The sequence below is a fragment of the Arthrobacter sp. Y3221159 genome, assembly GCF_059089885.1.
Genome location: NZ_JBNHFC010000005.1, coordinates 172,326 through 228,499, shown reverse-complemented (window position 1 = coordinate 228,499; position 56,174 = coordinate 172,326). Strand labels below are relative to the sequence as shown.

Sequence of the window (56,174 nt, the reverse complement as noted above, 5' to 3'; positions counted from 1 at the left end):
CGGCGGTGTCGACGCCGGCACCCGCGAGGGCGTCCAGCATCCGCTGGCCCTGCGCGTCCTTGCCCACCGCGCCGACCATGTGCGCTGTCCCGCCGAGCCGCGCAACGGCCGCCGCCTGGTTGGCGCCCTTGCCGCCTGGCTGCTCGGACAGCACGCCGCCGCCGATGGTCTCACCGGCGGTGGGAAGCCGCTCGGCGGTGGCGATCAGGTCCAGGTTGATGCTGCCGACCACGGTGACGGCAGGAAGTCGATTGCTCATGGAAAGTCTCTTTCGGAGGGGTGCCGGAAGCGGCGGGAACAAAATTCAGTGTACGGCATGGGTTGTACTTGTTGGTCATACATGGTTGTATAACAACTCGAATCTTGCCGAAGGAAATGCAAGAACGCCTGCTCGAACAAAGGAGTTTGATGTGAACACCCCAGCCCCGGCGGCCGCCGCACCTCCCGCGGACGCCGCATCCGCCGTCGTCCTTCCCGACGGCGACGCCAAGTTCTCCGGCCGCCGCGCCGCCCTACTGATCTCCACCCTGCTGCTCGGCGTGCTGTCCTTCCAGCTCAACGCCAGCATGGTCACCCCCGCGCTGCCGCAGATCGCCGCCAGCTTCGGCCAGGCAGCCGACGCCGCCGCCCCCGTACAATCCATGTTCTTCCTGGCCGGCGCCATCGCCGGGCCGGTGATTGGCCGGTGGAGCGACTTCATCGGCCGCCGCGCCGCCCTGCTGCTGGTCCTCGGCATCATGGGCGCCGGCACCATCCTCTGCATCACCGCGCCCACGCTGGAACTGCTCATCACCGGCCGGTTCCTCCAGGGCGTCTCCAGCGCGGTCTTCGCCCTGGCCTACATCGTCCTCAGCGAGAACCTGCAGGCAAAGGTGTTCGGGACCTCGGTGGGCATCATCGCCGCCATTAACGGGGGAGTGGGCGGCGTGGACGGCTACGTCGGCGGCCTCATGGCCGAGACGCTCGGCTTCCGGTCCATCTTCGTCGTCGTCCTGGTCCTGACCGCCATCGCCGCCGCCTGCATCATCCGCATGGTCCCGGCCGGGCGTCCGAGCGGCGTCCGCGGCGCCATGGACTGGTGGGGCGCGGGCTCGCTCTCGCTGTTCCTGGTGTTCATCACGTACTTTGTCTCCGGCGGATCCGCCGCCGGCTGGACCGCGCCCGGCACGCTGGCGCTGCTGGCCGCCACCATCGCCTCCTTCGCCGCGTTCTGGTTCATCGAAAAGCGCCGCAGCCACCCGCTCATCGCCGTCCACCACCTGCGCTCCCGCCAGGTGTGGCCGGTCATCGCCACCACCGTCCTGACGCTCGCCGGCATCTTCGCGATCATCAACTTCACCGTGGTGCTGCTCAGCCAGGATGCCGACGGCGGCTTCGGGCTTTCGGCGTCCGTCTCGGCGCTGCTGTTCCTCACCCCCGCCGCGCTGATCGGCGTGTTCGCCGCGCCGCTCGCCGGCTGGCTGGCCGACCGCCGCGGCTGGATCAAAACCCTGCGCGCCGGAACCGGGCTGAGCCTGGCCTGCGCCATCGCCGCGGCCGCCTTCTCCGAGAGCCAGGTGGCGGTACTGGTGGCCGTCGCGGCCCTGGGCATCTTCTACAACGGCTTCTTCCTCACCGCCATCAACGGGCTCTCCGTGCTCCTCTCGCCCAAGGAAGCCCCGGCCGCGCTGCCCGGCATCAACGGCGCCTCCTTCGGCATCGGCGCGAGCCTCGGCGTCGTGCTCGTGGCACCCTTCGCCGCCCTGTCCACGTCCGCGGGGTACGCCACCGCCCTCTGGATCTCGGTGGGCATCACCGCCGCCGCGTTCATCGTCAGCCTCTTCGTCGCCGCCCCCAAGGGCGAGACCGTCTGACCCCTCATTCCCTCCACCGAACCTGAAAGAAGACCCATGACTGCCACCTTCCCGTTCTACCTGGACTGCGATACCGGGATCGACGACGCCCTCGCCCTGGCCTACCTGCTCGCCGCCCCGAACGCCGATCTGGTGGGAATCGGTGCCGTCAGCGGCAACGTCAGTGCCGCCGTCGGGGCCCGGAACACCCTCGACCTGCTCCAGCTCGCCGGCGCCGCGGACATTCCAGTAGCCCTGGGTGCGCACGATCCACAGGCCGGTTCCTTCGGGGGAGGGGCGCCCTGGGTGCACGGGGAGAACGGCATCGGAGAGGTGTCGCTGCCAGCCTCTCCGGCTCCGCTGGCTTCCGAATCCGCGGCGGAGATGCTGGTGCGGCTGGCGCGTACCTATCCCGGAACGCTGCGGGTGCTTGCCATCGGGCCGCTGACCAACATTGCCGAGGCCCTGCGGCTGGAGCCCGCGCTGCCTTCGCTGGTCCACTCCGTGACGGTGATGGGCGGGGCCGCGCTGGCCCCCGGCAACATTACGCCCGTGGCCGAGGCCAATATCCACAACGACCCCGAGGCCGCTTCCCTGGTGCTCGCCGCCGACTGGGATATCACCCTGGTGCCGCTGGACGTGACCATGGCGTCAGTCCTGGAGGAGCACCACCGGCAAGAATTGCTGGCGTCCTCCGCTCCAGTGCCGCGGGCGCTGGGGAAGATGCTGGGCTACTACTTCCGCTTCTACGAGGGCATCTACGGCCGGCCCTGCTCCGCGATGCACGATCCGCTGGCCGCGGCGCTCGCCGTCGGTGCGGTGCAGGCGGCTGTGGCACCGGTGGTGCGTGCCGCCGTCGACACCTCCTCAGGGCCTTCCCGCGGGCAGACGGTCTGCGACATGCGCGGGCTGTATGCCGGCTACCCGTCCGTGACGGGAGCGAGGTGCCGCGTGGTGCTGTCGCTGGAGGAGGACTTCGCGCCGCACCTCGTGGACACGTTGCTTGGGCACTTCGAGACTCCAGTGGTTGAGCATGCCGGATCCCTGGTGGTTGAGCCGGTCTAAACCTCGACTGATGTGGAGGCAAGGGCAAGCTCCCTTAGCCGGGACTTCCGCCCAGCACGTCCACATGCACATGGTCGAGGTGGCGAAGGACCTCGTTGCCCGGTTCAGGTGCGTCGTAGTCCCGCCATTGCGCCCGGGAACTCTGTGCGCTCCAAAACCTGTCGTCGAAGATAACGTACTGGATGTACAGGTCCTCGGCGTGGGCGACGAGCCAGTGAGCCAGTATCCACCCCTGGCGACGGTTCTCCTCAGTCACGGGGCGGAAGAAGATGTCGATGGCCCGCCCGTCGTAGTGCGTGGAGTCCGCCCCGTGGCCCTGATCAGCCGCCCGGGGCGAACCCGCCCAGGCTTTGGTTGCCGAACACCTCGGTCATTGCTGCGCGCAACTGCTCGGCGCGCGGTGTCAGGCCGGTGGCACCGATGTCTTCTACCGGCAGGTCCCTGGCGGCCGAGCCCCGGCAGGCCAGTGAAGGGCCGGCGCCGCCGGAAGGACCGCCGGCCAGCTGCTGCAGCACCGCCGCGCCGATGCCGGAGGTGTCCGGCGCTGCAACTCCGCGGGCCTGGAGTGCCACCGCTGTTGTGGCCAGCTTCGCTTGGTCCCGGCTCAGCCCCACTTCCCCCTCCGGGGTTTCGACCACGCACTCCGGCCGCCAGAGCAGGGAGCCGTCCTCGGTGCGCAATGCACTGAGTACGCCGGGGCCGAAGAATGCCAGCACTGTTGCGAGCCCTACGAGCAGGAAAACGCTCAAGAGCAGCTGACGCGCACCGTGCTGGCGCCGATCGGTTTTGTTGCCGGTCATCGGCAGCCTTAGGACTGGAACTGCTGCATCACGGAAAGGTGCCCGGCCCGGGCGGAGACCAGGCACTTGGCGAGGTAGAAGGGCCGGTTGTTGTGTCGGACGTACTGGGTGAGGACCAGTACCGGGTCCGATGGGCGCAGGTCCAGCAGCTTTGCCCGGCTCGGCCCTACTTGGCTCAGGCTGATCTGGCACTCGCCAGGCCCGGCCAACCTGCCAAGCTGTTTGTTGAGCGTGGCAAGCAGGGTGGCGGCGCCGTCGTCGTTAATCTCCAGGGGCGCGGCGGGGCTCTTACCGAAGTTGATCGGCTGGGCGGTCACGTTTTCCTGCAGGTGCGCGATGGCTTCGCCGTCGCGCATCAGGACGGACTCCCAGAGCCAGCATTCCGTGCCGGGCTCGACGCCGATGCCGGGGGCGACGAATTCGGACGCGGCCTGCCGCACTACCTGGGTTCGTTTGACCTCCACCCGCTGGCCGGGGGAGCCGAGGACGTCCTCAAAGGGCTGGATGCGTTCGATGCCAATGCGGGGGAGGGTGTCCGAGACGAACCGCCCGACGCCGCGCCGCGCCCTGATCAGCCCGTCCTCCTCAAGCAGCATGAGGGCTTCGCGGACAACCGTGCGGCTGACCTTCATGTCGGCGCCGAGTTCGGTTTCGGTGGGGATCATGGAGCCGGGCGTGAGGAGGCCGTTGCGGATCGCTTCGGCGATGCGCGAGTACACGGCAACACGGAGCGGCGAGCCCGATTGGGCGGCCACCGGCTGGGACAGGAACCGGGCGGCGTCCTGATGCACGTCTGCCTCGCTTTTCAGGTGGATTCGGGGGATTCCAGCCTAACAAGTGCTACGCGTTTGTTGGACAAGCCGCCGACGCTAAAAAGCAGTAAGGCCGTGCGCCGCGCGGTTCGCGCGGCACACGGCCTTACCCATACCAGCTGCGGTCTAGCTGCGCGCCGATTCCTTCTCGCGCTCCGCCGGCTTGTAGGACTCCCAGAAGGTCGCCCCGGTGATGCCGAGGGGCCGCGGGTCGAAGACGGGGTCGAGGCCCAGCTTCTGCTGCCGCTCGAAGTCCTTCAGCGCCTTGAAGGCTGGCTTCTGCAGGACCAGGATGCCCACGATGTTCAGCCAGGCCATAAGCCCGACGCCGATATCGCCCATCACCCACGCGTCGGCGGCCGTGTTCACGCAGCCGTAGGCAGCGGCGACGAGGATGGCCACCTGCAGCGAAATGGTGGTCGCGCGGCCCAAGCTGGTCCGCAGGCCGGGAATCATCTTGGCCGAGGAGTTACCCAGGAGGAAGCGCAGGTTGGTCTCGGCCATGTAGTAGTAGGCGATGACGGTGGTCAGGCAGAAGAAGACCAGCGTGATGGCGATGAACGCCGCACCGACGCCGGGGAAGACGGAGTCGAATCCGGCCTGGACATACTGCGGCCCGACGACGGCACTCGCCGACAGCAGTCCGCCCTCGGCGAGGATCTCGCCGTCTTCGCTGCCGCCGGAGAAGATGCGGTAGGCGCCGGTGGAGAGGATCAGGAAGCCGGTGGCCGAGCACACAAACAGCGTGTCGATGTAGACGGCGAAGGCCTGGACCAGGCCCTGCTTTGCCGGGTGCGAGACCTCGGCGGCAGCGGCGGCGTGCGGGCCCGTGCCCTGGCCGGCCTCGTTCGAGTAGACGCCACGCTTGACGCCCCACATCACGGCCAAGCCGATGATGGCGCCGAGGGCCGAGTCCATGCCGAAGGCGCTGCGGAACACCAGCGAGAGGATCTCCGGCAGCTGGGCGGCGTTGATGAAGACGACGATCAGGGCGAGGAGGATGTAGCCGGCGGCCATGAACGGCACCACGAATGCAGCAACGCTGGCGATGCGCTTCACGCCGCCCATGACGACGAGCGCCAGGAGGATGACGGAGCCGACGGCCACGGCCCAAGACGGGACGGTCCAGGCGCCGCTGATCGCGGTGGCCATGGAGTTGGTCTGGACACCCGGCATCAGAACACCGCAGGCAAGGACGGTCACGGCCGCGAAGACGTAGCCGTAGACCTTGAAGAAGCCGGCGCCCTTGGTGTGGGCGAACGCACGGGAGAAGTAGTAGGCCGGGCCGCCGCGGTACTCGCCGGTCAGCGGGTCGCGGGTCTTGTACATCTGGCCGAGCGTCGATTCGACGAACGACGTGGACGCGCCCAGGAAGGCGACAGTCCACATCCAGAACAGGGCGCCCGGCCCGCCGAAGGCGATGGCGGTGGCGACGCCGGCGACGTTGCCGGTGCCGACGCGGCCGGACAGGGACATGGCCAGGGCCTGGAACGAGGAAACGCCCGAGGCGGACTTCTCGCCGTGAACCAGCTGCTGGAACATGCCCTTGACGTGGCGGACCTGAAGGAAGCGTGTCCGGACGGAGAAGTAGACTCCGGTGGCGAGGCAGAGATAGACGAGCCAGTCACTCCAGATCACGTTATTGATGGCTGATAAGGCATCGCTCATAAGTGTGGGTTCCCTCCATGAAGAGCGTGGCTGATGCGGGTGGTGCCTTTGCGCCGCCGTGGATGTCGTGGCGCGCACCACACAAAACCTGTGAAGCATCTCACAAAGTGGCGGGGGAGTCCATTTGGCCCTGCGGCAAGGGGTTACCCGTCCTCTGAGCGGCTGCGTCGCTGTCGTTAGCGGGCTTAAATGCCTGCCGCATGACCCGTGCGAGGCGAATAATGGGGGCAAGCCGGAAAGGAGTGGCGGTGGAACGTGGAACGGAGCGCCTTCAGCACCCGCTCTTTGCCCGCGCCTTCGCACGGGGGATGGAGGAGATGGACCGGCGCGGGGCAACCGAGCACCGCCGGCGCATGCTGGCCGGCCTGCACGGTTCAGTCATTGAGATCGGTGCCGGGACCGGATCCTCCTTTGCGCTGTACCCGCCCGCTGTCACCCATGTCCTGGCGCTGGAACCCAACGACTACCTGCGGAACCTGGCCGTGGAACGGGCCGCCACTGCCAGCGTCCCCGTGACTGTGGTCTCCGCGGCTGCGGAGCACATCCCGGCCCGTAGCGGAAGCGCCGACGCCGTGGCAACGAGCCTTGTTCTGTGCAGCGTTGAGGACCAGGCCGCCGTCCTCGCGGAAATCCGGCGCGTCCTGCGGCCCGGCGGAACCCTGGCCTACTACGAACATGTCCGTTCAGACCGCCCGCTCCTTGCTGCAGTTGAAGACCTGATCACGCCGGTATGGCGGCATTTCATGGGCGGCTGCCACCTCAACCGGGACACGCTCGCGGCGATCAGTGCAGCAGGCTTCACGCTCCAGGACAACGAGCGCTTCAGGTTTGTGGTGCAGCAGCTGAACCCGCCCCTGACCCACATCCTGGGCACGGCCACGAGCCCTGGGCCTCCCGACTGACGCTTGCGCGTCGCGTGGTCAGCTGCACCCGATTGGAGAAGACGGGGGCTTTGGACCCTACTTCAGGTTCCGGCGCCGCCCCTAGCCTGAGAGAAGCAGAGCGGCGCACGGCCGCCCTGCCGGACTCCGGGAGGCACACGGTGAAATCGGCAAACACAAGCATCATCGGCGGCCTCGTTTTGATGGTGGTGGGTGTGCTGTGGCTGCTGGACCGGCTGGGCGTGGTGGAGAGCGCGGCCGTCCTGGCGCCGCTGGTTTTCGCCGGCGCCGGGGTGTTGTTCCTGTCCCTGTTCGCCCGGCGCCGGGAGAACTGGTGGGCGGCCATCCCCGGCTCGGTATTCCTGGGCCTGGCGGCCGTAGCCGCCGCCACACAGTTCACCGGGAACGGTGCGGCCGGAGCCTTCCTGTTCCTCTTCATGGGTGCAGGGTTCGCGGCGGTCTACCTTCGGGAGCGCGCCAATTGGTGGGCGCTGATCCCGTGCGGCGTGATGCTGACACTGGCACTGATCGTGACGCTCCCGCAGCAGCTGCAGGGCACGCCTGTCGCGGCTGTCCTGTTCCTGGGGCTGGCGACCACCCTCGGTTCCCTGTCCCTCGTCCCGGTCCGGACTGCTGACCACACAGAACGCATGAAGTGGCCCCTGATTCCCGCTGCCGTGCTTGCAGTGCTGGGAGTGATTTTCGCGCTGCAGTCCATGGCACAGCTCATTCCCCTGGACTTTGCCGTTCCGGCGGTCATGATCCTCGCCGGGATCGCCCTGATGGTATACGCATACTTCGCCCGTCACGACAGGCAGCACAACATCCAGGGACCCAGCGCCGGCTGACCCGGCGCCCGGCAGCGGTTTTAGGCCGTCCTCGATTCCTCGGCCACGTGCCGTCCGCCGGATTCCGCCTCGGCCAACTCCCAATGCCGCCGGAGCCCTTCGGCGAGCCGCTGGGGTTCGATGCGGTGCGGGGGGTCGAAGTGGTGGCGCCGGGGGAACACTTCCAGGTGGAAGTCCGGGAAGAAGACCCTGGCAAGCCTTGCTGCAACGTCACCGTAGTCGTCCGGATGGCTCAGGCCGCCAAGGGCAAAGAACACCGGATGGCTGAAGGCGGCCAGCCGGGACCTGTCCAGGTTGTAGTCTTCGAAGGTCCTGAGGAACGCCTTGATGCCTGCCGGCCGCTTGGCCATCCACGGCGGCGGGGGACCGGGCTCCGGCGGCGGAAGGACGACGTCGGGCCTCACCCCGAGCCGCATGAAGGCGGGCAGGAACTCCCCAGGAGGGAGGGCTTCCAGTTGCTTGTACCCCTTCCGGTGCTCTGCGTAGGCCGGGCTCCAGTCCCAGTTTCCCGCCCAGGCCGGCTCGAGCAGCGCCAGGCTCTGCAGCCTGTCGGGGTGTGTGGCGGCCAACGCCAGCGCCACGGAGCCGCCACCTGAGTAGCCCGCCAGATGGAACGTGTCCCAGCCCCGCGCATCAGCCTCGCGCAGGACGCCGTCGACCTCCGTGTCCAGGGTCCAGTCCGCGGGAGGTTGGTCGTCCTTGTAGAGCTCGAGGTCTTTGGCGGCCGCCTGGACACCGGGCCCGAGGGCCTCAACCAGGGCGGTGTAGGCCAGGTCGGCGGGCAGGACGGCACCGGGTAGCAGGATGGCCCGAATCGGTTGCATGGGAAAACCCTACGCCGCAACCGGTGGTAAACAAGGGGGGCTTCAGCAGCAGGCTGCCGCTACTTTTTGACGCTCTTCGGCGCCCTGGCCTTCGGTTCCTTCGCCGGGAGCGTCGACACGAATTCGTAGGCCTTGGTGACCCAGGCCTTGGCCCGGGCGTCGTCGCCGTCGCCCTCCTCGTTCCACACCTCGGGGAGACCGGAGTAGCCGGCCATGGGGCGGTCGGCCGGGCCGAACGGGACCGTGCGCTCAGAGGATTCCAGCATCACCCGGTCCTCGTCCGAGAGCTTGACGCCGATGGTGGGGCCGAAGAGTCCGGCGAACATGTTGCCGTTGACGAACGCGCCCAGGTTGCCGAACATCGGCTTCACGACGACGCCGGGCTGGTCCGGCACCACTGACCGGAAGCGTTCCTTGGCTTCCTCGCTGGCCTTGGGCATTTCCATGGCTGGTTCCCCCGTTCAAAGAGTGCTGCTCGATGTGAGTGCAGACTATGCCCATTCGCCGGGCGGGTCGAGGGGTCCTGCCGGTGCCCTGGGACCTACCCGGCTAGGCAAATCTGAAAAGTCCTGTAGTGTTGAGCCTGTTGTTGTGTTTATGCAGTTGGTAGTTCAGGCAGTACGCGCGGTCGAAAGTCCGTGTTCTTCTGAAGTAGCGGTTTTTGAACACCCCACACCGGAGGGCCCGAAAGTCGGGACGTTCCCTCCACCTTCACGAAGGACAAAAATAATGGCTACTGGCACCGTCAAATGGTTTAACGCTGAAAAGGGCTTCGGCTTCATCTCCCCGGACGACTCCTCGCAGGACGTTTTCGCGCACTACTCCGCGATCAACTCCAACGGTTTCCGCTCCCTCGAAGAGAACCAGAAGGTTTCCTTCGACACCGAGCAGGGCCCCAAGGGTCCCCAGGCCACCAACATCCAGGCTCTCTAATCACTTAGAGTTTCGGGACCGTTAGGTTTCCTGAAGCAGGGCTTGCCGCACAGGCAAGCCCTGCTTCTTTTTAACCCATGCCTGCTTTTACCTCCGGTGGGACCGGAAGATCCTCGGCACGGTTCGGGTTGGCCTGTTCCTCACTCGTCCGGGCTTGGGCTGCGGACGTCCTTCTCGCCGATATCGGCCGCACCCAGGGCGGCGGCTGCCGCGCTGTGCGTGGGCTCGTGCTCGCGGACGCGGATTTCAGGGTGGTGCAGGTCCAGGGCTGGGCGTTCCGAGCGGATGCGCGGCAGCGACGTGAAGTTGTGCCGCGGCGGCGGGCAGGAGGTTGCCCACTCGAGCGAGGCACCGAAGCCCCAGGGATCGTCCACTTCAACCTTCCGAGTGCTGCGCGCGGTGATGAAGACGTTCCAGAGGAACGGGATGAGCGAGGCACCCAGCAGCATTGACGAAATGGTGGAGAACTGGTTCATCCAGGTGAAGTTGTCCTCCACCAGATAGTCCGCATAGCGGCGGGGCATGCCTTCCACGCCCAGCCAGTGCTGGATGAGGAAGGTGCCGTGGAAGCCCAGGAAGAGCATCCAGAAGTGGATCTTGCCCAGGCGCTCGTTCAGCATCTTGCCCGTGAACTTGGGCCACCAGAAGTAGAACCCGGCGAACATCGCAAACACCACCGTGCCGAACACCACGTAGTGGAAGTGGGCCACCACGAAGTAGGAATCGGACACGTGGAAGTCCAGCGGCGGGGAGGCCAGGATGATGCCGGTCAGGCCGCCGAACAGGAAGGTGATGAGGAAGCCGATGCTCCACAGCATGGGCGTTTCGAACGTCAGCGAGCCGCGCCACATGGTGCCGATCCAGTTGAAGAACTTCACCCCGGTGGGCACCGCAATCAGCATGGTCATGAACGCGAAGAACGGCAGCAGGACCGAACCGGTGACGTACATATGGTGCGCCCACACCGTCATGGAAAGCGCGGCGATGGAAATCGTGGCGTACACCAGGCCCTTGTAGCCGAAAATCGGTTTGCGGCTGAAGACCGGGAAGATCTCGGACACGATGCCGAAGAACGGCAGGGCGATGATGTACACCTCGGGATGGCCGAAGAACCAGAACAGGTGCTGCCACAGAATGGGGCCGCCGTTCTCCGGGTTATAGATGTGTGCACCGAAGCGGCGGTCCGCGCCGAGCGCGAACAGCGCTGCTGCCAGCGGCGGGAACGCCATGATCACCAGCACAGAAGTAATCAAAGTGTTCCAGGTGAAGATCGGCATCCGCCACATGGTCATGCCGGGGGCGCGCATGCAGATGATGGTGGTGATGAAGTTGACGGCGCCGAGAATGGTGCCGAAGCCGGAGAGCGTAAGCCCGAAGACCCACAGGTCCCCGCCCAGCCCCGGACTGAACGTGGTGTTCGACAGCGGGGTGTAGGCGAACCAGCCAAAGGATGCGGCGCCCTGCGGGGTAATGAAGCCGGACACGGCGATGGTGGAACCGAACAGGAAGAACCAGTACGCCAAGGCGTTGAGCCGCGGGAACGCCACGTCCGGGGCACCGATCTGCAGCGGCATGATGACGTTCGCGAATCCGGCAAACAGGGGCGTGGCGAACATGAGGAGCATCACGATTCCGTGCATGGTGAACAGCTGGTTGTACTGTTCCTTGGTCTGCAGGATCTGCATGCCGGGCTGGAAGAGCTCTGCCCGGATCAGCAGCGCCATTACTCCGGCCAGGGTGAAGAACAAGAACGACGTGATCAGGTATAGGAACCCGATGGTCTTGTGGTCCGTGGTGGTGATCCAGTTGACCACCACGCGGCCCTTGCTCCGGGGAACGACGGCAGGCGCCGTTACGGATCCTGTACGTGACTGTCCGGTGATGGCCATTTTCCACCTCACAGCTGTTCCTGCACGGCCGGGCGACCTTGCTTGGGCCCTACTAGCAGGCTACTCAGGATCGGGACCCCCGGAAAGGGGCCCGACGGATCCTTTGCCCGTCTGGCGGTTCCCTAGTGCAGCCCCATCGCCTCGCGCACTTCGTCCAGGATGTGGTGCATGGCCCGTTCTGCCACAACGGTGTCCCCGCGCGCCACCGCCGCCGCCACATCCTCATGCGCCTGCAGCGCCTCATTCCGCGGCTTGAACGGCATGAGCCCCTGCTTGGTGCGGCTGGTCAGTACCTCTGCCACCATGTCCTCCAGCGCCCGGAACATCTCGTTGCCGCAGCTCCTCAACAGCAGGCGGTGGAATTCGATGTCCGCGGCGAGGAAGGCCTGCAGGTCGCCCGCCTCGCCCAGCCTGCGCAGTTTAGTTCCGAGGGCAACGAGCTGGGCTCGTTCCGCCGCGCTCGCCCGGCGTGCGGCGCCGGCAGCAGCGATGGGTTCGACGGCGATGCGCAGCTCGGTCAGGCTGCTGTACTGTTCGGCGCGCCGCTCGGAGGCAAGGCGCCACCGCACGAGCTTGGGATCGTAGACGTTCCACAGGTCCGGCTCCTGCACCACGATGCCCACTCGGCGGCGCGAGTAGACCAGGTTCATTGATTCCAGGACCTTCATGGTGTCCCGCGCGACCGTGCGGGAAATGCCGTATTCCTGCTGCAGCCCTTCGAGGGTCAGCCGGCTGCCGGGGGCCAGCCTGGCTGAGGCAATGGCGATGCCAACCGCCTCCAGGACACGCTCATGCATTGCGGGGGACGCCCCGCCATCGTTCGCGTCATCCGCGTCCGGTACTGTCGCCGTCGACATTTCTGTTCCGCCTCCCCGCGCCGGAGCGCATCCTCAGGATAGCGAAAAATGCTCTAAAGGTATGACTTGTGACACAAAAAGATAGTATTTATCGCAGCAAAAGGTGATACCTTATCGCGTAGCCCACTTCATCACGGGCACGCAGTGAGCTTCTTCGAAAGCCAAAGACGTCTTCTCCGGAGGTATGAACATGCAGTATCCACCCACGCATCTGGTGGTGATGGGCGTTGCCGGATCCGGCAAATCGACCCTGGCGGCAGCCCTGTCCAAGCGGCTGGGCTGGGCCTGTGCCGAGGCGGACGAATTCCACCCGCCGGCCAACATCGCCAAGATGGCCCAGGGCATCCCGCTGCAGGACGAGGACCGCTGGCCCTGGCTGCGCCAGATCCGCGACTGGATGAGCGGGCAGGCGCAGGCCGGCTGCAGCACCGTGCTGACCTGCTCGGCGCTGAAGAAGAGCTACCGGCAGTTACTGTCCGAGGCCGAGGGCAGGGTCCTCTTCCTCCATCTCGATGGCGGCGCGGACCTGATCAGCCAGCGCATGCAGGGCCGGGAAGGCCACTTCATGCCGCCCACGTTGCTGCCCAGCCAGCTCGCCACGCTCGAGGCGCTCACCCAGGAAGAGCTCGACGCCGGCAGCCTCCGACTCGATATCTCCCGCTCACCGGAAGAGCTGGTTGCCGCCGTCGTGCAGGCACTGAAGCTTCCCTCCGGACAGGCGTCCTGCGACCCGTAAAGCCCCAACACAAAGTTCTGTTTCAAAGGAGAACCATGACCATCGAAGGATGGACCCAGACGCTGGGAGCAGGCCCCCTGCTGCTCATCGCCGCCGCCGCGATCCTCGCGCTGCTGTTCCTGATCATCAAGCTGCGCGTGCACGCCCTGATCGCACTGATCCTGATCAGCCTCGCCACCGCCTTCGCCACAGGCATCCCTGCCAACCAGGTGGTCCCGGTGCTGATCAACGGCTTCGGCACCACGCTTGGCACCGTGGCACTCCTGGTGGGGCTGGGCGCCATGCTCGGCCGCATCGTGGAAACCAGCGGCGGCGCCAAGGTGCTGGCCGACTACCTCATCGGCGTCTTCGGTGAAAAGCGCGCCCCGTTCGCGCTCGGCCTCGCCTCACTGATCTTCGGCTTCCCCATCTTCTTCGACGCCGGCCTGGTGGTCATGCTGCCGGTCGTTTTCGCCGTCGCCCACCGTTTGGGCGGGGGAGTGCTCCGCTTCGGCCTCCCCGCGGCCGGTGCCTTCTCCGTGATGCACATCTTCCTGCCGCCGCACCCGGGCCCCGTCTCCGCCTCCGCGTTCTTCGAGGCCAATGTCGGCTTGGTGACCATCGCCGGCCTTCTCGTGGCCATTCCCACCTGGTACGTCACGGCCTACCTGTACGGCCTGTACGCCGGCAAGAAGCTGGTCCTGCCCGTGCCGGAAATCCTGGGCCACGCCTCCGCAGAAGCCGAGTCCCACCCGCCGCGCTTCCGCACCATCGTGGGGCTGCTGCTCCTGCCGCTGGTCCTGATCTTCCTGAACACGGGCCTGAACACCCTCGCTACCGCCGGCGTCCTGCCCGAAGGAGTAAAGGACGAGCAGTGGTACCAGGTCCTGCGCACCCTCGGTGAAACCCCTGTCGCCCTCCTGATCGCGGTCCTGGTGGCGATGTTCGTGCTCGGCGCCAAGCGCGGCAAGGACGCCGGCGCACTGGAGAAACTGCTCGAGTCCTCCCTCGGCCCGGTATGCTCGGTCATCCTGATCACTGGCGCCGGCGGTATGTTCGGCGGCGTGCTCCGCACCTCCGGCATCGGCCAGGCACTCGCCGACGTCCTGGGCAACCTGGGTATCCCGCTGATCCTGGCAGGCTTCCTAATCTCCTCCATCCTCCGCATTGCGCAGGGTTCGGCAACGGTTGCCCTCACCACCACCGCGGGCCTCATCGCCCCCGCCGTGGCAGCGGCCGGGCTGAACGGCATGCAGGTGGCCGCCATGGTCCTGGCCGTGGCCGCGGGTTCCGTGGTGGTGTCCCACGTCAACGACTCCGGCTTCTGGCTGGTGGGCCGCTTCTTCGGCATGGATGTCAAGACCACGCTGAAGACCTGGACCGTCATGGAAACCCTGATCGGTGTGATGGGCTTTGCCATCGCCGCGCTGATCTTCCTGGTGGCCGGGCTGGCCGGCTGACCCTTCCCGGCTTGGTAGTGACGGGCGGTCCGTCGGGTGGGAACACCTGCCGGACCGCCGTCGTTGTCTACTTTTGTGCGTCTCCGCCAGGTGCGCCGTCCCAGAACAAAGGAAACCCCTTGACTCCCCGCACCATCGTGATCACCGGCGCCAGCGACGGTATCGGCGCGGCATCCGCCCGTTCGCTTGTGAAGGCCGGGGAACAGATGGTCATTGTGGGCCGCTCCGCCGAGAAGACGCGCGCCCTCGCCAAGGAATTGGATGCGGACTACTTCCTCGCCGACTTCGCGGAGCTGGACCAGGTCCGCACCCTCGCCGCGCAGCTGAAGTCCGATTACCCTCGCATCGACGTCCTCGCCAACAACGCCGGCGGCATCATGGGAAAGCGAACCCTCACCGTGGACGGCAACGAGTCCACCTTCCAGATCAACCACCTGGGCCCGTTCCTGCTCACCACGCTGCTGATGGGTACCCTCACGGCCAGCAACGCCAAGGTCATCAACACCGCCAGCGCGGCGAACGGCTTCGGCAGGCTGGACCTGTCCGACCTCACCGCCGAGCACCGCTACTCCACCAACCGCGCCTACGGCACCGGCAAGCTCGCCAACATCCTCTTCACCTCCGAGCTGCACCGCCGGTTCAGCAACAAAGGAATTACGACGGCGGCGTTCCACCCGGGCGTGGTCCGCACCAACTTTGCTGCGGAGTCCACGAGCCCCTTCCGCCACGCCTACAAGACCCTGCTCAACCGGTTCATGCTGAGCCCGGAGCAGGGCGCGGACACCATGCTCTGGCTCATCAACGGCACGCCGGGCACGGACTGGACCTCGGGTGCCTACTACGCCAAACGCGCCCTGGCCAAGGCCAACCCGCAGGCCTACGAGGCCGAGCTGGCCCGGGGCTTGTGGGAGAAGAGCGCTGAACTGGTGCGCGCCGGCGACTAGAGGTTTCGGCCTGACCGGAATGCGCAACTTTTAGGCTCCAGCGCAGACGCAGACCCTGAAAGTCCGGGTGCGTCCGAGCCGAGCCAGCTCAAAAGCCGCGCATCTTGGTCGCCGCTGTGGCGGCTACTCGCACCCGACGCCGTCATTGTCACGGTCCAGCCCATAGGGGTCGCCGCCGATGACCTGCACGGGACCTCGCACATAGGCCGGTCCATTGCCACTTCCACCGGCGCAATCGACGTCCGAGGCAATGGGGACGCACCCGGAATAGTTCGGGTCGCAGCCCGAAGGTGCCGGGGGAGCGGGGGATGTGGCCGGTGCCGGAGCAGCGTGTTGCGATTCGGAGGGCGTTGCCGGGGCGGGAGCTGGGGTTTCAGGAGGTGCCGGGGCAGCAGGTTCAGGTGTAAGCGGCGCCGACTCGTCCGGCTGGGGCGCTGAACGATTCGGCTGATCAGCGACAACCGCACTCATGAAGCCTTGGGAATCGCTGCAACCGCTCAGCAGGAGGGCTGCAATGCAGGCGGCGGACAGGACTGCCTTCAGCCGCCCGCGTCGCCGGAGTGCAGCTGCAGCGGGTGGGCCCGGCTTCCGTTGGTTCGGCTCGAAGCGGTCCCGACTCGTATCCATAATTGCCCCCAAAACTCGTGCCGGCTGCCAAGTGCACGGCCAGCGTAGCTTTCACGCACGCGCGGAAACGGATTCAGGCGGAATCTTGATCGATTCCTGCGGGCTGCAGGTGGACAGCCCTAGCCCTGCCTGGCCAGTGACTCGCCGATGATCCGGGCGCCCTCCGGGTAGGCGCCCGGGTTGGGCCCCGCGAAATTCAGGCGGACGAACGCCCCGGCCGGTTCCGCGGGAAACCACTCCGTCCCGGCGGCGATGATCACGCCGTTGTCCTCGCAGTCGCGTGTCAGCCGGGGCAGGTCCGTCCCGTCCGGCATCCGTAACCACAAGTTCAGTCCGCCCTTGGGCAGGAGCTCGATGTGTGCCTGCGGAACGTGTTCACGGATGCTGGTCACAAGGAGGTCCCGCCGCGACTGCAGCTGCTGGCGCAGGCTGCGCAGATGCGTCTGCCAGCCCGGCTGCGTCACCACATCCAGCGCCGCGGCCTGCAGCAGCCCGCTCACGTACATCGACTCAGCCGCCCGGTGGGCCAGGATGCGCTCGCGTGCGGGCCCGCGGGCCACCACCGCCGCCACGCGGATGGCCGTGGAAACGCTCTTCGTCAGCGAGCGGATGTAGACCACGTGCCCCGCATCATCCCGGGTGGCCACCGGCACGGGGTCGGAGGTGATGCCGAAGTCGTGCGCCCAGTCGTCCTCCACAACAAATGCTCCGTGCGCCCGCGCCACCTCCAGCACCGCCTCCCCACGCCCCGGCGCCCACTGCGCACCGGTGGGGTTGGCATAGTTGGGCTGCGCGTAGAACACCCGCGCCCCGGTTTCCGTGAATGCCCGGGCCAGTTCTGCCGGAGCCGGTCCCTCGGGTCCGCTCGGCACCGGGACCACCCGCACACCGGTCTGCGCCGCGGCAAGGATCGCGCCCCAGTATGTGGGTGACTCCATCAACAGCGGCTGTCCGGCACCCACCAGCGCCCGGAAAATCGAACTGAGCCCGCTCTGGCTTCCGGGCAGCACGATCACATCATTAGGCATCGGGGGAGTGAAGCCGGCAGGAGTAGCGGAACCCAGTTCATGCGCGAACCACTGCTGCAGCTCCGGCATCCCGGCCGCCGGCGGGCGGGACAGTGCGGCGCTGCCGCGCGCGGCCCGGGTCAGCGCGCCCCGGACCAGCCGCTCGGGCAAAAGCTCCCGGTCCGGGTATCCCGCGTGGAACGAGATGGCGCTGTTCGGCACGTCGCGCATGGTGCTGGAGGAGGGCAGGATCGACGACGGCGAGCGCAGCGCCGCCGTCTGCCAGCCGTAGTCGGAGGGCCGGGCCGTCCGGACGGCACGCACGAACGTCCCCACCCCCGGCCGGCTCTCGATCAGCCCCTGCGCCGTCAATGCCTGCAGCGCCTTCTGCACCGTCACGGGGCTGGCCTGGTACTCCGCCACCAGCTGCCGGGTGGAGGGCAGCCGGGCGCCGGGGGCAGCAGCGGAAATCCAGCCGCGGAGTGCCAGGACGATCCGCGAACTGCTATCGTTGTTCATGAGAGACAATAGTAGCGCTACTGTCCAAGTCCGCCCACCGGTACCGCCCGGTGCAAAGGCGCAGACCGGGCTCTGGTGGGGACTCCTGGGCGTGGCGGCCTTTTCCTTCACCGTTCCCTTCACCCGCGTAGCCGTTGAGGGCCTGGATCCGCTCTTCATCGGCTCCGGCCGCGCGGTCATCGCCGCAGGCCTGGCCGCCGCGGCCCTGGCACTCACGCGGCAACGGCTACCCGGGCCCCGCACCTGGGCGAGGCTCGCGCTGGTGGCCGGAGGCGTCGTCGTCGGCTTTCCCCTCCTCACCTCCTACGCCCTGACCGCAGTACCCGCCGGGCACGGTGCAGTGGTTATCGCGCTTCTGCCCGCCGCCACGGCCACGGCCGCCGTGCTGCGGACGGGCGAGCGCCCGCCCCTGGCGTTCTGGCTGGTCGCAGGCCTCGGCTCGCTGGCGGCGCTCGGCTTCGCGTTCCTGCAGTCCGGCGGGATCGGGCACCTGCACTGGGCCGACCTCCTGCTGCTGGGCGCCGTGGCCTGCGCCGCGGTCGGCTATGCCGAGGGCGGCCTGCTGGCACGGGAGGTAGGTTCCTGGCAGACCATTGCCTGGGCCCTGGTCCTTGCCGCCCCGCTGATGCTGGCCCTTGCCGCCGTGTCCGTCGCGGACCGGCCCCCGCAGGCCACACCCGTCCAGTGGGCAGCCTTCGGCTACCTGGCCGTGGTGAGCATGTTCCTCGGGTTCTTCGCCTGGTACCGCGGGCTGGCCGTCGGGCCCATCGCCCAGGTCAGCCAGGTCCAGCTCCTCCAGCCCGTCATGAGCATCTGCTGGGCTGCGCTCCTGCTGGGCGAGGCCCTCACCTGGGCCACCGTCCTCGGCGGCCTTGCCGTGGTCGCCTGCGCCGGCGGCGCCGTGCGCGTCCGGCTGAACCGCCCCGCTTCCTGACAAGCCCCTGCCCAACCTGAAAGGACCCCAGATGTACATTCCCGCCCACTTCGCCGCCGGCCCCGACGCCCTCCAGCACCTCCTGTCCCGCCCTGCGGCGGCCAACCTGGTCACCATGACGGAGCATGGCCTGCAGGCCACGCTGCTGCCGTTCGTCTATGAACCGTCGGTGGGAAAGCGTGGCGCGCTGCACGCCCATGCCGCGCGCAACAACCCGCAGTTCTCCAGCCTGCCCGTTGGAGAGGCGCTCGCAATTCTTCAAGGGCCCGATGCCTACATCTCCCCGTCCTGGTACCCCTCCAAGGCCGAGCACGGCCGCGTGGTGCCCACCTGGAACTACTCCACCGCCCATGTGTACGGCCGGCTGGTGATCCATGACGAGGCCGGATGGCTGGCCCGGCATGTGCGGAGCCTCACGGATCTGCATGAGGAAGGGCGGGACCATCCGTGGAGCGTGGACGATGCACCGGAGCGGTTCATCGCCGGGCAGCTGCGCGCCATCGTGGGGGTCGAACTGCTGATCACCCGCATCGAGGCAAAGGAAAAGTTGAGCCAGAACCGCTCCGCAGCCGACGCCGGCGGAGTCATCGCCGGCCTGCGGGCAGCCGGGCAGGAAGCCAGCGCCGCCGCCGTCGAACGCGTGCGCGGCTGAGCCGCAGGGGAAAGGTCAGCTGGCGCGCTCCAGCAGGACCATCACCTCGTAGTGCATGGTCTGCGGGAACATGTCCAGGACCCGGGCACGCCGGGCCGTGAACGAGGGGAGCGCGGCCAGGTCACGGGCCAGTGACTGGGCGTTGCAGCTGGAGTAGACCACGTGCTGCACGTCCGAGGACTCCAGCCAGCCGCAGAGCTCCTTGCCGATGCCGCGCCGGGGCGGGTTGACGATGACCAGCTCCGGCGAACGGTCCGCCCCGAGGGCAAACGCGGTGGCATCGCCAGCCTGGAAACTCACGCGATCCAGGCCGGCCTCCTTGCTGCTGAGTTTGGCCGAGACGATGGCCTCCCGGCTTGTTTCGATCCCGGTGACGTCCCGTGCGGGTCCGGCGCAATGCAGGGCGAAACCGCCCACGCCGCAATACAGGTCCCAGACCGACGCCGGATCCAGCTCATCCACCCATTCCCGCCCCTGCCGGTAGAGCGCTGCGGCCATCGGGGTGTTCGTCTGGAAAAAGCTTTGCGGCCGCAAGTGCAGGTCCAGTCCGTTGAGCCGCATCCGCAGCGTGGACTGCTCCGTCAGCAGGATCTCGCGCTCGCCCTCCAGTACCGCCTTGTGTTCCGGGTGCAGATTGACCGAGACCACCTTCACCTGCGGCAGCGCGGCCAGGAGCGAGGGGAAGTGTTTCCGGATCCGGGGCAACAGCTGCTCGGAGCGCAGGACCAGGCGGAGCATCACCTCGCCGTCGGGGGACTCGGTGATGATGATGTGCTTGAGCTCGCCGCGGCGCTGCGGCACGTCATAGGGGGTCAGCCTCGCCTGTCCGATGAATCCGGCCAGCACCGGAAAGCAGGCCAGCAGCCCCGGCGAGCAGACGCCGCATTCACGCAGGTCCACGCCCTGGCCGTCGGCATCAAGGATGCCGATGGTCGGGTTTTGCGCCGTCCCGCCGATCACCATTTTGGCCTTGTTGCGGAAGCCGGACTCCTGGCTCCCGACGGGCAGCAGCCACTCCAGTTCGGTGTGCGGTGAGAGGAGCGTCTCGCAGTGCCCCTGCTTGCCGGCGAGCTGCTGCGCGTAGGGCACGCCCATCCGGGTGCAGGAGCGGCAGGCGGCGGCGTCGAAGTAGGAACAATGCATGACCGGACAATTTTACCCGCCCGCGGAAACCTCGACGGCGGCACCCGGCCCAGCGCCGCCGTCGTACCCCGGTTCTGCGGCCGCAGCCGAAGGCAACGTAACAACGTGCAATATAAGCATGCATCCATGTATTTGGAGACCGTTTCTTCGCAAGCGTGCTAGTTTCGGCACTGCCGCCGTTCACTTCTTCGGTGACCACTGCCGCAGGCGCGCGGTGCACCACACCCCTACTGGAGACGCCCATGGAACCCTCATCACCGCTGACCCTGGCCTCACCGCCGGATACATCCCCAGCCGAGTCGGGGCTCCGGCGCTCCATGGGGCCGCGGCACCTGGTGATGATCGCCATGGGCGGCGTGATCGGTTCGGGACTGTTCCTGAGCTCGGGCTACACCATCTCGCAGGCCGGGCCGCTCGGCGCGGTCATCGCCTACCTCATCGGCGCCTTCGTGGTGTACCTGGTGATGGCCTGCCTGGGCGAACTCGCCATTGCCTACCCGGTGTCCGGCGCGTTCCATATCTACGCCGCCCGCTCCATCGGACCGGCCACGGGATTCGCCACGGCCTGGCTGTACTGGCTCTGCTGGGCCGTGGCCATCGGCTCCGAGTTCACCGCGTCCGGCCTGCTGATGCAGCGCTGGTTCCCGGACGTGGAGGTCTGGGTCTGGTGCCTGGTGTTCGCCGCGGTCCTGTTTGGCTTCAATGCCGTGTCCTCGAAGTTCTTCGGCGAGGCCGAGTTCTGGTTCGCCATTGTGAAAGTGGCCGCGATCATCGGCCTCATCGTCCTGGGCGGCGCGGCCCTGTTCGGCTTCCACCCGCTAAGTGCCGGTGGCAGCCACCCCCACCTGTTCGAGAATTTCAGCACCGAAGCCGGGCTCTTCCCGAACGGATTCACCGGCGTCCTGGTCACCGTGCTCGCCGTCTTCTACGCCTTCTCCGGTTCCGAGCTGATCGGCGTCGCGGCGGGCGAAACAAAGGACCCGGCCACCAGCATCCCCAAGGCAATGCGCACCACCGTGATCCGCCTGCTCATCTTCTTCGTCGGAGCCATCGCCGTCATAGCCGCCACCATCCCCTACACCGAGGTGGGACTGGCGAGAGCCCGTTCGTGACAGTGTTCTCCGCCGTTGGCATCCCGTTCGCCGCCGACATCATGAACTTCGTCATCATCACCGCACTCCTGTCCGCCGGCAACAGCGGCCTCTTCTCCTGCGCCCGCATGCTCTACTCCCTCGCCGACGAAGGCCACGCACCCCGCGCCTTCAAAAAGCTGACGCGCCGCGGCATCCCGCTGGTGGCACTCGCCGTCAGCATGGTGGGCGGCCTCGCCTCCCTGGTCAGCAGCGTGGTGGCACCGGAGACGGTGTACCTGGTCCTCGTGTCCGTGGCCGGCTTCGCCGTGGTGGGCGTATGGATGTCCATCACCGCCTCGCACTTCTTCCACCGCCAGGCGTTCGTCCGCAGCGGCGGCAACGTGGCGGACCTCGCGTACAAGGCCCCGCTGTTCCCGCTGGTGCCCATCCTGGCGTTCACCCTGTGCGTGGTTTCGCTGGTGGGCATCGCCCTCGACCCCACCCAGGTGGCCGCGCTCTACTTCGGCATCCCCTTCGTCGCTGCCTGCTACGCCTGGTTCCACGTCCGGCACGGGCGCAAGGCTGCCGCTGCCAGACAGGGCTAGGGACGGACGACGGCGGCCGCGCCGCAGGTGCGCTTCAGGCACCTGCTCTACTGGGCGCCGTCGTTCATTGTCCCTTTCTTCCCCGCCGGGCGTGGCGCTGCCGTGGAAGAATGGGGCGGGATTACCGGCCGGAAGGGGCATGTGAGCGTGGAATCGTCCGCCGAGGCGTCGTCGATGGCGCAAGGGCTGCGCCTTGTGCGGCTGGTGGCGGACCGGGAAATCCGCGGCCGGCAGCTGCTCGGGGTTTCACAGCTCGCCGCCGAGCTGGGCATGGACCAGAGCAGGGTCTCGCGGCTGGCCCAGGAACTGTGCGACGTGGGCCTGCTGGAGCGCGCGGACCGCGGCCCCTTCCGGACCGGCCCGCGTTTCTTCACCCTCGCCGCCTCACTCAACACCGGTTGGGTCCGGCAAGCGAAGACCGAGCTTGAGGCGCTAGTGGCCGCCCTGGGGCTCCGGGCAAGGCTCTCCGTTCGGGACGGCTTCCGCGTGGTCCTGCTCCGTGCCTCCAGCAACGACGCCGGTCCCGGAAGCTTCGTGAAGCCGGGGATGGTGACGCCGGTGTGGTGCACCGGTGCCGGGCGGGCACTGTTGTGGGACTTTGACCGCCCCGGCCTGGACGCGCTGCTCGGCGGGGTGAACTTTATCGGGATCGGCGGTCCGGGGGCTGCCCACACCACCGCCGAGGTCTGGGGGCTGATGGAACGGGACCGGGCCGCCGGGTTTGTTGCCGCCTACCAGGAATTCGAGCACGAGGTGGTGGAAATTGCCCTTCCCATCCGCGATGCCGCCGGCCGCATCACCGCTTCGCTGAGTGTCCTGGGCAGCCGGGCCGAGCTGGCGTCCGGCGCTGTTGCTGCCGCCGCCGCTGCCCTGCACGGGGCGGCGGAGCGGCTCGGGGCATCTCCAGCCGCCGGCTGATCGGCTTGTAACTAGCCCTCGGGCCGGTAGCCCAACCGGGTCTCGAGCCACTGTCCCTGCGGCACCAATGCCGCGGCGCAGCTGTCCCGCTTCGGTTCCAGCCGGTCCTTGATGCCCACAATCTGAAATGCCGCCACTACGTCGCCCTTGAAATCGCGAACCGGGACGGCCAGTGAGTAGAGCCCCGGTTCGGCCTCCTCGTCAACGATCGAGTAGCCGCGTTGCCGCGCTGCCTCCAGCCGGGCGAGGAAGTCTTCAATGCCGGTGGGAGTGTTGGGACCGTGGCGGACAAAGTCGACGCCGGCAAACACCGTCCGCACTTCGGCCTCCGACGCTTCCCACAGGACGGCCTGCCCGGCGTCGCTGCAGTAGGCGGGGTACGGGCGGCCCAGCCAGGATCCCACCAGGTTGCTGCTGGCGGGGACGCTCTCACCGATGGTGACGGTGCTGTCACCGTGCAGCACCCCGAGGAAGCAAGCCTCATCAGTGGCTGAAGCGAGGCTGTCCAGGGCTGTGCCGCCGTCGGTCTGCAGCCGACGTTCGGTCAGGATCTGGGCGTCGGTGAGGAGCGACCAGTCAAGGGCGTAGCTGCGGGACGTGCGCGAGAGGAAGCCCTCGTGCTCGGCGCTGCGGAGGTTGCGGGAAACCTGGCTGCGGTCCCTTCCCAGGTCCGCCGCGATGTCGGCAACCGTGCCGCCCGGAAGCCCTGCCCCATGCCGTGCCCCCACGGCCAGGACCGCCTGGATTCCACGGCCCATGCTGGAGGTTTTCGACATGGATGTGAGTCTAGTGGACCGGCTCTCCCGGCCACCGGTTCAGCAGATGGCAAACACCCGCGCCGGGAACCCGCTGCCGTCCAAAGGCTTGGCCCAGGTTGCGACGACGGCGGCTCCGGCCTCGGGCAGCCCGTCCAGGTTGGCCATGGCCTCGGCGTCCGGCCAGCGGTGGCTCCAGCCGGTGCGGAGGGCCACGAAGCTGCCCGCCGGGATGGTGCCGTTGCGGCTCTCCCAGCCACGTACGTCCTGCAGGGTGGGGGTGGCATCCGGGTTGCCGGCCACCTGGTGGGAGATGTCCAGGACCACCAACGGCAGGATCGTCTCCTGGACCGGGATCCGGTCCAGGGTCCGGCCGCCCCGAATGAAGTGCGACGGCGGGTCCACATGCGTGCCCCACTGGCCCACAATCGAATAGCGGTGGGCGGTGAAGCCGTCCCCCTTTTCAAGGTCGAAGAGGGCTTCCCGCTCCTCGTCCGGGAAGGCGGCGAAATGCGGCTGGCCGGGGTGGAAGGCGTGGGTCAGGTCAATGAACCGGCGGCCCGCGAGCACCTGCTGCAGTCCTTCCCACAGGGAGGTGGTGAGGGTTTCCGTCATGATGCTGCCGCTCCTTGGGTGACCGGTGCCAGTGCCGTGCTGGTTACGCTGAGGGGTCCTTCGAGTTCGATCACTGGAACTTCCCACGGGTGGATGTCCACGATCTGCCGCATGAACCGGTCAACGACGGCGTCTTCCAGCGAGGCATCGAAGTAGGTGGTGAAAACGAAGGTGGGGGACAGGGTCTGTTCGCCGACGCGCCCCAGTGTGGGGTTGGCTCCCTCTGCTGTGGTAAACCCTTCGAAGCCAAGCCCGGATTCGAACACGTGCTTGTAGGTGCCAAAGTCGCCCAGTTCCTGGAACTGCGCCAAGGCCCGGAGCAGGGCTGCGATGCCCGGATCGTCCCGGAAGGCATCCGCTTTCCCCTGGGCCAGCTGCGCAAACGTGGCGCCGCTGATGGGCCAGTGGACGCGCAGCTTGCGCACCGCGTGTAGTTGAACGTCCAAGAACCTGTCCTCTTTCCTTCCTCCGGGCTGGCGGCTGCCTGCCATCGTGGCAGAAAGAAACATTCATTACAAGCATAAGGAAATGCGTATAATGACTGTCATGCCTGTAAACGCGTTGTCCTCCCTCCTCGAATCGGGGGAGTACCTTCCGTCCGACGGCGCCCTGGCAACAGAGCTTGAGGCCCGGGGCTGCAATCTGGACGACCCGTTGTGGTCTGCCAAGGTCCTGCTCGAACAGCCCCACCTGATCAGGGACGTCCACCGGGACTACTTTGCGGCGGGAGCGAGGATCGCCACCACAGCCAGTTATCAGGCCACGCCCCAGGGGTTTGCCCCGCGGGGGATCAGTGAGCAGGAGGCGCTGGAGCTGGTGGCATTGTCGGTCAGGCTTGCCGACGAGGCCCGCCGCGAACACCTTGCCGCCCACCCGGAAGCCAAGCCGTTGCTGGTTGCCGGCTCTGTGGGACCCTACGGCGCCTACCTTGCGGACGGTTCCGAGTACCGCGGGGACTACTCCCTGTCTCCCGCAGAATTCCGCGACTTCCACTATCCCCGGGTCGCAGCCCTCGTGAGCGCCGGCGCCGATGTTCTCGCCTTCGAAACACTCCCGTCCTTCGCCGAGGCGGAGGCGCTGCTGGTACTCAGCAAGGAGTTCGACGTCGACTCCTGGTTCTCCTTCTCGCTCCGGGACGGCGGACACATCAGTGACGGCACTCCGCTGACGCTGGTGGCCGCACTGCTGGACGGCGAGGCGTCCGTTGCAGCTGTCGGCGTGAACTGCGTGCCACTGGAGCTGGTCACCCCGGCGCTCGCCGCTTTGGGGGCGGCCACCAGCAAGCCGCTGGTGGCCTACCCGAACTCGGGTGAGACCTACGATCCCGGTACCAAGACCTGGAGCCCTGCCGCACCGTCCGAAGGCACACGGCTCGGGCATCCGGCCAGCCTTGCCGAGGGCAGGGCAACCTGGCAGGACCTCGGTGCCCTCATCATCGGCGGGTGCTGCCGGACAACCCCGGGTGACATCGCCGCCGTCGGACGCCTGCTGTCCCCCAGGGACTGAACCGCACGTGTAACGGCCTCCTGTTTGCCGCCACGGGCGAGGGGGTACGGAATGTCCTGTCACCGTTCCAGAATCAACAGGAGGAGCCATGCCCCAATCACGCGGTGAAGTGTTACTTGCGGCGGCTGCACGAGGTGCTGTTTGCGGCCTTGCCGGCGTCGCTGTGATGACGGCGGGGGAGAAGCTTGAACAAACCCTGACCAAGCGTCCCAACTCCTACGTTCCCGCCCGGACACTGCTGACCCTGCTGGGGCAGCGGGCCGACGACGCGCAACAGCCCCTTGTTTGGAACCACATCATGCATTGGGGGACCGGCGCTGCTTTGGGGTCGCTGCGGGGGATCTGGGCCGTCACCGGCATCCGGGGTCCGCTGGCCCATGTCAAGCACACTGTTGTCCGGCTCGCGTTCGACCAGACGCTGGAAAACTCCACAGGCGCCGGCGCCCCGCCCACCAGTTGGCCTGCCAGGGAACAGCTGGTGGACGTGACGCATAAGGCCCTCTACTCGGTGGCCACCGGACTATTGGCCGACACCTGGATCCGGCCGGTCCTGGAATCCCGGCGGGGGACCGTCAGCCACTAGCCGGCGATGGCCTGCCCCGGCTTCAGCCCTCCAGCCGGCTGTAGGTGCTGAGGACGTTGCCCTTGCTGGTGCGCTTTTCGTCCTGCAGCACCAGGCGGGTTGTCGGATCGCCGTCCTCGAAGAGCCTGCGGCCACTCCCGGCGATCACCGGGTGGGTCATCAGCGTGAGCGAGTCCAGTAGCCCGGCGAACAGCAGTTGCCGGGTCACGGAGATGCTGCCGCAGACGGCGATCTCGCCGCCGTCGCGCTCCTTCAGCTTTGCCACGAACTCTTCCAGCGGGGCATCCATCAGGTGGGAGTTCTGCCAGGCGAGCGGTTCGGTGAGGGTTCGTGAGGCCACGTGCTTCTCCACCGGGTTGATGAAGGCCGCAAAGTCCTCGTCCACCGACGCGTTCGGCCAGTAGCCGGCCCACTCCTGGTAGCTCACCCGGCCCAGCACCACGGTGTCCACGTTGTCCATCATCCTGGTGAGGCCTTCACCAAGCTCGTCATCGAAGCTGTCGAACTGGAATTTGTAGGGATCTGACACCACGCCATCCACGGAATGGAACAAGCCGGCAGTTACTTTGCGCATATGGAAAGCCTCTCGGAAATCGGGCGGACAAAATTCACCGTAACGGGACTGGGCGCAGCGGGGAAGATCCGGGCAAAAACGGACGACGGCGGGGCCGCCAGTTATGTTCGTCACTCGCCACGGTGTCTTGCCGTGTTTTGCCTTGATCCAGCCCCATACTTGTGTTGATGCGGCCACTTTCCGCAGCCCCCGGCCAGGCAGGAGGAAGTGCATGGAAACCCTGAAAAAAGTCGTGACCAACCAGTATTTTCCGGCAGCTGCCGTATTGACGGCAGTGATTCTTTTCTGGGCCGTGGGACTGCTGGGCGGGCTGTCCCTGCTGCACAACAACCAGCCGCCGCTGACCACCCTGACCTGGATGCTGTTCGTCTACGGCGCCGCGGTGCTCACGCCCCTCGCGGGCATGCTGGCCGCCGCGGACCTGCTCCGCCGCTGGCGCCGCAACCGCGCCGCGGCAGCCGCCGTTGAGCCGGCCGACGGCGATACCTACCTCGGCGCGTCAGTCCAGGCTCCTGCCGCGGAGGAAGTGGTTCCTGACACCGCGGGCGACCCGGCCTACCAGGCACCGCCCCGCCCCGAAGCAACGTCGCAGCCGCAGGCCGCCGCGACACCGGAAGCCAAGAAGCCGGAAGCCAAGAAGCCGGCAGTCAAGAAGCCGGTCTCCAAGAAGGCCGGCACCAAAAAAGCCGCCTGAGAACCCGGCTTACCCGGCCAGTTCCACCCGGTCCCGGCCGGCCGTCTTCGCCGCGTAGAGTGCCGCGTCCGCAGCACCGAGCAGTGTCTCGGCGTCCCGGCCCTCAGTGGGGGAAAACGTCGAGATCCCGGCGCTGAGCCGTAACTGGCCTGACGGGTCGCCGCAGTGGGGGATGGCAAGATCCCGCACGGCGTCCAGCGCCCGCTCCATGCAGGCCTTCGCGCGCAGCAGGCTCTGGTGCGGGAAGACCAGCAGGAACTCCTCGCCGCCGAACCGGTACACGCCGTCGGACTTCCGGGCCTGCCCCGCGAGGGCCGCGGCCACAGCGCGCAACGCAAGGTCGCCGGCCTGGTGCCCGTAAACGTCGTTGTAGGCCTTGAAATTGTCCACGTCGCACATGGCCAGGCTGTACTGCTCCCCGTAGCGGACGCTGCGGGCATGCAACTGTTCCAGGTCCTCAGCCAGCTTCAGCCGGTTGTGCAGCCCGGTCAGCGGATCAGTGCGCGCCTGCTGCGACAGCACCTTCCGGTAGTGGGCCAGGTCCGCATGCAGGGTGGTTATCCGCAGTGCCACCAGCAGCCTGGCCCGCAGCACGAATGGATCCAGCGGCTTGGTGACGTAGTCGTCAGCCCCGGCCTCGATCCCGGCCAGCACGTCATCACGGGAGTCCTGCGAAGTCAGCATCACAATGTACGTGTACAGGTCCGCGCCCCGGGACCGGATGGCGCGGCAGAGGGCCAGCCCGTCCATGCCGGGCATCATCCAGTCCGTAACCACCACATCCGGCTGCTGCTCAAGGTACAGTCCCCACGCCTCGTCACCGTCCGCTGCGGCCAGGCAATCGTGCCCGGCGCGCTCGACGGCGGCCTGGGCCACCAGCAGCGAACCCGGATCGTCATCGGCAACGAGGACTTTCATCCGTCCACCCCCAGCGCCGCATCGAGTTCAATATCCACCCACCGCAGCTCTGCCTTGAGGCGGCGCAGCAGGTCCGTTCCGCCGTCGTGGTTTCCTGCCCGGCCCAGCCCTTCCAGGTCGGCGCAGATGGCGGCCGCCCTGCCGGCGCCGATGTTGGCCGCCGACCCCTTCAAGGCATGCGCAGCCTGCACCAGTGCCTCCCCGCCGCCGTCATCCAGCGCGGCCTGCAGTGCTGCCATCCGAGCGGGCACGTCCTTCCGGAACGCTTCCACCGTGGCCGGCAGCAGCCCGCGGCCGTCGTCGGGACCCAGGCCGCGGAGCATGGCGAGCCGGTCCTGGTCCACAGCCGGGGGCTCTGTGGCAGCGCGGGTGGCGCCGGTGGCTGCCAATACCTGGGCGGCCGGTTCAGGAACCCACCGGGCCAGTGCAGCCTGCAGTGCTGCCGCATCCACCGGCTTGGCCAGGTAATCATCCATGCCCGCGGCGAGGCACCGTTCCCTGTCCCCGTCCAGGGCGCCGGCAGTCATGGCGATGATCGGCAGGCGGAAACTTCCGTCGCGCGCGCGGATCACGCGGGTGGCCTCGAATCCGTCCATGACCGGCATATGGCAGTCCATCAGGACGGCGGAATAACGGGTGCTTGCTGTGGCGTCCACGGCCTCGGCCCCGTTGGAGGCAACGTCCACCGCGTAGCCAAACTTGCTGACCGTCGCCTCGGCCACCAGCTGGTTGACCTCGTTGTCCTCCACGATCAGGACCCGCCCGCGGTCGGGGCCGGTGCCCGTGATTGCCTCCTGGAGGCCGGAGGCCCCTGCCGGCTGCACGGTTTCGCTGCTGGACATGAGGCGGACAAGCCGGTTGTAGAACTCGGAGCTGCGCACGGGCTTCATCAGCCATTCGCGGACTCCCGCCCCGGTGATCTCGGCGGTGTTCACCTGCATGGTGGAGGTAAGCATGATCAGTTCAATGCCGGCCAGGCGGGGATCGGACTTCATGCGCCGGGCCAGCTCCAGGCCGTCGATGTCCGGCATACAGAAGTCCAGCACCGCCAGCTGGAACGGCTCGCCGGCGGCACTTGCTTCCCGGGCGCGGTCCAGTGCTGCAGCGGCGTCCGGAACGGCCTCCGGTTGCAGCCGCCAGCCGCGCAGCTGCGACTCCAGCACCAGGCGGTTGGTGGCGTTGTCGTCCACCACCAGGACGCGCAGGCCGTTGAGGAAGCCCGCAGCGGGAACGGGATCGGTGGACGGCGGCGCCACGGGCAGGGGCAGCCGGAACCAAAAGGTGCTGCCCTTCCCGGGGACACTTTTCAGTCCGATATCGCCGTCCATCGCCTCGGTGAGCCGGCTGCTGATGGCCAGGCCAAGGCCGGTTCCGCCGTAACGGCGCGTGGTGGAGGCATCCGCCTGCGAGAACGATTCGAACAGTTTCCGGTGGTGCGCGGGATCGATGCCGATGCCGGTGTCCCGGACTTCGAAGTGGACCACGGAAATGGTTCCGGGGGCGGCGCCGGGGTTCTGTGTTGTCACCCGGATGGACACCTCCCCGGATGCCGTGAATTTCACCGCGTTGGAGGCGAGGTTCAGCAGGACCTGCCGGATCCGCCCCGAATCGCCCTGCAGGCGCGCCGGCACATCCGGCTCGCAGTATCCGATCAGCTCCAGGTTCTTGGCGAGGGCCGGCTCGGCCAGGAGCCCGGCCACCTCTTCCACGAGGAGCCGGGGATCGAACGGACGGACATCCAGGTCCACCTTGCCGGCTTCCAGCTTGGAGAAATCCAGGATGTCGTTGATCAGGGCAAGCAGCGACTCGCCGGCGCCGCGGACCCCCTGGGCGTACTGCTTCTGGGTTTCGTCCAGCGGTGTTTCGAGGAGGAGTGCGGTCAGGCCCACCACGCCGTTCATGGGGGTCCGGATTTCGTGGCTCATGGTGGCCAGGAACTCCGACTTGAGCCGGCTGGATTCCATGGCCGCCTCCCGTGCCGTCTCCAGTTCCCGGGTCCTGGCCGCCACTTCCTCCTCGAGTCCGCCGGTGAGCGTGATGTTCTCAAACACAATCAGCACCTGCCGTATCAGGGCGGATACCAGCACGGCGGCTCCCACCACCAGCGGGAACGGATCGTGTGTGGCCAAATCAGGCCCGGCCAACAGGATCACGGCCGCCAGCAACGGCCCGTATGGCAGCAGTTCAAGCGCCAGCGTGGCACCCTTCCCCACCGGGCCTGGCTTGTCCTCATCCGGCACCAGGGTGGCAAAAGCGATCAGGAAGAAGGCGGCGACCCAGCCCAGGGTGAGCAGCGAACCGGTGGCACCGGTGAAGCCGTCAAACGTCATTCGCACATAAATGCTGTCCGTGACCGCAAGGACCAGCATGCCGCCCCCGAAGCACAGGAAAGGAAGCCGCTCACCGGGCTGCCGGCGCATGGCCAGGACCAGCACCAGGGATGTGATCACCAGGTCCACCACGGGGTAGGCCATGCCGGTGAGCCGGGCCAGGGCGTCCCCTTCCGTATTGAACGCAGCTCCGAGCACCGTGTACCAGCTGACCACCAGCAACGAACCGGCGATGACCGCGGCGTCCATCAGGGCCCGGTAAAACGCTACGGGGTTTCCCGCCCGCCTTGCGAAGGCGAAAATCGCGATGACGGCGGGCACCGCGTAACCGATAAACCCGGCGTCGGCCAGCGACGGGAACGGGTAGACGTGATTGAAGGCCAGGCCGTAGTACGCGTACACGGCCATTCCGGCCGCCCAGACGAACACGGCTACGGCCATGAAGGTCCAGGCCCGGGCGTTCACTCCGCCCTGCCGGGCTGCACGGGCGCAGCTGGCCCCTGCCAGCAGCGATGCGGCGAGAATCAGGAAATCGCCCGTCACCAGCGCATGCGGCGTGCCGTTGTTCGCGGCGAAATACAGCCCAAGCGCCGCAAACCCTGCGGCCGCCAACAAGCCAAGCAGGCCCAGCCGCGTCCTGCCGCCCGTGGCGGGACTTTGTTCCAAGAGACCAGCCTGAGACACGGACAAACCCTTCCCCTACCGGCGCCCTGAGCCCCCAGCCGGGCCCACCCGAGACCTGGGTGGAGACGCCTCCCTATGGTATCCCTCGCACCTCAAGGGCGGCGGGCTGCCTGTGCCTGAAACTTACCTCCCATTGAGGGCCTGGAGGGCTTCCTCGGCCCGCCGCAGGGCGTGGTCCAGACGTTCACCTGGCTCGGGGAGCGAGAACAGGTACCCCTGCAGGGAGTCACATTCCAGTGCTGTCAGGTAGTCCGCCTGCGCCGCCGTTTCCACGCCCTCCGCCGTCACCGTCAGGCCGAGGCTGTGGGCCATGTTGATCATGGAGCTAAGGATGGGCAGGCGTTCCTCGCCGGTGCGGACCATGGACACGAAGGTCTTGTCGATCTTCACCGTATCCACGGGAAGGTCCTGCAGCCTGCCGAGGGAGGAGTAGCCGGTTCCGAAATCGTCCAGGGCCACCCGGGCGCCGGCGTCGCGCAGCGAACTGAGTTGTCTGATCAGGCTGCAGTCGGCGTCGAAGAACACGCTCTCGGTCACCTCCAGCACCAGCTGGTAGGCCGCCACGCCGCTGGCCTCCGCAAGGTGGAGCACCCCTTGGGCAAACTCAGGGTCCTGGAGCTGGACCCCGGAGACGTTGACTGCGAGGGACCGCGAGGGATCCTCGCTGAGCCACCGTGCCAGCTGCACCATCCCCAGCGCCATCACCTCCGCACCGATTTCGTTGATGAGTCCGGTGCGCTCAGCCAGCGGGATGAAGATCGACGGTGGGACCCGCTCGCCGCCGCGGTCCCACCGGGCCAGCACCTCGAACTTCACCACTTGCCCCATGCGGTGCGACACGATGGGCTGGAAGTCAACGGTGATCTGGCCGCGAGGAACGGCCAGCTGCAGGGCGCTTTCCATGTCCGTGCGCTGCACGAGTGCAGTCATCATGTCCGGGTGGAACCGCAGGAACCGGTTCTTGCCGGCGGCCTTCGCCGCGTACATAGCGATGTCCGCCTGGCGCAGGAGTTCGGACGGACCCACGCTGTCCTGGGCCAGCGATGCGAGCCCCAGGCTGAGGCGGGGGCGCAGCACCGTGCCGTTGATGGTCAGCGGTACATGCAGGCAGCGGACTATGCAGGCAGCGATGTCATCGGCGTCGGGGCAGGCGGTGAGCAGCACCACGAATTCGTCGCCGCCCAGGCGTGCCACGACGTCGGCGGTGGGGACGCAGCCGCGGAGCCGGCGCGATACCTCGATCAGCATGTCGTCGCCGGCCTGGTGGCCCAGGATGTCGTTGACTTCCTTGAAGTCGTCGAGGTCCAGGAGGAGGACGTCCACGGCCTTCAGCCGCGGCTCCTGCAGCGCCTCGGCCAGGGCGTCGTTGAAGACTGCCCTGTTGGCCAGCCCGGTCAGGGGGTCCTGGAAGGCCATGGCACGGAGTTTTTCTGTTTGCGCCGCTAGGTCCAGCATGGCCTGCTGGGCCTGTTCCTGGGCCTTCCGCCGCGGCGTCACATCGCGGAAGCTCCATACCCTGCCCACAACGTTCTCGCCCACCCGCTGCGGCCGGGAGTACCGCTCGAAGGTCCGGCCGTCCTTGAAGTCCAGGACGTCGTGGCTTTCGGCTGCCGGGTCCTCTTCCAGCTTTGTCAGCCGGGCCATGAAGGCAGCGGGGTCCGCCAGCTGCGAAACGATCAGCCGCATAATGGGTTCTTCGCTGTCGCCCTTTAGGAGCTCCGCCGGGATGTTCCACATGGTGAGGAACTGGTCGTTAAAGCCGGCCACGTGTCCCTCGGAACTAATCACCAGGATCCCGTCGGCGGTGGACTGCAAGGTGGCCGTGAGCAGGGACATGGCCTCCCGCAGGTCCGCGTCCGCGGCCTGGCGGTGTGACGTACCCCGGACGGACAGCAGCAGGCACGTACCGGCGGGCATCCCGCCGTCGTGCCCCGCCTGCGTGGGCTGGATTGCCTGGCCCGCTGCCTCATCACGCCCGCCGGAAGGAACCAGGGAACACGCCACCTCCGCGGGGAATTCCGTACCGTCGCGATGCTTCCCCCGGATCTCCACGGGCGGTGGGTAGCGGCCGGGCTCGAGCGCAAGCCGGCGGAGCAGCCGGTCCACGTCGTCACCGAACCCGCCGGCCAGCAGCGTCCGGTAGTTGCGGCCGGCCAGTTCCTCAGGTGGAAACCCGAAGAGCCGGGCCGCCGCGGCATTGGCCATGGTGATGGTGCCGTCCGCAGAAAGGGCCAAAAGGGCGTCCGGATTCGCGTCCAGGATTGCACTGAATGCCCGGACCGCCACATTTTCCGCGTGGCTTGAATCAGCCATGAGACCACCCCCTCGCACATCATAAATGCGGACCTGGGACTTTCACCCGGAAAGGGGAAATCGGTTCCCATTAAGTTATCCGGAAGTTTGCTCCCGGAAGGCCGGGACGCAAAAACGCCGTCCCCCAAACGGAGGACGGCGTTTTGCGTTGGGAATTATGGTGCGGCTACACCCTGCGGTGGCTGCGGTTGGTGACTGCCCCGTAGACCAGCAGCACAATGACGGAACCGAGGATGGCCAGGAGCCAGGTGCGGATGTCAAAGAATTCCGCCAGCCCGCCACCGAAGATCAGCGAACCGATCCAGCCGCCGAGGATGGCCCCGACAACCCCGAGGACCATGGTGATCACCCAGCCGCCGCCTTGGCGGCCCGGCAGGATTGCCTTTGCAATAGCTCCGGCGATCAGGCCCAAAATGAGAAATCCGAGAATGCCCATGTTGTCACTCCTTAGTCAGTAAGTTGTGCCGGGCCCCCATATTCCGGTGTGCTAATTCAATCAGTGTGCTTACTTGCCTGCAAGGCTTCAAACATCACAGGATGACTATCACTTTGCCCGTCGGGCCGCAGGGTTTTGGGGGCCCTGAACGGCAATAATCTGCCGCGGTTCCCGCCTTGGATAGGATGAAACGGTCCCCGTAACAGACCAAGGAGTCCGGCATGTCCAGCCAGCGAACCGTCCGGCCGCGTGCCATCTTCCTCGACATCGACGGTACCTATGCCGACCACGGGCTGGCCCCGGAAGCCCACGTTGAGGCCGTCCAGGCCGCGCGCCGGAACGGCCACCTGGTATTCGTCTGCACCGGACGCCCGCTGTCCATGGTCCCCGGCCACATCTTGGCGGCGGGATTCGACGGCGTGATCACCGGCGCCGGTGCCCGGGTGGAAATGGACGGTGAGATCCTCAAGGACTCGCGCTTCGAGCCGGACGTCGCTGCCCGCATCGTCGAGACCCTGGACGCCAACAACGCCGCCTACATCCTGGAAGCACCCGAGGCCCTGCACGGACGCACCGGCGTGGACCAGCGCCTGCGGGAGGTTCTGGGACCCATCTTTGCCGGACGCCCGCAGCACGACGGCGTCCTGAGCACCGACGTGGATCCCCTTGAAGACATCCTCGGACCCATGCAGTACAGCGACGACCTCAGGTCCGTTTCCTTCGCCAAAATCTCCTGCTTCGACTCGCCCGTGCCGTTGACCGGCCTCATGCACGACTTCGGTCCCGGGGTGGGGCTGATCCCGAGCTCCCTCTCCGCACTGGGTGACCGCGCCGGGGAGATCTACATGGCCGGAACCCACAAGGCGTTGGGGATCCAGGTGCTGGAGCAGCGCCTGGGGCTGAAGCGGGAAGACATTGTGGCGATCGGGGATAGCGCCAACGATATCGAGATGCTGGAGTACGCCGGCACGGGCATCGCCGTGGAAGGCGGCCACCCGGGCGTGCTGGCAGTCGCAGACCGGGTTACCCCAGGCCCCGCCGGCAACGGCGTGGCGCTCGCGTTCGCCGAACTGGGGCTGCTTACCTAAGAGGTCTTACCGCGCCCGGGAGGCCGGTACGCGTTCAGCGGCAGGTGCGGCAGGTGCGGCACTGCCGGTTGACGTCCCGGCCGCCGAACCCAGGCCGCGCACCACCCAGCCGCCTGCGTGCCAGGCAGCGGCGTCCAGCACATTGCGTGCGTCCAGCACCACCCGCCGTCGGACAAGCCCGCCGGCAACGGTGGGGGAGAGCTGCCGGTATTCGTCCCACTCCGTCAGGAGCAGCACCAGTTCCGCACCCTCGAGCGCACGTCCGGTGGAGGTTTCGAACCGCAGCCGGGGGTACCGCCGCCAGGCATGGTTGACCGCTTTGGGATCCGTCACCGTCACGTGTGCCCCTGCGGCCGCAAGCCTGTCCGCCACGTCAAGGGCGGGGGAGTCCCGGATGTCATCCGTGTCCGGTTTGAAGGACGCCCCCAGCACGGTCACCGAACGGCCGGCCAGGGTTCCGCCGCAGAGCTCCGCTGCCAGGTCCACCGTCCGGGACCGCTGCCCAAGGTTCACCGAGTCGACCAGGCGCATCCAGTCCTCCACGGCAGTGACGCCGTGCCCGGCGGCCTGGGACCGGAAGCTGCGGATATCCTTGGGCAGGCAGCCGCCGCCGAAGCCCAGCCCGGCATGCAGGTACCGGTTCCCGATCCTCGGGTCCAAGCCCATCGCCTCGCTGAGTTCGCCCACGTCCGCCCCGGAGGCGTCGCAGAGTTCGGCCACGGCGTTGATGAAGCTGACCTTGGTGGCCAGGTACGCATTAGCCGCGGACTTGATGAGTTCCGCCGTCGCGAAATTGCAGACCAGCCGCGGAATCCCGGCCCGGAGCAGCGGCTCATACACCGCATCCAGCGCGGCCGTCACGCCCAGCGGCGCGCCGGTGGACGGGTTGAACGCGGCGGTCCGGCCGCCGTCCACGCCGTAGACCAGCCGGTCAGGCACCAGCGAGTCCTTGACCGCGGTGCCCTGGCGGAGGAATTCGGGGTTCCAGCCCAGCAGCACGTCCGGCCGCCGGGCCAGGACGCCGCGGAGCATCTGAACGGTGCCCACGGGCACGGTGGATTTACCGACGACGACGGCGCCCGCCGCCAGGTGCGGCAGTAGCGTTCTGGCGGCGGAGACCAGGAAGGTGAGGTCGGCGGCGTCGGACGTTTTGTCCTGGGGAGTCCCGACGCAGAGGAAGTGGACCTGCGAATCCTTGGCATCCGAGGCATCCGTGGAGAAGCGCAGCCTGCCGTTGCTGCGCCCGTCCTGGAGCAGTTCGTCCAGTCCGGGCTCGTGGAAGGGAGCGGCCCCGCGGCCCAGCTGTTCAACTTTAGCTGGATCGACGTCGATGCCCACCACCGTGTGGCCCATCGAGGCCAGAGTGGCAGCGTGGACGGCACCAAGGTAGCCGCAGCCGATGACCGAGATTTTCACTATGCTGCCCCTGTCTTTGAAGCGGATGTCCAGGACCCGGATGCCCGTGCCGCCGGTGCGTCCGCCAGGACGTCCTCGTAGTGGCGGACCAGTTCGGCACAGAGTGCAGGCCAGGTCCTGTCCTGTACTGACGCATGGGCCGCAGCGGCGAACGCCCGGCGCTTCGCGTCATCACCCATCAGGTCCAGGACGCGGGCGCGCAGGGCGGACAAGTCACCCGGTTCGTAGAGCCAGCCCGTCCGGGAGTTCTCCACCAGGTCCAGGGGGCCGCCGCGGCCCGTGGCCACCACCGGCACACCCGACGCCATGGCCTCCTGGATGGTCTGGCAGAACGTCTCGAACTCGCCGGGGTGGACGAACAGGTCGAAGGATGCCATGGCGCGTGCCAAGTCCTCGCCGCCCAGGAATCCGGTGAAGGCGGCAGCCGGCAGGGCTTCCTCCAGTGCGGCCCGCTGGGGACCGTCGCCCACGATCACCAGTTTCGCGTTGGGTATCCCGGCGAGGGCTGCGAGGTCCTCAACCTGCTTCTCCACGGCGAGCCTGCCAACGTAGCCGATGATCCGCTCGCCGCCGGGGGCCACCGAAGCCCGCCACCCGTCGTCGCGCTTTTCCGGCGAGAACCGGGCGGTATCCACGCCTCGGCGCCACATCTGCACCCGGGGGATGCCGCGGCCGCGCAACTGGTTCAGCGCGAACGTGGACGGCACCAGGGTGCGGGAGGCCAGCAAATGGATGTTTTCCACGCGGTTCCAGGCCCAGTTCTCCAGGAAGGGCACACCGTAGCGGGCCGCATAGCTGGGAACCTCTGTCTGGTAGATGGCCACGGTGGGGATCCCCAACTGACGTGCTGCCTGCGCCGCCCGCCAGCCGAGGACGAACGGTGAGGCAAGGTGGACAACGTCCGGTGCGTAGTCGGCAAGGATTCTCTTGACCCGGTACACACCGCCCATCGCCACCCGGACATTCGTGTATCCCGCCAGCGGCACGGCGGGCAGCCGATGGACCTCGGCACCCTTGACCTGATCGGGCGCGTCTCCGTCCTGGGTGGACGGCGCAATGACCAGGACGTCATCGCCCCGGTCCTGCAGGTGGTCCAGCACCCTCAGGATGGAGTGCGTTACCCCGTTCATCAGCGGCAGGAATGATTCAGCAACAATTGCGATCCTCACCCCACCACCGTGGGCTCCGGCCCTGACGTGGCGGGGGAGAACGGGTTACCCGGAGGGAAAGCTTGGGTGAACGGCAGGCGGTCCGGTTTAAAAAAATTACTAAGTAGGCTTTGCATATGATGCTAAGCATGCTTACGGTAGAGGGGCAGCCAGCACAAAAGCCTCAAGCAGCCGGGGCTCGGCCGGAGAGCGGGCAACCCCTGCACCGGACCATCCGCAGCTGGTGAAAACCCAGTGCAACGACACATCCAAGGAGACGTCATGCTCAATCGGGAAAACATTGAAGACCTGCTCAACCGGAACGGCAACGTCATCGGCTCCGATGGCGAGAAGATCGGTTCGATTGGCCAGCTGTACGCGGACGACGACACGGGTGAACCGACGTGGGTCACTGTGAAGACGGGGCTCTTCGGCACCTCCCAGTCCTTCGTCCCCGTCGAAGGCGCGCACACCCAGGGCGATGACCTGGTGGTTCCGTACACCAAGGAACACGTCAAGGACGCACCCCGCGTGGACGTGGACGGCCACCTCACCCCCGAGGAAGAGGATAGCCTCTACACCTACTACGACCGCGGAGCCCGCACCTACTCCGAGTCCCGGAATGATGTGGACCTCCAGGGCGATGCCGACCTTAACACCGGCACCCCCACAGCCGGCATCGGCCGGGACCGCGACTTCACTGACCGCGACACCGATCGTGGAACGGTGGGTCACGACACCTCGGGCCCCAACACCGACGATGCCATGACCCGTTCCGAGGAACGGCTGCACGTCGGCAAGGAACGCGAGGCCACCGGACGTGCCCGGCTGCGGAAGTATGTCACTACCGAGAACGTCACAAAGACTGTTCCCGTGCAGCGGGAAGAGGTGCGCCTGGAGCGCGAGCCCATTACGGACGCCAACCGCGGCGCTGCAATGTCCGGGCCGGACATCAGCGAAGAAGAGCACGAGGTGATCCTCCATGAGGAGCGCCCCGTGGTGGAGAAGGAAACCGTGCCGGTGGAGCGTGTCCGCTTGGACAAGGACGTGGTCCAGGAGGACGTCCGGGTCGATGAGGAAGTCCGCAAGGAACAAATTGATGCTGACGGCGTGGACCGCGACCGCCGCCTCTGAGTGAACGGAAGCCAGAGGTCCTGACACCCCGCTGACAGCGGGAAGGTCCGGACCTGCGACGATTCGCGAAAGTAACAGACGACGCCGGGAGCCTACTTGGGGGCTCCCGGCGCCGCTGTGCTTGCAGAAATATGAAAACGCTGGTGCAGCCTCCGCCGAAACGGTGACTGCACCAGCCAGTAGGACGAATATCTTCAGAACTTAGTGTTCATCTCTCATTCGCGGCTCCTGTTTCCCGGCTTACGGTTTCCGGGCCCTCGCTGGCCTGCTCGCGATGCTGCTGTTCGATCACACGACAGGGGCCAGGCGTACTCTCGATGCACCCTTGGGGTGCCGGCGCTTGCAGTAAATCCCATTTTACGGCGGACCCCTGTAAAAAGCGCCGGGAAAAGCCATGTAAGTCTCGGTTGATGCGGCCCGGGAGCCTGTCGCTTCCGGGCCTGGCGGACCCGCCGTGACACCATGGACACGATGAAACTGCGCGCCGACCAGACCGGAGACCGTGGCCTCCCCATGCCCCTGTGGCTGCAGGGTGCCCTTGAGACAGCCCAGGCAGCGGTCATTTCCGCGCTCGTGGTGATCGCACCGATCATTGCCGTCTGGGCGACTGCAGGCTTCCGGGACGGGCAGTTCGAAACTCTGGCACGGCTCGCCGGGCAGTCCTGGCTGCTGGTCCACGGAGTGCCGCTGGCACTCACGGCCGCGGGATCGGACACCGCGGCCCGCGGTGACGCCGGCCTCCTGACGCTCGTTCCCCTGGGGCTGACCCTGATCCCGTTCCTGCTGGCGTGGCGCGCGGGCCGGCGCCTGGCGCGGGCGTCCTACACGGACCAGCTCTGGCAGGCGCTCCTGGGATCGTGGCTTGTCTACTCCGCCTTTGGTGCCGCTACCGGATTTGTCTGCCGCACGGCCGACGTCGGCATTAACCTGGGGCACGCGATGCTGTTCCCCCTGATTCCCTACGCCCTGGGAATGGTGATCGGCGCCCGCCGTGAGGCAGGGTCCTGGAGCCGGCTGATCGGCGTCGACGCCGTGGACTGGATTTCACGCACCAGCCAGCATTCCCGCTGGGCCGGCTCGTACCTCGCTTCCGCTGCCAAAGCCGGTTTCGTTGGCGTCGTGTCCGCCCTGGCACTTGCCTCGGCGTTGCTGGCCGTGGACTTGTTCATCCACTGGAACCTCGTGGTCGCCGTCTATGAAGCGCTCGACGCCGGCGCCATCGGAGGCGCGGCACTCACCGTCGCGCAACTCGGCTACCTGCCCAACCTGGTGGTCTTCGCCCTCGCGTGGACGTCCGGCTCGGGCTTTGCGATGGGGATGGGCTCCCAGGTTGGTCCGCTCGGCACCGCCGTCGGACCGCTGCCCTCCATCCCCGTCCTGGCAGCGATTCCGAGCGGGCCGCTCGATTATGCCTTCGTTGCCCTGATCGCCCCGGTTCTTGCCGGTGTCCTGGCCGGGTGGTGGTTCCTGCGGGAAGGCGAAAACCACTTTGACGAGTGGCTTTCCATCAAGGTCCGCGCGCGCTGGTTTACGGCCACCGTCTCCACCCTGGTGCTCGGCGCACTGACCGGGCTCGCGGCCGGGCTGCTGACCATGGCGCTGGCGTGGATGGCGCGGGGCTCGGCCGGGATCGGACGGCTGACGGAAATCGGGCCCGACCCCTTGTGGACGGGAGTGTGGGTGGCAGCCGAGGTGGGGGCCGGCGTCGTTATCGGCTACGCAGCCGGACCCTGGCTGGAACGCGAGCGGGCCGCAAAAGAAGCGGATGCAGAACTGATCCACTAGCGTGGATGCCCCTTGTGGGTGCTAGGGGAGCTGGGCGGGCAGCGACTTCTCAAGCTGTACCCGGCACGCAGTCTGGGCCTGGTCCGTCAGCGCCCGGCCCACGCACGCCTGGTAGTCACGGATTTCCCCAAAGAAAACTGCTGTAACAACGATCAGCAGCACCAGGATGGCCGCAACCACCATCCCTGAGATGGTGCCGATAAGGACTAGTTTGGACTCCCGAAACCTCGCTGCCCGGATCAACAGCACCACCCCCAGGGCCAGGCTGGCGGCCGTGAGGATGGCTGTCAGCCAGAGGTAGTTGACGTCCAGCTGGTAGACGAAGAACGCGCCCAGGACTGAGACGACGAACATCCGGAACAGCGTGTGAGTCCTGGCGAGCGAGGCTTTTGCCGCCTCGCTGAGCGGAGCTCTGGTCCGCTGCTGCTGCGCCGGTTCGGGGTTGCTGTTCATGTTTTCCAGCCTACGCGAGGCTGCCCATAAGCTAGACCAATGCGCATCGTAGTCCTCGTTTCCGGCACCGGGTCCAATCTCCAGGCAGTAATTGACGCGGTGAAGGCCGGCGAACTGGACGTGGAAATCGCCGCTGTGGGGGCCGACCGCCCGGGGACGTACGGCGTGGAGCGCTCCGCCGCCGTCGGCATCCCAACGTTCGTGGTGGACTTCAAGGCCTACCCGGACCGGGCGGAGTGGAACAGCGCGCTGACAAAGGCTGTGGCTGCCTTCGAGCCTGACGTTGTGGTGTCTTCAGGGTTCATGCGGATCGTGAGCCCGGAGTTCATCGACGCGTTCAACGGTAAATACCTGAACACCCACCCGGCGCTGCTGCCCGCCTTCCCGGGCGCCCATGGCGTGCGGGACGCGATGGCGTACGGCGTGAAAGTTACCGGCTGCACGGTGCACTGGGCCGACGCCGGCGTGGACACGGGCCCGATCATCGCCCAGGAAGCCGTGGCCATCGAGGACGCCGACACCGAGGAAACCCTCCATGAACGGATCAAGGTGGTGGAGCGCCGGCTGCTGGTCTCCACCCTGGCAGACCTCGCCGCCGCCCGGTCCTGACCCGCCGTCGACGCGCAGGTTACTTGTCGACGCGCACACGCATTGGCCGCACCCAAAATACACGGTGCGTAAGTGCACATGCGTGTCGGCCCCGGATGAGCGCGTCGAAAGCAGCCCTACTCGAGGCGGCGCTGCTTGGTCTCTGGGGAGAAGAACGCCATCCACAGCACCGCCAGCAGCACCAGCCCGCCGGCCAGGGCGAAGGATGTTGCGAGCCCCAGCTCGGGCCAGAAGTAGTTGGCGAATATGAGCGGGCCGAAGCCTGCGCCCAGCCGTGAGAACGTGGACGCCCAGCCGAAGCCGCTGCCGCGCAGCTCCGTGGGGTAGAGCTCGGACACGTAGGCGTACAGCACCGGAATGGCCACCTGCACCACGAACCCGAACACCAGCAGCCAGAACACCGCCGCTGTGGGGATGTCCACCACGAACGCCACGATCACCAGCGTCAGTGCGGACAGCGGACCGGTGATGGCCAGGATCCACTTACGGCCCACCCGCTCCACCAGGAGGGCGGCCACGATCACACCCAGCAGGCCGACGGCGGCCATGGACGCGGTGGTCACGAACGCCTTGTACTCCGCGAAGCCGGCGCCGATGAGGATGCGCGGCATCCAGGTCAGGGACAGGTAGTAGACCAGCAGGATGCTGAAGAACAGCGCCCATGCCGCAGCGGTGATCTTCCAGTTGAACTGCCACACGGACCGCAGCTGGGTCCAGGCGCTGCCGGCGGAGAGCCGCGGTACGTCCTTGGCGTCCGGCAGGCTGTAGGCGCGGGGCTCGGCCCCGGTTGCTTCCACCAGGCCGTCGATGACCTTGGCGGCCTCCTCCCGCCGGCCCTGGCGGATCAGGAACAGCGGTGACTCCGGCACGCTCCGCCGTACCCAGAAGACGAGCAGTGCTGGCAGGACCATCACCAGCATGGTGAAGCGCCAGTCGCCATACAGGGCCACCAGGCCGGCCGAGACGAAGCCCGCAAGCGCGGCTCCGATGGGCCACCAGCCGTCCATGGCGGTCAGCACCTTGCCGCGCTGCTTCCGTGGCGTGAACTCACCCACCAGTGCGTAGTCCACGGGAATGCACCCGCCCAGGCCAAAGCCGGCCATGAACCGGAACACACAGAACCAGATGAAGTCGGGGGAGAAGGCGCCGAACACGGTGAAGAGCGAGAAGATCAGCAGCGTGGCCGTGAATGCCTTCTTGCGCCCGATGGTGTCCGCGATGGTGCCCCAGACGAAGGCGCCGAGGGCCATGCCGATGAGGTTGGACGTTCCTACCCATGCCACTTCACCCGGAGTCAGTGCCCAGTGCGTGGAGAGCAGCGGAATGAGGATGCCGTTCAGGGTCACATCCCAGGCATCGAACATGAACCCGAGCCCGCCGATCAGGAAGATCCTGCCCTGGACTTTCCATCGCCAGGGCAGTTCCTGGACCACCTGCTCGCCGCTCGGCACAGTGGTGTAAGTATTCATCGCAGCCTCCTGGGAAAAACTCTAGCCGGGCCCACTGGCGTTCACACTCAGGCTGACACGCGGGGCAACCTGCGCTTCGCGATAAACTGGCCCTATCCCCACCAACCGCGGCACTGTTCCGCGAGATAAGACGGAGACATTTGTGAGCTTCACGCAGCATGAGCGCGTATCCATTGACCGTGTTCCCATCCGCCGGGCGCTGATCTCGGTATACGACAAGACCGGTCTGGAGGAACTCGCCCAGGGCCTGCACGCAGCGGGAGTGAAGCTGGTCTCCACCGGCTCCACGGCCAAGAAGATCGCCGCCGCCGGCATTCCTGTCCAGGAGGTTGAGGAAGTCACCGGCTCGCCGGAGATGCTGGACGGCCGCGTCAAGACGCTGCACCCGCGGGTCCACGGCGGCATCCTGGCGGACCGCCGCGTGCCCGCCCACATGGAAACGCTCAGCCGCATGGAGATCGAACCTTTCGACCTGGTGGTGGTGAACCTCTACCCGTTCGTGGAAACCGTCAAGTCCGGCGCGGCCCCGGACGACGTCGTCGAGCAGATCGACATCGGCGGCCCCGCCATGGTGCGGTCGGCAGCAAAGAACCACGCCGCCGTCGCGATTGTGGTGGACCCCTCCTTCTACGGCCAGGTGGTTGCCGCGGCCGCGGAGGGCGGCTTCGACCTGAAGACCCGGCGCCGGCTGGCCGCCAAGGCGTTCGCCCACACCGCTTCCTATGACAACGCCGTGGCCACCTGGACGGCCAGCCAGTTCCTGGACGAGGACGGCGACGGCGTCATCGACTGGCCCGCCTACGCCGGCCTCTCGCTGGAGCGCTCCGAGGTCCTGCGCTACGGCGAGAACCCGCACCAGCAGGCAGCCCTGTACGTGGACAAGGCCGCGCCGGTAGGCATCGCCCAGGCAGACCAGCTGCACGGCAAGGCCATGAGCTACAACAACTTCGTGGACGCCGACGCCGCCCTGCGCGCAGCCTTCGATTTCAGCGAGCCCGCCGTGGCCGTCATCAAGCATGCAAACCCCTGCGGCGTGGCCGTGGGTTCCGCGGACGCCGCCGATCCCATTGCAGATGCGCACGCCAAGGCCCACGCCTGCGACCCCGTTTCCGCGTTTGGCGGCGTGATCGCAGCCAACCGTCCCGTCACCGCCGGCATGGCCAACACCGCCAAGGACATCTTCACCGAGGTGGTCATCGCCCCGGGCTTCGAGCCGGAAGCCGTTGAGATTCTCTCCAAGAAGAAGAACATCCGCCTGCTCGCCCTGCCCGAGGGTTACGGCCGGTACCCCACGGAGTTCCGCCAGGTGTCCGGCGGCATGCTGGTCCAGGTCAGCGACAAAGTGGACGCCGACGGCGACAACCCCGCCAACTGGACGCTCGCAGCGGGTGAAGCGGCGGACGAGAAGACCCTCGCGGACCTTGCGTTCGCCTGGACCGCCTGCCGTGCGGCGAAGTCGAACGCCATCCTGCTTGCCGCTGACGGTGCCGCCGTCGGCATCGGCATGGGCCAGGTCAACCGCCTGGATTCGTGCCGCCTGGCTGTGGAGCGGGCCAACACGCTGGGCGTGACGGTGGAGTCCGACGTCGACGGTGCCGGCGGCGCGTCCAACGCCAGCGGTTCCAACGCCCCTGAGCGTGCCCGCGGGGCCGTTGCCGCCTCCGACGCGTTCTTCCCGTTCGCCGACGGGCTGCAGATCCTGATCGACGCCGGCGTCCGTGCCGTGGTCCAGCCCGGCGGTTCCGTCCGGGACGATGAAGTGATCGCGGCAGCCAACGCGGCCGGCATCACCATGTACTTCACGGGTGCGCGCCACTTCTTCCACTGATCCCCACCGCCTCCCTTAACGACAACGGCGCCTGTCCCCGCGAAGGGGACAGGCGCCGTCGTCGTTAAGGGCAGATGGTCTAGGACCCGGCTTCACCAGCGTCCGCGTCCCTCTGCTTGAGACGCGGACCCTCCGCCGGAAGCCGGAGCTCCCGGGGCTTGGCTTCTGCCATCCGCTGCTTAGTCCAGTACTCGAGGATCTCCTCGTGCGTCTGCGTCACGTCGCTGGGGGTGACCGAAGGGTCCTGGCCGGATTCGTTGCTAGGAGAGTGCTGCACTTTGGTAAGTTGCCTGGATGACCGTGCCCCAGTAGGGGCCGTACATGATGTTGGAGCCGGTGTAGCCGTAGCTGTTGACGGAGTTCTGGACGCCGGAGGAGCTGGTGCCGATGAACCACGGGCCGCCGGACGAGCCGCCGGTCATGTCGCATGGGATGCCCTGCGTGCCGAACTGCGGGTTGTTGCCGTCAGGGCTGGCCGTTCCGGTGCAGCTTTTCAGGGTCTCGCCGTTGAACGGGCGGGCCGCGGGGTAGCCGAAGGCCTTATAGGTGAGGCCGTACGCCTGGTTGAAGGCGACGCCGGACCCGCCAACGACGTCGGTCAAGTTCTGGTTGTTCAGCCGGTTCATCACGGCGAAGCCGGTGTCGTAGGCCATGTCCCCGCCGGCGCTCCACTGGGTGGGGGCGAAGTACTTCCGGGCCGTCCATTTTCCGTACGGCGTAGCCCCGTTGTCGTAGGCAGGAACAAAGATGAAGTTCGTGGCGAACGCACCCGGGCCCTCGTTGAGGCAATGCCCCGCCGTGGCTACCGTGCTCTTATTGACCGACGACACCGCGTTGGCAGAGCACACATAGTTCGCGCCACCCAGGGTGAAGAAGACCTTCCCGATGTGCTTCACCGGGGCCTCACTGGCAGCGATGGTCTGTTTGCCGCGGGTGGGGCTGACCTGCGAGCCCTTTCCCTTTTCGACGGGAACAGCTGAGCGGTTGCCGCGTTCCAGGGCCTTGCCGGCCAAAACATCGCCCGGGATGGCGCCCTTCATCCTGTCCGCCGTCCAGTATTCGGCCGCGCCGGTGCCGTCGACGGTGACGCTGGCGATGGCCGGGGTGTTCTTGTCTTCTGTGGCCGGTGCGGCTGAGGCTCCGCCGGCCGTGGCAACTGCCAGGACGGCGGCGGCGGAAAGGCTCAGGAAGCACGAAGCGAGAGACCTGGTGCGTGTCATTGGTGTCCTGTCTGAACGGGGTATCGGCCCCGGCGCGGGCCGGAGAGTGACGTAGCGAATTTACCGTCGCATGACAAGTTTGTAAATAGTAGTGACGTATCATGTAGGGCCCTGTGCCCGTTATCGGCGCGGGAAGGCAGGCTTATTCCGACGGCGGGAGGGCACGCGGGTGCGTGCCGCCGTCGGCTGTTCTGCATCGCTGTAATCCTACTCACCGCGGGGTAATCAAGCGGCGCCGGTAAGGTTCAAACCCGCGTCCTCGGGTAAGTTGTAGATGGTGAAATAGACCGACATTTCACAACCAAGCCGACCCACAGGGAGACGCCCGCGCATGTCCAAGATTATCTACACCCACACCGACGAAGCGCCGATGCTGGCTACCTATTCGTTCCTGCCCATCATCGAGGCGTTCGCTTCGACCGCAGGTGTGGAGGTGGAGACCCGCGACATTTCGCTCGCCGGCCGCATCATCGCCGTGTTCGGTGACTACCTCACCCCGGAGCAGCAGATCGGTGACGCACTTGCTGAACTGGGCGAACTGGCGAAGACGCCGGAAGCCAACATCATCAAGCTGCCGAACATCAGCGCGTCCATCCCGCAGCTGAAGGCCGCTATTGCAGAGCTGCAGGGCCAGGGCTATGCACTGCCGGACTACCCGGACAACCCCTCCTCGGATGAGGAGACGGCCATCCGCTCCCGCTACGACAAGATCAAGGGCTCGGCCGTGAACCCGGTCCTGCGCGAGGGCAACTCGGACCGCCGGGCACCACTGTCCGTCAAGAACTACGCCCGCCAGAACCCGCACTCCATGGGGGCCTGGACCGCAGACTCCAAGACCAACGTGGCCACCATGGGCAAGGACGACTTCCGCTCCAACGAGAAGTCGGTGGTCATCGAGTCCGAGGGCACCATCGCCATCCAGCTGGTCCGCGAAGACGGCTCCGTGAAGGTCCTGAAGAAGGCCTTCTCGGTCCAGGCCGGCGAGGTTGTGGACGGCACCGTCATGCGCGCCGCCGCACTGGACGAATTCCTCAAGGCCCAGGTTGCCCGCGCCAAGGAAGAGGGCGTGCTGTTCTCCGCACACCTGAAGGCCACCATGATGAAGGTTTCCGACCCCATCATCTTCGGCCACGTGGTGAAGGCCTACTTCTCGGAGCTTTTCGAGACCTACGGCAAACAGCTCGCCGCCGCCGGCATCAGCCCGAACAACGGCCTGGCCGCCATCCTGAGCAGCCTCGAAGACCTGCCCGAGGACGTGCGCGAAGGCGTCCAGTCGCTGATCAAGAAGGGCCTCGAAGACGGTCCGGCGCTGGCTATGGTGGACTCGGACAAGGGCATCACCACCCTGAACGTCCCGTCCGACGTCATCGTGGACGCGTCCATGCCGGCCATGATCCGCAGCTCCGGCCACATGTGGGGCCCGGACGGCAAGGAAGCCGACACCCTGGCCGTCCTGCCGGACAGCTCCTACGCCGGCATCTACCAGGTGGTCATCGATGACTGCCGCGCCAACGGCGCCTACGACCCCACCACCATGGGGACCGTGCCGAACGTTGGCCTCATGGCGCAGGCCGCAGAGGAATACGGCAGCCACGACAAGACCTTCGAGATCCAGGAGCCGGGAACCGTCCAGATCGTTGACGGCTCCGGCAACGTCCTGATCGAACACCAGGTCTCCGAGGGCGACATCTGGCGCGCCTGCCAGACCAAGGACCTCCCCATCCGCGACTGGGTCAAGCTGGCCGTCACCCGCGCCCGCGCCTCCCAGACCCCCGCCGTGTTCTGGCTGGACGAGGAGCGCGCCCACGACGCCAACCTCATCGCCAAGGTCAACGAGTACCTGAAGGACCACGACACCGAGGGCCTGGACATCCAGATCATGTCCCCGGTCAAGGCCATCGCCTACACCCTGGAGCGGATCCGCAAGGGCGAGGACACCATCTCCGTGTCCGGCAACGTCCTCCGCGACTACCTCACGGACCTGTTCCCCATCCTGGAACTGGGCACCAGCGCCAAGATGCTCTCCGTTGTTCCGCTGATGAACGGTGGCGGCCTCTTCGAAACCGGCGCCGGCGGTTCCGCGCCGAAGCACGTCCAGCAGCTCCTGAAGGAAAACCACCTGCGCTGGGACAGCCTCGGTGAGTTCCTGGCCCTGGCCGTCAGCTTCGAGCACCTGGCCACCACGGCGGGCAACGCCCGCGCACAGGTCCTCGCAGACACCCTGGACCGCGCCACCGGCACCTTCCTGCTCGAGAACAAGTCCCCGAGCCGCCGCGCCGGCGAGCTCGACAACCGCGGCAGCCACTACTTCCTGGCCCGCTACTGGGCCGAGGAACTGGCCAAGCAGACGGACGACGCCGACCTCGCCGCCGCCTTCAGCTCCGTCGCCGACGAGCTGACCTCGAAGGAGGACACGATCGTCGGCGAGCTGGCCGAGGTCCAGGGTTCGCCCGTGGACATCGGAGGCTACTACCGTCCGGACGACGCCAAGGCTTCGGCAGTGATGCGCCCGTCGGCCACCCTGAACAAGGTCATTGCCACCCTGAGCTAGGTGAAGCGCTGCTGCGGCAGCCGTAAAGACAAAGGAGGCGGTGGCCCGGTAAACGGGGCGCCGCCTCCTTCGTCATGACAGGTGAATGGTGGCTGAGCCAAATTGAGGCCAGATCAGAGCCTGCAGCGGCTTAGTCGTTGCCCTTGCCCCTGTCGTCCCTCTTGTCGTCGTCCTTGTCGTCATCCTTGTCGGCTTCCTGCGGCTGGGGCTCCGGCACCGGAGTGGGTGCCGGCTCCTGGACGGCCGGGGGAGGAGCCTGGGTAGCGGCCTGCTCAACTGCGGCCTGGTCAGCTGCCGCCTGCTCAGCCGTGGCTTTATCCGCTGCCGCCTGCTCAGCCGTGGCTTTTTCCGCTGCAGCCTTTTCCGCCGCGGCTATTGCATCCTCGAGGTCTGCGCGCACAGCAGTGGCGATGGTGGTGATGCTCCGCCGTCGTTCCTCGGAAATATCGCCCTTTGCCTGGGCAGCTTCAAGCTCGGCTTCGAGCCCGTCCAGGGCTTTCAGGGCTGCCGCAGGGTCGCTTTGCGACGAAGCCTGCGTCACCTCAAGGACCCGGGCCTGGAGCTGGCGGGCAGCATCACGCTGCAGTCCCGTTTCCGCGGTAGCGCAGCCGGTGAGCAGGCTTGCTGCCACCAGGGTGGCTGACCAGGCAAGGGCCAGCCGGTTGCCCCGGTTAAACCTCACGGTTCCACGCTTTTCTGCAATTCTTCCAAATGCTCACCCAGGACGCCGGTCACCTCGGGATAGGGCACGACGTCGGCGGGAGCCTGGGCGTTGAGGGTCATCAGGACCGCGGCGACAGCCGCGGCAACCACCACCAGCCCCATGACCACGGCCAACCAAAAGCGCTTAGTCCGGGTTTGCGGATGCAAGGAAGGTCCTGCGGCAGGATTGTCAGCCGGTGCAGGCTGGACGGCCTGCGGTTCAGGGCGGGCTGCTGCGGGTTCTTCCTGTGCTGCTGCAGGTGCGGGTTTATCGGGGGAAGCAGCCGCCTCGCGGATCTCTTCCACCGATTCCTCGGCAGTGATGGAAGGCGGGTGGAAAGGCATGGCGGGCAGTACCCTGGTTGTTTCCGGCGCCAGCTCCCCGGGGGTCGAGGCCGGTGACACCAGAGCCTGCCGCAGCGCGGTTTCGATGTCCGCGGCGGCTGGCCGCTCCAGCGGCTCGATGGCGGTCATGGAGCGGATGAGGTCTGCCCATTCGGAGGGGACGTCGTCCGGGATCTCGGGTGCCCGGTGCAGGCGGGCAACTGCAGACTCCACCGCGCCGCCCGGGTACTCCACCGCGCCCTTGATGCATTCCAAAAGCACGAGGCCCAGCGAATAAATATCGGATGCGGGGGAGAGGGGCTGGCCCATGGCCTGTTCAGGGCTGAGGTAGGCGGCCGTTCCCACCATGGTTCCGGTCGCCGTGAGCCTGGTTGAATCGGCGATCCGGGCGATGCCGAAGTCGGTCAGCTTCGGGCGCAGCGGCTCGCCGGGACGGATCTGGACCAACAAGATGTTCGCGGGCTTGATGTCCCGGTGAATAATGCCGAGTCCGTGGACGTAGGCCAGGGCATCGGCGATGCCCGCGCCGATGACGGCCAACTCCTCCAGCGGGACGGTGCTGTGCCGGATCCGGGTGCGCAGGTCCTGGCCCTCCACCAGTTCCATGGTGAGGAACGGGCGGGGCTCGTCGGGTATGCGGTCATCGATCCCGGCGTCGAAAAGGGTGACCAGGCCCGGATGATTCAGTGTGGCCAGAAGCTGGATTTCTGCTTCCTGGCGCTTCAGTTCATCGGCGTCCGGGGCCTGCGGTGCGAAGAGCTTGAGGGCTACATCGCGGCCCAGGTTTTCGTCCCGGGCACAATACACGGATGACATTCCGCCACGGCCAATAACTTCACCCAACCGATAACGTCCGCCAACCACTTCATTCGTAATGGAGCTAGGCGATTCCGCCACCATGACCGTTCCTCCCGGTGCGCTGCGGCACTGTCGTACTCAAATTATACGGGGGCTACGGCCGAACTAGCGATTGGTCCGGATGTACCGGTGGGGGCATACCGGTGGTCCGGAGGCGAAACAGGTGCTTTCGCCACCGGACCACCAGCCACAAGGACATGTGTGCTGAGGACATGTTTGCGTTTGATTTTGGTGCTTCTAGGGGCCTCATCTCCTTCAGCCTGCTGGTTGCTGCCGCTTCAGGCGCATGACGCAGGCGTTGTCTGATCCTTTAGTACGGTTAGGACACCTTGCGCTTGCGAAGCATCAGGAGTCCGGCCACCAGCAGCAGCAGGGCGAGCGGGACCAGGGAGGCGTCCATGCCCGTGTTTGCCAGGGTATTGGCGGACCGGGGCTGCACGTTCCGCTCGGTGGTGTCCGCCGCAATGGCGCCGCCCACCGCGGTGGAACCTGCCGGTGCTACGGAGAAGCTGCCGGTCCCGGCGGTGGCAGTGCCCCCGCCGTTGGCGCCGTTGTTCGTGCCCGTGGTGCCGTTGTCGGTACCATTTCCGCTGCCGGAGCTGTTATCGGTGCCGGGGTTGTCCGTGCCGGGATCAAGGGTGCCAACACCGCCGGTGTTGCCGTCACCCGGAGTGCCGGTGCCGGGGTTTTCGGTGCCGTTGCCGCCGCCCACGACGCCGATACCTAGGTCAATCCCGAGATCGACACCTGCATCGAGACTGCCGTTGCCGCCGGTGGTGCCGGTTCCGAGGTCGAGGCCGAGGGCGGCGTCTACGACGGTGTCGAGTCCGCCGGTGGTGCCGTCTGTGCCGGTGACGTTTCCGAGGCCCAGGTTGAGGCCAAGGGCTGCGTCAACGGCGGCATCGAGTCCGCCGGTGGTGCCGTCTGTGCCGGTGACGTTTCCGAGGCCGAGGGCTGCGTCAACGGCGGCATCCAGGCCTCCGGTGGTTCCGTCCGTACCCGTCACACCGCCCAACCCCAGAGCTACGTCGGCGGCAACGGCTGCATCTGTTGCTACGCCATCTCCGCTACCGGCGCCCAGGGTGATGTCAGCTGCTGCAGCCACATCAGTGGCGCCTGTGCCTGTGCCGGTGGCTGTGCCAAGGGCGAGGGCGGCGTCTGCGGCTACGGCCACGTCCGTTGCGGTCGTATCGGCTACCGTTCCGGTCCCGAGGCCGACGGCGACATCGGCTGCAGCGGCGACGTCGGTGGTACCCGTGGCCGTGCCGAGGGCGAGGGCGGCGTCTGCGGCTACGGCCACGTCCGTGGCGGTCGTATCGGCAACCGTTCCGGTCCCGAGGCCGACGGCGACATCGGCTGCAGCGGCGACGTCGGTGGTACCCGTGGCCGTGCCGAGGCCCAGATCGACGTCGGCGACAGCGGCCAGGTCAGTGGTGCCTGTGCCGGTTCCCGTGGCGGTGCCCAGGGCGAGGGCGGCGTCTGCGGCTACGGCCACGTCCGTCCCGGTCGTATCGACAATGGTTCCGGTTCCGAGGCCGACGGCGACGTCAGCTACGACGGCGGCATCTGCTACGGCGGCGACGTCCGTTGAGCCGGACGGCGTTGGGTCACCCAGCAGGCCCAACGACGTCGTGTCAGCGGACGCCGCCGCCGAGATGAGGGCGGAGGCGGAAAGATCCGATCCGCTAGTGGTGTCCGCAGCGTTTGCCGCGGTGCAGCCGACGGCTAGGAGCCCGCCGGCAAAGAGGGTGCCAAGCAGCCCCCTGCGAAGGTTGGAACTCATGGTGATGTCTCCTGAAAGAGTTGAGGTTCGAGCGCTGGTCAGCTGCCCGTATGGCCACGTGCTGCCCAAAAGGGCAGGGTGGACTCAACTAGTCAGGAGAAGAACCGGGGTCGAAGGACACCGGTGCGGGAGCGTGCTCGGGAGCATCGTCGGCGAGTACTGCGCCGACATCAGGAAGCTTGAAGTCGAAGGAGTTCAGCCACGCGGCGGAGCCGGAAGAACCGGCGGGGGAACCGCTGCTGCCGCTGCCTGAACCGGGCGCAGCCGGGACCTGGGCAGGGTGCGGTGAGGCCTCCGTCGTATCGGGCTGGTCACCAGTCATTGCAGGCACGGTGCGGCCGGCCGGGGGAACGGCAGATGTGCCCGCGAGAGCGGTTGCCTCCGTGCCGGCCGTTCCTGCTCCCCGAATGGTTTGATCAGCGCCAATAGCGCCGTCGCCGGCAGGCACCACATCGGTCACTGCAGATGCGCTTCCGGAATCTGCAGGTACGGCCGGAAGGACGTCCAGAGCAGGTTCTTCCCCGGCTGCCACCTCGGGCAGTTCGGGAACCGGAACAGGAAGCGGAGCAGTGCCGGTCACAACATCCGCTACTGGCTGCAGTACGGGCTCAAGTGCAGGAAGAGTCTCAACGACCGGTGGCACAACAGTTTCCACCACGGCGGTGGTTGCGCCGTCGGCAATCTGTGCAACTGGCGCGGAAATGGCATCAACGGTGCCGGCCGGAACCACCTGGTTCACCACCGGTACGGAGGCAACGAGGTTATCCGCCACAGTTGAGACCTGCCCCGCTACGGGTTGCAGCAGGCGGGCCGCAGGTGGCGCCGCGGGGACCTGGACAGGTGGTGCGGGCAGTGCCGGGACAAGACTCTCCGTCACCGACTGCGTTGAGCTGGTGACGCCCCCCAACAGGGATGATGTGTCCGGAAGCAGGTCTGCAGAGGCGGACGTGGCCGAGAATGTCAGCCAGGTGAAGGCAGCGGCGCCGGCCATAAGGACCGGCCGCAGGGCACGCCACGGTGAATGAGCTTCACCCACGCGTACCACCCCCAGTACTGCTGCATTCGACGATGCCTATAGCGTAAGACCGGATATTGCGGAAAGTCTAGGGAGTTCTAAAACAAATCGACAAACTCAAAACATTCCCGGGTAAACATCATGACAGCTCGCAAATGTCCGTCATGCAAATGTTCGCAGGAGAAAAACAGGCAGGCGTTCTAATGCGAATCCGCCTATCAGTTATGCCTTCAGTGGCTGTCATTCGGGTAGCTGACGCCGAGCTGTGCACGCACGCCATCAAAGAGACGCATCGTGTTCAGCGAATCCTCGAGCGGCATCACGGGGCTTTCGATGAGGCCCTGCTGGATGCAGCGCGTTACCTCACGCAGCTCGTAGGTGTAACCCTTGCCCACGACTTCGAAGGTCTCGGTCCTGTGGTCGGTACGGCCTGTGACAACGCTGAGTTTGTGGGGGTTGTTGATGGACCCGATGCTTTGCAGGAAGCCGAGGTTGCCGGCCACGGTAGCGGTGCGTGGACCGTGGGACAACAGCGATGAGGTGAGTTGGACCTGCGCGCCGTCGCTGTAGCCAAGGGTCATCGCGTTCTGGGCGTCCACGCCGTCGTCGTTGACGAAGCCTGTGGCGCTGACCGTCTGGGGAAAGCCCAGGGTTCCCAGCGCCCAGAGCAGGGGGTAGACCGAAATGTCCAGGAGTGCTCCGCCGCCGTCCCCGCGTGCCCACAGTCGGGAGGTGGGGGAGTACGGAGCGGGGAAGCCGAGGTCGGCCGAGACCCAATGAAGGTCTCCGAGTTCGCCGGAGGCGGCAATCTCGAACGCCCGCTGCATGGCCGGCAGGAAGCGGCTCCAGACTGCCTCCATCAGGAACAGGTTGCGGCTCCCGGCGACGTCGATGAGCTCCGCGGCTTCGCGGGCATTGACGGTGAATGCCTTTTCGCAGAGGACGTGCTTGCCGGCGTTGAGGGCCGCGAGGACAATCTGGTGGTGCTGGGCATGCGGGGTGGCGACATAGACGACGTCCACCGCCTCATCGGCGAGCAGTCGCTGGTAGCCGTGCACGCCGTCGTCGTCCCCGTATGCAGTGAAGACGCCGTACGCCGCGGCGAAGGCGTCTGCCGTCCCCTGGCCCCGGGAACTGACGGCATAAAGTTCCGCGTCCTCCAGCAGGGCAAGGTCCTGGGCCACTGACCGGGCAACGCCGCCAGTGGCGATGATTCCCCAGCGCAGGGAGTCCCCGGTGGCGGAACGGGGGTCCGTGTTGGGCTGGCTGGACAGCCACGGCGTGGCGATGGGCGCGCTCATGGCCCAATCCTGTCACAGCGCTGCGGAAGGGTTTGCTGTTTACCCGCCAAAACTGCGCCGGCGTTCGGGAATGGGCCGCCGGAAGTGAGAGAGCGTTCGTCAGGAGGGCCCCAGAGGTGGAGCGGCAGCTTTGGGTCGGGGCCCGGCGGATGCCTAGAGCTATAAGGCATTCACCACCCCGCAGGCAGTGCGAAACCACGCGCTGCAGTTCACGGGCCCGGGAGTGCTGGCCGTCAAGCGGTAAAGCTCCTGCAACATGAGGAAAGCCCGGGCCTCCGAAGCGGAGGACCGGGCTTTTCCGGAGTGGGACTACTTGGTGATGGGTTCGAGTACGGGATCGCCCTGGTAAGCGGTCTTCACGTTCTCGGAGGTGACGATGACTGGCTCCAGCAGGTAGGCCGGGACAGTCTTGACCCCGTTGTTGTAGGAGTTGGGATCGTTGATCTCCAGTTCCTTGCCGGCCTGGAGGTCCTTCACCATGGTGATGGCGTGCTCCACGAGCTTGCGGGTGTCCTTGTTGATGGTGGAGTACTGCTCGCCGGCCATGATCGACTTGACAGACTCAACCTCGGAGTCCTGGCCGGTGACGACGGGGATCTCCTTGCCGGCGGCCTTGACGGAGGTCAGGACTGCGCGGGCCAAGGTGTCGTTGGGGGAGAGGACGCCGTCGAGCGACTCGCTGGAGTAGCTGCCGGTGAGCAGGGTGTCTGCGCGGCGCTGGGCGTTCTCAGCCTTCCAGCCCTGCGTGACAGCCTGTTCGAAGTCGGTCTGGCCGGAAAGGACCTTCAGGGTGCCGTCGTCGATCTTCGGCTTGAGGACGCTCATGGCGCCGTCGAAGAAGACCTTCGCGTTGGCGTCGTCAGGAGAGCCGGCGAAGAGTTCGATGTTGTAAGGACCGGAACCCTTCTTCTCTTCGAGGCCTTCCAGCAGTGCCTGGCCCTGGAGCTCGCCCACCTTGAAGTTGTCGTAAGCCACGTAGTAGTCCACGTTCTCGGTGTTCAGCAGCAGGCGGTCATAGGCGATGACGATGGCACCGGAATCTTTGGCCTGTTTGA

General features: G+C 66.8%; 51 protein-coding genes and 2 pseudogenes (2 of these 53 cut by a window edge). 21 read left to right on the top strand and 32 right to left on the bottom strand.

What is annotated here, in order from left to right:
* Positions 1-259, bottom strand: partial view of a ribokinase gene (locus AC5RT3_RS07570; RefSeq protein WP_494123901.1) — the start only. 611 nt of this gene lie to the left of the window's left edge; 259 of the gene's 870 nt are visible here — the first part of the coding sequence; its start codon is at positions 257-259; the stop codon falls past the left edge of the window.
* A gap of 151 nt (positions 260-410) precedes the next feature.
* Between AC5RT3_RS07570 and AC5RT3_RS07565 the strand changes: the two genes are divergently transcribed.
* Together AC5RT3_RS07565 and AC5RT3_RS07560 are read left to right on the top strand one after the other, a co-directional pair.
* Positions 411-1,853, top strand: a complete 1,443-nt coding sequence (locus AC5RT3_RS07565) for an MFS transporter (RefSeq protein WP_494052399.1) — start codon at positions 411-413, stop codon at positions 1,851-1,853.
* Between the two features lie 36 nt (positions 1,854-1,889).
* Positions 1,890-2,897, top strand: coding sequence for a nucleoside hydrolase (locus AC5RT3_RS07560; RefSeq protein WP_494123900.1), 1,008 nt, complete (start codon positions 1,890-1,892; stop codon positions 2,895-2,897).
* Between the two features lie 34 nt (positions 2,898-2,931).
* Here the strand turns inward: AC5RT3_RS07560 and AC5RT3_RS07555 are convergent, their stop codons facing one another.
* The 4 genes from AC5RT3_RS07555 to AC5RT3_RS07540 form a co-directional block, all read right to left on the bottom strand.
* Entirely contained in the window at positions 2,932-3,153 is a 222-nt protein-coding gene (locus AC5RT3_RS07555; RefSeq protein ID WP_494123899.1) for a VldE C-terminal domain-containing protein, read from the bottom strand.
* A gap of 64 nt (positions 3,154-3,217) precedes the next feature.
* Entirely contained in the window at positions 3,218-3,697 is a 480-nt protein-coding gene (locus tag AC5RT3_RS07550) for a hypothetical protein (protein ID WP_494123898.1), read from the bottom strand.
* An 8-nt stretch (positions 3,698-3,705) separates the two neighbouring features.
* Positions 3,706-4,488: a GntR family transcriptional regulator gene (locus tag AC5RT3_RS07545; protein ID WP_494123897.1), complete on the bottom strand. Its 783-nt coding sequence runs from the start codon at positions 4,486-4,488 to the stop codon at positions 3,706-3,708.
* Between the two features lie 147 nt (positions 4,489-4,635).
* Positions 4,636-6,177 (bottom strand): alanine/glycine:cation symporter family protein, encoded by a 1,542-nt coding sequence (locus AC5RT3_RS07540; protein ID WP_494123896.1) that lies wholly within the window; start codon positions 6,175-6,177, stop codon positions 4,636-4,638.
* A 248-nt stretch (positions 6,178-6,425) separates the two neighbouring features.
* Here AC5RT3_RS07540 and AC5RT3_RS07535 point away from each other — a divergent pair, with 248 nt between their 5' ends.
* Together AC5RT3_RS07535 and AC5RT3_RS07530 are read left to right on the top strand one after the other, a co-directional pair.
* On the top strand, positions 6,426-7,079 hold the full coding sequence (locus AC5RT3_RS07535) for a class I SAM-dependent methyltransferase (RefSeq protein WP_494123895.1): 654 nt from the start codon (positions 6,426-6,428) through the stop codon (positions 7,077-7,079).
* 140 nt (positions 7,080-7,219) lie between these two features.
* Complete coding sequence (locus AC5RT3_RS07530; protein WP_494123894.1) at positions 7,220-7,906, top strand: hypothetical protein; 687 nt, start codon at positions 7,220-7,222, stop codon at positions 7,904-7,906.
* 20 nt (positions 7,907-7,926) lie between these two features.
* Here AC5RT3_RS07530 and AC5RT3_RS07525 read toward each other — a convergent pair whose 3' ends face one another.
* The gene (locus AC5RT3_RS07525) at positions 7,927-8,730 is read right to left on the bottom strand and encodes an alpha/beta fold hydrolase (protein WP_494123893.1); all 804 of its coding nucleotides are present in this window, start codon (positions 8,728-8,730) and stop codon (positions 7,927-7,929) included.
* 59 nt (positions 8,731-8,789) lie between these two features.
* Positions 8,790-9,176 (bottom strand): TfoX/Sxy family protein, encoded by a 387-nt coding sequence (locus AC5RT3_RS07520; RefSeq protein WP_494103417.1) that lies wholly within the window; start codon positions 9,174-9,176, stop codon positions 8,790-8,792.
* A 283-nt stretch (positions 9,177-9,459) separates the two neighbouring features.
* On the opposite strand from AC5RT3_RS07520, the gene AC5RT3_RS07515 reads away from it, so the two are divergent.
* Positions 9,460-9,663: a cold-shock protein gene (locus tag AC5RT3_RS07515; protein WP_009372930.1), complete on the top strand. Its 204-nt coding sequence runs from the start codon at positions 9,460-9,462 to the stop codon at positions 9,661-9,663.
* Positions 9,664-9,803: 140 nt separating this feature from the next.
* Here the strand turns inward: AC5RT3_RS07515 and ctaD are convergent, their stop codons facing one another.
* Together ctaD and AC5RT3_RS07505 are read right to left on the bottom strand one after the other, a co-directional pair.
* On the bottom strand, positions 9,804-11,552 hold the full coding sequence (ctaD, locus tag AC5RT3_RS07510) for an aa3-type cytochrome oxidase subunit I (protein ID WP_494123913.1): 1,749 nt from the start codon (positions 11,550-11,552) through the stop codon (positions 9,804-9,806).
* Positions 11,553-11,674: 122 nt separating this feature from the next.
* Positions 11,675-12,409: a FadR/GntR family transcriptional regulator gene (locus AC5RT3_RS07505; RefSeq protein ID WP_494123892.1), complete on the bottom strand. Its 735-nt coding sequence runs from the start codon at positions 12,407-12,409 to the stop codon at positions 11,675-11,677.
* Positions 12,410-12,599: 190 nt separating this feature from the next.
* On the opposite strand from AC5RT3_RS07505, the gene AC5RT3_RS07500 reads away from it, so the two are divergent.
* The 3 genes from AC5RT3_RS07500 to AC5RT3_RS07490 all read left to right on the top strand — a co-directional run bounded on the left by AC5RT3_RS07500 (position 12,600) and on the right by AC5RT3_RS07490 (position 15,528).
* Positions 12,600-13,145: a gluconokinase gene (locus AC5RT3_RS07500; protein ID WP_494123891.1), complete on the top strand. Its 546-nt coding sequence runs from the start codon at positions 12,600-12,602 to the stop codon at positions 13,143-13,145.
* A gap of 35 nt (positions 13,146-13,180) precedes the next feature.
* The gene (locus AC5RT3_RS07495) at positions 13,181-14,584 is read left to right on the top strand and encodes a GntP family permease (RefSeq protein WP_494052388.1); all 1,404 of its coding nucleotides are present in this window, start codon (positions 13,181-13,183) and stop codon (positions 14,582-14,584) included.
* Between the two features lie 119 nt (positions 14,585-14,703).
* Positions 14,704-15,528, top strand: coding sequence for an SDR family NAD(P)-dependent oxidoreductase (locus tag AC5RT3_RS07490; RefSeq protein WP_494123890.1), 825 nt, complete (start codon positions 14,704-14,706; stop codon positions 15,526-15,528).
* Positions 15,529-15,651: 123 nt separating this feature from the next.
* Here the strand turns inward: AC5RT3_RS07490 and AC5RT3_RS07485 are convergent.
* Positions 15,652-15,834, bottom strand: a pseudogene (locus tag AC5RT3_RS07485) (hypothetical protein); the annotation flags it as partial.
* Positions 15,835-16,274: 440 nt separating this feature from the next.
* Complete coding sequence (locus tag AC5RT3_RS07480) at positions 16,275-17,681, bottom strand: aminotransferase-like domain-containing protein (protein ID WP_494012189.1); 1,407 nt, start codon at positions 17,679-17,681, stop codon at positions 16,275-16,277.
* Between AC5RT3_RS07480 and AC5RT3_RS07475 the strand changes: the two genes are divergently transcribed.
* Together AC5RT3_RS07475 and AC5RT3_RS07470 are read left to right on the top strand one after the other, a co-directional pair.
* Positions 17,680-18,615, top strand: a complete 936-nt coding sequence (locus AC5RT3_RS07475; RefSeq protein ID WP_494012188.1) for a DMT family transporter — start codon at positions 17,680-17,682, stop codon at positions 18,613-18,615. The genes AC5RT3_RS07480 and AC5RT3_RS07475 overlap by 2 nt on opposite strands.
* A 31-nt stretch (positions 18,616-18,646) precedes the next feature.
* On the top strand, positions 18,647-19,267 hold the full coding sequence (locus AC5RT3_RS07470) for an FMN-binding negative transcriptional regulator (protein WP_494052385.1): 621 nt from the start codon (positions 18,647-18,649) through the stop codon (positions 19,265-19,267).
* A 15-nt stretch (positions 19,268-19,282) separates the two neighbouring features.
* Here AC5RT3_RS07470 and rlmC read toward each other — a convergent pair whose 3' ends face one another.
* A complete protein-coding gene (rlmC, locus tag AC5RT3_RS07465; RefSeq protein ID WP_494123889.1) occupies positions 19,283-20,410 on the bottom strand; it encodes a 23S rRNA (uracil(747)-C(5))-methyltransferase RlmC in 1,128 nt (375 codons plus the stop codon).
* 242 nt (positions 20,411-20,652) lie between these two features.
* Here rlmC and AC5RT3_RS07460 point away from each other — a divergent pair.
* Together AC5RT3_RS07460 and AC5RT3_RS07455 are read left to right on the top strand one after the other, a co-directional pair.
* Positions 20,653-22,088 (top strand): annotated as a pseudogene (locus tag AC5RT3_RS07460) (amino acid permease).
* A gap of 147 nt (positions 22,089-22,235) precedes the next feature.
* A complete protein-coding gene (locus AC5RT3_RS07455; protein ID WP_494123888.1) occupies positions 22,236-23,006 on the top strand; it encodes an IclR family transcriptional regulator in 771 nt (256 codons plus the stop codon).
* Between the two features lie 11 nt (positions 23,007-23,017).
* Here the strand turns inward: AC5RT3_RS07455 and AC5RT3_RS07450 are convergent, their stop codons facing one another.
* From AC5RT3_RS07450 to AC5RT3_RS07440, 3 genes are read right to left on the bottom strand one after another with little or no spacing between them, the layout of a single operon-like run.
* Entirely contained in the window at positions 23,018-23,782 is a 765-nt protein-coding gene (locus AC5RT3_RS07450; RefSeq protein ID WP_494123887.1) for an IclR family transcriptional regulator, read from the bottom strand.
* A gap of 39 nt (positions 23,783-23,821) precedes the next feature.
* On the bottom strand, positions 23,822-24,376 hold the full coding sequence (locus AC5RT3_RS07445; RefSeq protein WP_494123886.1) for a cyclase family protein: 555 nt from the start codon (positions 24,374-24,376) through the stop codon (positions 23,822-23,824).
* Positions 24,373-24,867 carry a hypothetical protein gene (locus AC5RT3_RS07440; protein WP_494103579.1) on the bottom strand — a complete coding sequence of 165 codons (495 nt, stop codon included), beginning with the start codon at positions 24,865-24,867 and terminating at the stop codon, positions 24,373-24,375. The genes AC5RT3_RS07445 and AC5RT3_RS07440 overlap by 4 nt, the downstream gene beginning before the upstream one ends.
* A gap of 55 nt (positions 24,868-24,922) precedes the next feature.
* On the opposite strand from AC5RT3_RS07440, the gene mmuM reads away from it, so the two are divergent.
* Entirely contained in the window at positions 24,923-25,882 is a 960-nt protein-coding gene (gene mmuM / locus AC5RT3_RS07435; protein ID WP_494123912.1) for a homocysteine S-methyltransferase, read from the top strand.
* Positions 25,883-25,970: 88 nt separating this feature from the next.
* Positions 25,971-26,465 (top strand): hypothetical protein, encoded by a 495-nt coding sequence (locus tag AC5RT3_RS07430; protein ID WP_494123885.1) that lies wholly within the window; start codon positions 25,971-25,973, stop codon positions 26,463-26,465.
* 22 nt (positions 26,466-26,487) lie between these two features.
* On the opposite strand, the gene AC5RT3_RS07425 is transcribed toward AC5RT3_RS07430, so the two are convergent.
* A complete protein-coding gene (locus AC5RT3_RS07425; RefSeq protein ID WP_494052378.1) occupies positions 26,488-27,039 on the bottom strand; it encodes a dihydrofolate reductase family protein in 552 nt (183 codons plus the stop codon).
* Positions 27,040-27,250: 211 nt separating this feature from the next.
* Between AC5RT3_RS07425 and AC5RT3_RS07420 the strand changes: the two genes are divergently transcribed.
* Positions 27,251-27,733 (top strand): hypothetical protein, encoded by a 483-nt coding sequence (locus AC5RT3_RS07420; protein ID WP_494123884.1) that lies wholly within the window; start codon positions 27,251-27,253, stop codon positions 27,731-27,733.
* Positions 27,734-27,742: 9 nt separating this feature from the next.
* Here AC5RT3_RS07420 and AC5RT3_RS07415 read toward each other — a convergent pair whose 3' ends face one another.
* From AC5RT3_RS07415 to AC5RT3_RS07400, 4 genes are all read right to left on the bottom strand, one after another.
* Positions 27,743-28,651 (bottom strand): GGDEF domain-containing response regulator, encoded by a 909-nt coding sequence (locus AC5RT3_RS07415; RefSeq protein WP_494123883.1) that lies wholly within the window; start codon positions 28,649-28,651, stop codon positions 27,743-27,745.
* The gene (locus tag AC5RT3_RS07410) at positions 28,648-31,647 is read right to left on the bottom strand and encodes a response regulator (RefSeq protein ID WP_494123882.1); all 3,000 of its coding nucleotides are present in this window, start codon (positions 31,645-31,647) and stop codon (positions 28,648-28,650) included. The genes AC5RT3_RS07415 and AC5RT3_RS07410 overlap by 4 nt, the downstream gene beginning before the upstream one ends.
* Before the next feature lie 141 nt (positions 31,648-31,788).
* Positions 31,789-33,978, bottom strand: a complete 2,190-nt coding sequence (locus AC5RT3_RS07405; RefSeq protein ID WP_494123881.1) for a sensor domain-containing protein — start codon at positions 33,976-33,978, stop codon at positions 31,789-31,791.
* Between the two features lie 166 nt (positions 33,979-34,144).
* The gene (locus AC5RT3_RS07400; RefSeq protein WP_494012176.1) at positions 34,145-34,414 is read right to left on the bottom strand and encodes a GlsB/YeaQ/YmgE family stress response membrane protein; all 270 of its coding nucleotides are present in this window, start codon (positions 34,412-34,414) and stop codon (positions 34,145-34,147) included.
* Positions 34,415-34,635: 221 nt separating this feature from the next.
* Between AC5RT3_RS07400 and AC5RT3_RS07395 the strand changes: the two genes are divergently transcribed.
* Entirely contained in the window at positions 34,636-35,502 is an 867-nt protein-coding gene (locus AC5RT3_RS07395) for an HAD hydrolase family protein (RefSeq protein ID WP_494052372.1), read from the top strand.
* Positions 35,503-35,508: 6 nt separating this feature from the next.
* On the opposite strand, the gene AC5RT3_RS07390 is transcribed toward AC5RT3_RS07395, so the two are convergent.
* Positions 35,509-36,918, bottom strand: coding sequence for a UDP-glucose dehydrogenase family protein (locus AC5RT3_RS07390; RefSeq protein ID WP_494052371.1), 1,410 nt, complete (start codon positions 36,916-36,918; stop codon positions 35,509-35,511).
* Positions 36,918-38,087, bottom strand: a complete 1,170-nt coding sequence (locus tag AC5RT3_RS07385; protein ID WP_494052370.1) for a glycosyltransferase family 4 protein — start codon at positions 38,085-38,087, stop codon at positions 36,918-36,920. The genes AC5RT3_RS07390 and AC5RT3_RS07385 overlap by 1 nt, the downstream gene beginning before the upstream one ends.
* Before the next feature lie 261 nt (positions 38,088-38,348).
* Here AC5RT3_RS07385 and AC5RT3_RS07380 point away from each other — a divergent pair, with 261 nt between their 5' ends.
* A complete protein-coding gene (locus tag AC5RT3_RS07380; protein WP_494052369.1) occupies positions 38,349-39,200 on the top strand; it encodes a PRC and DUF2382 domain-containing protein in 852 nt (283 codons plus the stop codon).
* A gap of 471 nt (positions 39,201-39,671) precedes the next feature.
* Positions 39,672-40,985 carry a cell division protein PerM gene (locus AC5RT3_RS07375; protein ID WP_494123911.1) on the top strand — a complete coding sequence of 438 codons (1,314 nt, stop codon included), beginning with the start codon at positions 39,672-39,674 and terminating at the stop codon, positions 40,983-40,985.
* Between the two features lie 21 nt (positions 40,986-41,006).
* Here the strand turns inward: AC5RT3_RS07375 and AC5RT3_RS07370 are convergent, their stop codons facing one another.
* On the bottom strand, positions 41,007-41,438 hold the full coding sequence (locus AC5RT3_RS07370) for a hypothetical protein (RefSeq protein ID WP_494012171.1): 432 nt from the start codon (positions 41,436-41,438) through the stop codon (positions 41,007-41,009).
* 39 nt (positions 41,439-41,477) lie between these two features.
* Between AC5RT3_RS07370 and purN the strand changes: the two genes are divergently transcribed.
* The gene (gene purN, locus AC5RT3_RS07365) at positions 41,478-42,047 is read left to right on the top strand and encodes a phosphoribosylglycinamide formyltransferase (protein WP_494052367.1); all 570 of its coding nucleotides are present in this window, start codon (positions 41,478-41,480) and stop codon (positions 42,045-42,047) included.
* Positions 42,048-42,163: 116 nt separating this feature from the next.
* On the opposite strand, the gene AC5RT3_RS07360 is transcribed toward purN, so the two are convergent.
* On the bottom strand, positions 42,164-43,516 hold the full coding sequence (locus AC5RT3_RS07360; protein ID WP_494052366.1) for an MFS transporter: 1,353 nt from the start codon (positions 43,514-43,516) through the stop codon (positions 42,164-42,166).
* A 142-nt stretch (positions 43,517-43,658) separates the two neighbouring features.
* Here AC5RT3_RS07360 and purH point away from each other — a divergent pair, with 142 nt between their 5' ends.
* Entirely contained in the window at positions 43,659-45,344 is a 1,686-nt protein-coding gene (purH, locus tag AC5RT3_RS07355; RefSeq protein WP_494123880.1) for a bifunctional phosphoribosylaminoimidazolecarboxamide formyltransferase/IMP cyclohydrolase, read from the top strand.
* Positions 45,345-45,423: 79 nt separating this feature from the next.
* Here the strand turns inward: purH and AC5RT3_RS07350 are convergent, their stop codons facing one another.
* Complete coding sequence (locus tag AC5RT3_RS07350; RefSeq protein WP_494123879.1) at positions 45,424-45,621, bottom strand: hypothetical protein; 198 nt, start codon at positions 45,619-45,621, stop codon at positions 45,424-45,426.
* The gene (locus tag AC5RT3_RS07345) at positions 45,605-46,564 is read right to left on the bottom strand and encodes a trypsin-like serine peptidase (protein WP_494123878.1); all 960 of its coding nucleotides are present in this window, start codon (positions 46,562-46,564) and stop codon (positions 45,605-45,607) included. Before AC5RT3_RS07345 ends, AC5RT3_RS07350 begins: the two co-directional genes overlap by 17 nt.
* A 331-nt stretch (positions 46,565-46,895) precedes the next feature.
* Between AC5RT3_RS07345 and AC5RT3_RS07340 the strand changes: the two genes are divergently transcribed.
* Positions 46,896-49,115, top strand: coding sequence for an NADP-dependent isocitrate dehydrogenase (locus AC5RT3_RS07340; protein ID WP_494123877.1), 2,220 nt, complete (start codon positions 46,896-46,898; stop codon positions 49,113-49,115).
* Between the two features lie 130 nt (positions 49,116-49,245).
* On the opposite strand, the gene AC5RT3_RS07335 is transcribed toward AC5RT3_RS07340, so the two are convergent.
* The 6 genes from AC5RT3_RS07335 to AC5RT3_RS07310 form a co-directional block, all read right to left on the bottom strand.
* Complete coding sequence (locus tag AC5RT3_RS07335) at positions 49,246-49,797, bottom strand: hypothetical protein (RefSeq protein ID WP_494123876.1); 552 nt, start codon at positions 49,795-49,797, stop codon at positions 49,246-49,248.
* A complete protein-coding gene (locus AC5RT3_RS07330; RefSeq protein ID WP_494123875.1) occupies positions 49,794-51,062 on the bottom strand; it encodes a serine/threonine-protein kinase in 1,269 nt (422 codons plus the stop codon). Before AC5RT3_RS07330 ends, AC5RT3_RS07335 begins: the two co-directional genes overlap by 4 nt.
* A 277-nt stretch (positions 51,063-51,339) precedes the next feature.
* Entirely contained in the window at positions 51,340-52,803 is a 1,464-nt protein-coding gene (locus AC5RT3_RS07325) for a hypothetical protein (RefSeq protein ID WP_494123874.1), read from the bottom strand.
* 88 nt (positions 52,804-52,891) lie between these two features.
* Positions 52,892-53,839, bottom strand: a complete 948-nt coding sequence (locus tag AC5RT3_RS07320; RefSeq protein ID WP_494123873.1) for a hypothetical protein — start codon at positions 53,837-53,839, stop codon at positions 52,892-52,894.
* Positions 53,840-54,048: 209 nt separating this feature from the next.
* Complete coding sequence (locus AC5RT3_RS07315) at positions 54,049-55,119, bottom strand: Gfo/Idh/MocA family protein (RefSeq protein ID WP_494123872.1); 1,071 nt, start codon at positions 55,117-55,119, stop codon at positions 54,049-54,051.
* Between the two features lie 309 nt (positions 55,120-55,428).
* Positions 55,429-56,174: the 3' portion of a substrate-binding domain-containing protein gene (locus AC5RT3_RS07310; protein WP_494123871.1), read on the bottom strand. It continues 352 nt past the right edge of the window; the window shows 746 of its 1,098 coding nt (coding positions 353-1,098); the start codon falls outside the window, past its right edge — the gene reads right to left on this strand; its stop codon occupies positions 55,429-55,431.

What these genes read in the sequence shown, in the direction of transcription:
- AC5RT3_RS07560 (WP_494123900.1), top strand. Translation starts at nt 1,890, where the DNA reads ATGACTGCCACCTTCCCGTTCTACCTGGACTGCGATACCGGGATCGAC.
- AC5RT3_RS07550 (WP_494123898.1), bottom strand. Translation starts at nt 3,697, where the DNA reads ATGACCGGCAACAAAACCGATCGGCGCCAGCACGGTGCGCGTCAGCTG.
- AC5RT3_RS07540 (WP_494123896.1), bottom strand. Translation starts at nt 6,177, where the DNA reads ATGAGCGATGCCTTATCAGCCATCAATAACGTGATCTGGAGTGACTGG.
- AC5RT3_RS07525 (WP_494123893.1), bottom strand. Translation starts at nt 8,730, where the DNA reads ATGCAACCGATTCGGGCCATCCTGCTACCCGGTGCCGTCCTGCCCGCC.
- AC5RT3_RS07520 (WP_494103417.1), bottom strand. Translation starts at nt 9,176, where the DNA reads ATGGAAATGCCCAAGGCCAGCGAGGAAGCCAAGGAACGCTTCCGGTCA.
- AC5RT3_RS07515 (WP_009372930.1), top strand. Translation starts at nt 9,460, where the DNA reads ATGGCTACTGGCACCGTCAAATGGTTTAACGCTGAAAAGGGCTTCGGC.
- ctaD (WP_494123913.1), bottom strand. Translation starts at nt 11,552, where the DNA reads ATGGCCATCACCGGACAGTCACGTACAGGATCCGTAACGGCGCCTGCC.
- AC5RT3_RS07505 (WP_494123892.1), bottom strand. Translation starts at nt 12,409, where the DNA reads ATGTCGACGGCGACAGTACCGGACGCGGATGACGCGAACGATGGCGGG.
- AC5RT3_RS07500 (WP_494123891.1), top strand. Translation starts at nt 12,600, where the DNA reads ATGCAGTATCCACCCACGCATCTGGTGGTGATGGGCGTTGCCGGATCC.
- AC5RT3_RS07495 (WP_494052388.1), top strand. Translation starts at nt 13,181, where the DNA reads ATGACCATCGAAGGATGGACCCAGACGCTGGGAGCAGGCCCCCTGCTG.
- AC5RT3_RS07475 (WP_494012188.1), top strand. Translation starts at nt 17,680, where the DNA reads ATGAGAGACAATAGTAGCGCTACTGTCCAAGTCCGCCCACCGGTACCG.
- AC5RT3_RS07480 (WP_494012189.1), bottom strand. Translation starts at nt 17,681, where the DNA reads ATGAACAACGATAGCAGTTCGCGGATCGTCCTGGCACTCCGCGGCTGG.
- AC5RT3_RS07470 (WP_494052385.1), top strand. Translation starts at nt 18,647, where the DNA reads ATGTACATTCCCGCCCACTTCGCCGCCGGCCCCGACGCCCTCCAGCAC.
- rlmC (WP_494123889.1), bottom strand. Translation starts at nt 20,410, where the DNA reads ATGCATTGTTCCTACTTCGACGCCGCCGCCTGCCGCTCCTGCACCCGG.
- AC5RT3_RS07450 (WP_494123887.1), bottom strand. Translation starts at nt 23,782, where the DNA reads ATGTCGAAAACCTCCAGCATGGGCCGTGGAATCCAGGCGGTCCTGGCC.
- AC5RT3_RS07445 (WP_494123886.1), bottom strand. Translation starts at nt 24,376, where the DNA reads ATGACGGAAACCCTCACCACCTCCCTGTGGGAAGGACTGCAGCAGGTG.
- AC5RT3_RS07440 (WP_494103579.1), bottom strand. Translation starts at nt 24,867, where the DNA reads ATGGCAGGCAGCCGCCAGCCCGGAGGAAGGAAAGAGGACAGGTTCTTG.
- mmuM (WP_494123912.1), top strand. Translation starts at nt 24,923, where the DNA reads ATGCCTGTAAACGCGTTGTCCTCCCTCCTCGAATCGGGGGAGTACCTT.
- AC5RT3_RS07430 (WP_494123885.1), top strand. Translation starts at nt 25,971, where the DNA reads ATGCCCCAATCACGCGGTGAAGTGTTACTTGCGGCGGCTGCACGAGGT.
- AC5RT3_RS07425 (WP_494052378.1), bottom strand. Translation starts at nt 27,039, where the DNA reads ATGCGCAAAGTAACTGCCGGCTTGTTCCATTCCGTGGATGGCGTGGTG.
- AC5RT3_RS07420 (WP_494123884.1), top strand. Translation starts at nt 27,251, where the DNA reads ATGGAAACCCTGAAAAAAGTCGTGACCAACCAGTATTTTCCGGCAGCT.
- AC5RT3_RS07415 (WP_494123883.1), bottom strand. Translation starts at nt 28,651, where the DNA reads ATGAAAGTCCTCGTTGCCGATGACGATCCGGGTTCGCTGCTGGTGGCC.
- AC5RT3_RS07405 (WP_494123881.1), bottom strand. Translation starts at nt 33,978, where the DNA reads ATGGCTGATTCAAGCCACGCGGAAAATGTGGCGGTCCGGGCATTCAGT.
- AC5RT3_RS07400 (WP_494012176.1), bottom strand. Translation starts at nt 34,414, where the DNA reads ATGGGCATTCTCGGATTTCTCATTTTGGGCCTGATCGCCGGAGCTATT.
- AC5RT3_RS07395 (WP_494052372.1), top strand. Translation starts at nt 34,636, where the DNA reads ATGTCCAGCCAGCGAACCGTCCGGCCGCGTGCCATCTTCCTCGACATC.
- AC5RT3_RS07380 (WP_494052369.1), top strand. Translation starts at nt 38,349, where the DNA reads ATGCTCAATCGGGAAAACATTGAAGACCTGCTCAACCGGAACGGCAAC.
- AC5RT3_RS07375 (WP_494123911.1), top strand. Translation starts at nt 39,672, where the DNA reads ATGAAACTGCGCGCCGACCAGACCGGAGACCGTGGCCTCCCCATGCCC.
- AC5RT3_RS07370 (WP_494012171.1), bottom strand. Translation starts at nt 41,438, where the DNA reads ATGAACAGCAACCCCGAACCGGCGCAGCAGCAGCGGACCAGAGCTCCG.
- purN (WP_494052367.1), top strand. Translation starts at nt 41,478, where the DNA reads ATGCGCATCGTAGTCCTCGTTTCCGGCACCGGGTCCAATCTCCAGGCA.
- AC5RT3_RS07360 (WP_494052366.1), bottom strand. Translation starts at nt 43,516, where the DNA reads ATGAATACTTACACCACTGTGCCGAGCGGCGAGCAGGTGGTCCAGGAA.
- AC5RT3_RS07345 (WP_494123878.1), bottom strand. Translation starts at nt 46,564, where the DNA reads ATGACACGCACCAGGTCTCTCGCTTCGTGCTTCCTGAGCCTTTCCGCC.
- AC5RT3_RS07340 (WP_494123877.1), top strand. Translation starts at nt 46,896, where the DNA reads ATGTCCAAGATTATCTACACCCACACCGACGAAGCGCCGATGCTGGCT.
- AC5RT3_RS07330 (WP_494123875.1), bottom strand. Translation starts at nt 51,062, where the DNA reads ATGGTGGCGGAATCGCCTAGCTCCATTACGAATGAAGTGGTTGGCGGA.
- AC5RT3_RS07325 (WP_494123874.1), bottom strand. Translation starts at nt 52,803, where the DNA reads ATGAGTTCCAACCTTCGCAGGGGGCTGCTTGGCACCCTCTTTGCCGGC.
- AC5RT3_RS07315 (WP_494123872.1), bottom strand. Translation starts at nt 55,119, where the DNA reads ATGAGCGCGCCCATCGCCACGCCGTGGCTGTCCAGCCAGCCCAACACG.